This is a genomic window from Amycolatopsis bullii (assembly GCF_014654205.1).
Taxonomy (GTDB): Bacteria; Actinomycetota; Actinomycetes; order Mycobacteriales; family Pseudonocardiaceae; genus Amycolatopsis; species Amycolatopsis plumensis.
Genome location: NZ_BNAW01000026.1, coordinates 1 through 57,671, shown reverse-complemented (window position 1 = coordinate 57,671; position 57,671 = coordinate 1). Strand labels below are relative to the sequence as shown.

The window sequence follows — 57,671 nt, the reverse complement described above, 5'->3', positions numbered from 1 at the left end:
CGAGGTGAAGCAGCAGCAACAGCAGCACCAGGAACTGCGCCCGGCCATCGGCAACCCGACCGTCGTGTTCGACGGGACGCTGGCCTACAACGGCAGGACGATCGCGCAGATGGTCGACCAGATCGACGAGAACAAGGGCAAGCTGGAGTTCCTGTCGAGCACCGGCCCGCGCTGGCTCGGCATCGGCGGCGCGGTGCTGATCGTCGTGGCGATCGTCCTGCTGGTCCGGCGGCGACCGGCCGCCCCGCCGACCCCGCCGCAGCGGCGACGGGTCCCGGTCGGCGCCGGCCGTTAACGCTTCCGCAGGACGAGGACCAGATTCCAGGAGGCGATTTCCCGGAGGCCGGGAATCCGCACGATCCACATCGCCCAGCTCGGGTGGTAGCGCGGATACCCGGCCACCAGATCGGCGACCGGCGTCGTCTTCGCCCAGCGAAGCGCGGCGCCGACCGAAACCGGGAACAGGCTTTCCCCGAATTTGTTCTTCGGCTGCTTCCCGAGTTTCCTGGCATAACGCTGCCGGGCGTAGTAGCCGCCGAGGAAATGCCAGGGCGCGGTCTCGTGGCCACCCCACGGCGAATACCACGGCGTGAACGACGCGAAGACCGTGCCGCCGGGCTTGGTCACCCGGCACATCTCGTCGAGCATGACCCACGGCTCGGAGACGTGCTCCAGCACGTTCGACGAGTAGCAGATGTCCACGGAACCGCTGCGCACCGGCAGTTCCGTGCCGCTGGCGCGGATCATGTTCTCCCCCGGCTCGCCGCGGGCGGAGAGCTCGCCGACGTCCGGGTCGAGGCCGAGGTAGACCGCGCCGGCCGCGCGGAAGGCGTCGGAGAAATAGCCCGGGCCACCGCCGACGTCGAGCACCGTCCGCCCCGGCAGCGGAGCGTGCGACGCCAATTGCCGGACGGAGTCGGCGGCGAGCGCGGAATAGAAGCCGTCGGGGTCGGTCTGTTCGGTGAGGAATGTCCGGAACAGGGTCACCGACCGGCGGAGCGTGGCGCGATGCGGATGCGCCGTCGCAACAAGAACCGGATTACCCACCATTGAACCGTCGCTTTCCCGAATACGTTCATCTAAGGTGTACGCACCAGTAACCTAGCACCGTCGCTAAAGTTTGGAAAAACCCGATGCAACGTCCTCGTGTGCTCCTCCTCAACTGGCGCGACACCGGCCACCCCGAAGGCGGCGGCTCGGAGCGGTACGTCGAGCGGATGGCCGAAGGCCTGGCCAGAGCGGGGTACCGGGTCGAGATCCAGTGCGCCGCCTACCCGGGTGCGACGGCGGGCGAGTGGCGCGACGGCGTCCGCTACCGGCGGCGCGGCAACAAGTTCGGCGTCTACGCCCACGCCCTGCGGGCGATCCGCCGGGCCCGCGCCGATCTCGTGGTGGACGTGCAGAACGGCATGCCGTTCTTCGCCCGGCTGGTCGCCGGCTGCCCGGTGCTGGTGCTCGTGCACCACGTCCACAAGGAACAGTGGATCAGCGCGCTCGGCGAGACGCTGGGCCGGGTCGGCTGGTGGATCGAATCACGGCTGGCGCCGTGGCTGTTCCGCCGGTGCTCCTACGTCACGGTTTCCGAGGTCACCAAGGCGGAACTGGCGGAGCTGGGCATCGGGGGCGACCGGGTCACGGTGGTCCCGAACGGCCTCGACGCGCCCCCGCCGTGCACGTCGGAACGGGACCGCGAACCGACGCTGGTCGCGGTGAGCAGGCTGGTGCCGCACAAGCGGATCGAGCACGCGATCGACGTCGTCGCGCGGCTCGCACCGCGCTGGCCGTCGCTGCGGCTGGAGGTGGTCGGCCAGGGACCGTGGGACGAGGTGCTGCGCGCCCACGCCGCTTCCCGCGGGGTCGCCGACCGGGTCGTCCTGCACGGCTGGGTCGACGAGCAGGCCAAGCACGAGGTCCTCGCGCGGTCGTGGCTGCACCTGTGCCCGTCGGTCAAGGAGGGCTGGGGCATCGTCATCATGGAGGCCGCGGCACACGGCGTGCCCTCGGTCGCCTACCGCGCCGCCGGCGGCGTCACCGAGTCCATTGTGGAAGGCCGGACCGGCCTGCTGGCCGACGACTTCGACGATTTCACCGCGCAGGTCGACGGCCTGCTCGCCGACGGGCTGCGGCGCACGGAAATGGGCTTGGCGGGCGCCGAGCGGGCCGGGCGGTACAGCTGGGACGCGAGCATCGGCCGGTTCGAGTCACTGGTGCGGGACGTCTCCGGACAGCCGGTCCCCCCGCCCCGCACCCTGGCCCCGGCGCTCGCCCGGCAGCCGACCTGATGCAGTGAATGACTCACTGCGGTTGTCGCGCCGTCTGGTCCCGTACTGCGGCCCGGAACTCCTCCAGGAGCCGCCCGGCGGCCGCGGCATCGAAGTCCCGGCGGCGGGCCCGCACGGTGACCGTGGTGGTCCCGCCGGTCGTCGCCGCCCCGAACGCCACGCCCGAGCGGCCGCTCGCCGCCGGGTAGAACGCCAGTGACCGCACGGTGTCCCCGGTGGACACCACCCCGAGGTTCGAGACGAGGAACGTCGAGCCGAGCCTGCTCGCCAGCAGCCGGGTGCCCAGCCGGGCGACGCGGCTGCTGCGGGCCGGGAAGTCCGGCTCCGGCGGTTGCGCGGCGAGCACCGCGGCGACGTCCGCGCCACGCCCCAGCCGCAGCCGGAAGAACGCGCTGTCGTGCACCGGTTCCGGCGCCGCGCCGGGCCGGCGCGACGCGCCCAGCGCGGCCACGACGCGGGTGGTGCGGGCCCCGTGCGCGCGGTTCCAGCGTTCGGTGGCGTGAGCGGCGGCCGCGACGAACCCCACGGCCCCCAGCCGCAGCCGCGGCTCGTGAACGGCCACGAAGACGTCTCCCGCGGCCTCGCGCCCACGATCGGGGGTGATCCGGCCCGGTGGCGCGAAAAGCGCCTCAGCGAGCCGCTGGAGGGCGGAAATCGCAAAGGGTTTGCCGCCCGTACGCGCACCGATCCCCCGCGCCGCCGAGGAAACCGGGACGTCGAGGAGGATGCCGAGCAGCGAGAGCAGGCCGAGGCCGTCGAGGGCACCGTGGTGCGCGGCGACGAGCAGCACCCGTTCGCCGGCGGCGACGCGGACGAGCGGGGCACCGCGTTCGTAGGGCGCGGAAGCGAAGCGGTCCCGGACGGCGGTCAAGTCACCGCATCGCTCGACTTCCGGCAGCGAGCCGAGGTGCGGGTACTGCTGGATCGCGGCCGCCAGCCGGGCGCGGAGCTTCTCCGGTTCCGGCGCGGCCGCGCCGAGTTCCGCTTCGAGGAGGATGCTCCAGGAAACGGTGGGGTCGCCGTAGAGCCCGACGACGCGGTGGGCGTGGTCGGAGGCGAGCCGGGTCACGCGTCAGCGGTCCCCGTAGAGCTTGAGCGGGAAGTCGGCAGGGTTGTACTTCACCTGCGCGTTGAGCTTCTCCTGCACCGGCGCGGCGGTGTCCGGGTCGGCCGTCGTGATGAGGGCGAAACCGCCCGCTGTCGCCGCTCCGCCGCCGATGATGACGGCGACGACCGCGCCGATGACCGTGCCCACGTGTCACTCCTTCCGCGGCGGGAGAATCCTGCCGCGGCCCAATGTACGCATCGGTAACATGCGGCACAACACTGCGACGCACAGCAACGCCAGCGCTACTCCGTTCGCCAGCAACACCGGCGTCCACGAGACCGCTTTCACCGCCGGCTCACCCGGGGTCCGGTACAGCGTCAGCCAATCACCCGACCACACCGGTGTCGCGCCGGAAAGCAACTGCGGATCGACGTAACCCGGTGTCCCGTGTTCGACGAGGATCCAGCCGATGCCCGCGTCGGTGAGCTCCCGCGCGGAGGTCGCGGCGCGGACGTCGCCGATCCTCGGGTCCTCACCGGCGACGCGCTCGGCACCGACCTGCAGCGTGTCGTCCATCAGCACGGGCTTCGGCAGCGCACGCGGCGCCGGGTCGAGCTGGGTCCGGTCGTCGTTCCAGGCGAACCCGCGGAACGCCGAAAGCGGCAGCACGAGCACGTCTCCCGGCCGGTCACCGAGCTTTTCGGACACGGCCTGCCAGTCGGCCGGGTACTGCGCGGTGCCGAGCCGTCCCCAGCCGCCCCACGCGAGGTCCGGCATGGTCAGCAGCGGGAAAACGGCCGCCGCCACCACCAGGGCGACGCGGCCCCGCGCGGTTTTCAGCTTCGCCGCGGCGAATTCGACGGCCAGCGCGAAGCCCAGCGCGAGCGGCAACGCCCACCACGCCACCCACTTCTGCGCGTCACGCAGCAGCCCGGCACCGGGCAGGTACCGCGTCGCGGCGGTCAGCAGCGCGTTCCCGCCCGGCAAGGTCGCCAGCGAGGCCAGGAGAACACCCACGACGCCGAGTGCGGTCAGGGACCGGACCGGCGCCGTGCCCCAGCGTTGCGCCAGCGGCCGGAGCCCGGCGAGCGCGATGGCGACGACGACGAGCGTCAGCACCGGCACCAGTGGGACGCCCCGGCTGGCCGGCACGGTTTCGGCGTTCCAGATACCCCCGAGCCCGAGCACGCTCAGCAGCGCGGGACCCCAGCTTTCGGCGCGGGCGCTGAACGCCGTGACGCCGTCCGGGTCGGAGAACGTCCCGCCGGCGTTGCGGAACGCCGGGACCAGCCAGGGCAGGTTGAGCACGAGGGCGAGCGGAACCGTCTGCCAGAGCCGCCGCGAACCGGCGGCCACGACCATGACGGCGGCCGCGAGGACACCGCCCGGCGGGGTCAGCACGGCCGGGGCGCACGCGATCACCAGCCTCGGCAGGGCACGGGGTTCGTGGTGACGCGCGGCGAGTCCTGCGGCGGCGATCCACGGCAGGGCCGCGTACGTCAGCAGAAGCGGCCAGTGCCCGATGAACAGCCGTTCGGCGAGGTACGACGTCCAGGCGTAGGCCGTCGCCGCGACGAGCCGGGTGCCCAGGTGCTCGGTGGGGACGAGCCGTCCGGCGCCGAGTGCGGCGAAGAAGATCGCCAGGAGCAGGACGATCTTCTGGACGAGGTCGCCGGGCAGCACGGTGGTGGCGAGCGCGACGGCGGCGTCGGCGGGGACGGACCGCGGCAGCGTGCCGCCGACCCCGAAGGCGTCCGGCACGAAGTACTGCCGTGGCGCGAACACCATGTCGTAGCTCAGCACGAAGCCGCGGCCGAGCAGGGGCGCGCAGACGGCGAAGGCCAGCGCGGCGGCCAGCACGGGAAGGGCCGCTCGCCTGCTCGGTGCGTTCACGGGCCTTCCTTTCCGGTGCGCGCGCGGTTATCGTCCCTGGTCATTACCCGCCGGTAATGGGAGCCCGCCGTTGAGCGTAGACACCGAAGTCCCGGCCCGGACCGGCAACCGGGTCGCGGCGATCCTCGTCTCGCTCGCGCTCGCGGGCAACAACGCGGCCAGTTACGTGCTGAGCCTGGCGGCCGCGCGGATCCTCGCGCCCGGCGCGTTCGGGGAGCTGAGCTCGCTGCTGGCGGTGCTGGTGATCGGCGTCGTCCCGGCGATGGGCCTGCAGACGGTGGTGGCCCTGCGGGTGGCGCGCTCGCCGTCGCTTTCGCAGGGTTCGCTGTTCGCGCTCGGCCTGGTGACGAGCGCGATCGTCGCGACGACGGCGTTGACGCTGAGCCCGCTGCTGGTGCTCCTGCTGCACTTGGGCTCGCTGGCCCCGGCGCTGCTGGTGACGGCCGCGCTGGGGCCGTTGACGCTGCTGGGCGTGTTCCACGGTCTCCTGCAGGGCAGCCACCGGTTCGCGGTGCTCTCCGGCCTGATCGCGCTGGAGGGCGTGGGCAAGGTCGGCGGTTCGCTGGTGGGGCTGGTGGTCTCGGGGTCGCCGACCGGGGCGCTGGCCGGGGCGGCGATCGGTTCGCTGGCGGTGGTCGTGGCGGGCTGGCAGCTCTGCGGCCGCCCGCGGCCCCGCTGGGCCGACCGCCACGGCGGCGAGGTCTTCCACACGGCACAGGCGATGCTCGCGCTGGTGCTGCTGGTCAACCTGGACCTGGTCCTGGCCCGCCACACGCTTCCGGCGGGCGCGGCGGGCGAGTACGCGCTGGGAGCGATCGTCACGAAGATCGCGTACTGGCTGCCGCAGGCGGTGGGAGTGCTGGTGCTGCCGCGGTTCGCGGTGTCCGACCGCCGTCGCCGGGTCCTGCCGGTGGCCCTGCTGGTGTGCGGCGGCCTGGACGCGCTGGTGCTCCTGGTGTCGCTGGTGCTCGGACCGTCGCTGCTGGGCCTGATCGGCGGGGCGAAGTACGCGGGCAGCGCGATGCCGGTGTGGCCGTTCGCGCTGGCGGGTTCGATGCTGGCACTGGTTCAGATCCTGCTGTACGCCCGCCTGGCGGACGGCGACCGCCGGGTGACGCTGCTGATGTGGTCGGCGGTCGGTGCCGAGGCTCTGCTGATCACGACGTGGCTGCACGGGTCACCCGCCCAGGTGGTCACCGCGGCGGCCGGCACCGCGGGCGCGCTCGCCGCGGCCGGAGCGTTCCTCGAGTTCCGGCCCCGCCGCAGTGAATGACTCATTCCTGGCGTCGGACGCCAGGAATGAGTCATTCACTGCATCCGGGTCTGGCGGATCGCGGGGTCAGGCGGTCGGCTCGGTGGGGTTTTCCTTGCGGACGAACCAGTCCACGCACGTCGCCACCGTCGCGGCCGCGGCCAGCAGGAGCGCTGCCTGCGTGACCGGGCCGTACGCCCAGTCCTGGCCGTGGCCCAGGATCCGCCCCGTCACCGACACGGCCGCCGCCAGCGCCATGCCGCCGAACGCCAGGTACCTCGGGGCCCGCTCCGAGAACTGGCGGGCCAGCAGGCAGGCGATCAGCAGCACCACCGGCAGCATCCCGCCCAGCGCCACCAGCAACCCGATCAGCACGACCGGTGTCGCAGCACCGCCCGCCGAGATCGTGAACCGGCGCCGGCGCGCCGGCCACGCCACGCCCGCCAGCAACACCAGCACCGCCGCCGCGCCGATCAGCAGGCTCAGCCGGTAGTGCGCGTCCGGGGTGAACGACAGCGACACCACCCCGCCCGCGCCCGCCGGGACGATCCACGCCTGCTGCCAGCCGTCCACGCGGGTGCGGGTCAGCTGCTGACCGTCCAAAGTGGCCGTCCAGCCGGCGTTCGCGTTCTCCGGGACGGCCAGCACCGCCTCCGCACCCGGCCCCACCGTCACCGACCGCGACGCCGCGTCCCAGTCGCCCACCTGCACCGCGCGGTGGACCGGCGGCGCCGCGTCACCCGCCGGGCGCAGCCAGAGGTCCTGGACCACGAACGACTCCGACCGGTCCGTCCGCAGCTCGTGCCCGCCGGCCGGCAGCGCGATGCCGCCCTCGGAATCGCGGCACATCCCCAGGGACAGGGGCCGGTGCGCGGTGATGTCGGACAGCTTGCCCTGCACCGACGTCCGGTAGTCGAGCCCGTCCAGGTGGACGTTCGGCCCGGCGCCGCACGGCACCGTGAACGCCGGGTCCGGCGCGGGGAGCAGGCCGTCGCTGCCGGACAGCGTGAGGCTGCCGATGCCCACCACCGCGCGCGCCGCGGGATCGTCGTCGTCGCCCGGCAGCACGAGCTGCAGCTGGTCGGTGTCCAGTGGCTCGAAGGACGCGGACCCGCCCGCGTCGAGCTGCACGGTCCGCGTCGCCGACCGGCCCACCAGCTGCACCTGCCGCGGCGCCCGCGCCCCGCTCGACGGCGAAACCGCGATGTGCAGCCCCGAAATCCGCTTCGGTGCCGCCCACCCGAGCGTCAGCGCCGGCCGCAGGTCGGTGACGTCGGGCCGCCACGTCGTGCCGGGATCGCCGTCCACGGCCGCGAACCCCGCGGCCGCCGGGTCGCCGCCCAGCTGGGACGTCGACGCCACGGTGACCCCGGGCAGCGACACCGGGTTGCGGCCACCGCCCGCCGGCAGCACCGTGCCGCCGACCAGGTACGTCTGCTCGGCCGGGGTGCTGAACAGCCGCCGGATGCCGTCGGGTTCTTCGCCGTCGCGGGCCGCGGCGGCGTCGCACCGCACGGCCGCACCGAGGGGCAGGCAGGCGTACCGCGGCTGCGGGCCGCGCGTGAACGCGAACCCGGGCGCCGGCCCGGTCGGCAGGTCGGCGGGCACTTCCAGGGCTCGCTGCGGTTCGGTACCGGGGATCTGCAGCTCCGCGACGCCGACGTTGCCGTCCTGCCGCCCGACCACCAGCGACAGCAGCGTGATCCGCACCTTGCGGGTGACGCCGCCGGCGACGGAGTACTCGTGCGGCCCGGCGCCGCGGATCACCGGCTGGTCGACCGAGCCGTTGTCGGTGGTGATCCGGATCCTCGTGGCGGGCCAGCCCACCCGCAGGTCGTCCACCAGCTGCAGGTTCACCGAGGTCACCAGGCGCGGGGTGTCCAGTTCGACCTCGAGCCACTGGCCGATCGGCCCGGTGAACGACGACGAGTGCCACGCCGTGCGCGGGTCGCCGTCGATCGCCGCGAACGGCTGGTGCGAGGGATCGGACCCGCCGAAGGCGTCGGCGAACGACGCCGCGGTCGACGCGGTCACCGAGCGGATGCCCCGGTAGGCGGCCACGGTCTGGTGCTCCGGCCCGGGGAACGGCAGCAGGTCGCCCGCCGCGCGCTGCTGGCGGTAGGCCTCGCCCGCGGTCAGGGTCTGGCTGAGGTTGTCGCGGACGCCGCCGACGTTCCGCTCGGCCCGGCGCAGGCCGTCGGTCACCAGCCGCGGGCCGCCCGGCGACCCGCCGTCGCCGGTGAGCACCGTTGGCGTCGCCGGGTCGAGCTGGCCGGAGTCGATCAGCGGCAGCAAATTCTCCGGGCCGCCGCTGACCGTCGGGACGTCCGTTGTGGACGTCGCGGTGGCGAGCAGCACCGGCTTGCGCACCTCGTAGACCTCGAGGGGGCCGAACTCGGCCGCCTTCGCGATGCCCGGTGAGCCGGCCAGCCCGGCCCGCAGGGTCGCGACGGGCGGGGCGGCGGTCCGCTCGCGGTCGATGTCGTTGCGCAGCAGCAGGAACCGGTACCCGGAGCGCGCGAGCAGCGCGGCGAGCCCGGGGTCGCCGCGGCCGTCGGCGAGCGCCGCGTCCACGGAGTCCATCAGCCGCGTGTTCCCCTCGGAGCCCAGCGGCACCTGGTTGCGGACCGCCCACGGGCTCCGCGCGATCGCCTGCGCGGGCTCGTCGACCGTGCGGCCCCACTCGTACTCGCCGAACCCGGTGGCCGGCAGCAGCAGCGTCCGCGCGTTCGGATCCGCCTTGGCGACGTAACCCATCGCGTCGTACCAGTAGCCGGGCACCGCGTCCCAGCCCGGGCCGGAGCGCAGGTTCAGCAGCCACGCCGGCGCGGCCATCACCAGCACCAGCAGCAGGCCCAGCGCGGGCCGCAGGAACCGGCGCACGGACTTCACCGGAACCGGGCCGGCGATGCCGTGCACGAACGCCAGCATCAGCGGCAGCCGCAGCACCGGCTCGAACTTGTGCACGTTGCGCAGCGGGGCGAGCGGCCCGTCGAGCAGGTGCCGGACCTGCTCGGCGAGCGGGCTGTCGAGCGAGCCGACGTAGCCGATGGTCAGCAGGGTCAGCCCGGTGACGACGCCGAGCACGAGGAACCGCCGTTCGGGCAGGCCGCGCCGGGTCAGCCCGAACAGGCCGACGCCGGCGACGAGCCCGGTGGCGAGCATCAGGACCGGGTTGTCGATCAGCGACCAGCCGCCCGGCCACCACGGCGTGCCCTGCACGACGTAGGCGACCCACTGGTTGGTCCCGCGCAGCACCTCGAACAGCGACATCGGCGCGGTGGTGTTCGTCGCGGACTCGATGTAGTCCAGGAACGGCAGGCTGTACTCGCCGAGCAGCAGCAGCGGCAGGATCCACCACAGCGTCGCCCCGACGACGAAGACGAACCACCACAGCACCAGTTCGACGTGCGCCCGCGTCCACCGGCGGGTCAGCAGCCACAGTCCCGGCAGGACGAGCGCCATCACCACCATCGCGCCGTTGACGCCGCCCATGCCCAGCACGGCCAGCGCGGACAGCCCGGCGGCCCGCCGCGGCGAGCCGATCGCCCCGGCCCGCACGAGCGGCACCAGCACCCACGGCAGCAGCACCGCGGGCAGCATTTCCGCGGACAGGCCGCCGATTTCGGTCAGCATGCGCGGCGCGAGCGCGTAGCCGAGCGCGCCGATCAGCCGCGTGCGCTCGGTGCCGATCTTCATCGCCCGCGCCAGCAGCAGCGCGCCGCCGAACGCGGCCGAGAGCAGGACCGCGCCCCACAGCCGTTGCGCGATCCACGCCGGCATGCCGACGGCCTGGCACAGGGCGAAGAACGGCCCCATCGGGAACAGGTAGCCGTACGCCTGGTTCTGCAGTTCCCCCGCGGTGGCCTGGGGGTTCCACAGGTGCAGGGCGCGCCCGAGGAAGGCGAGCGGGTCGACGGCGAGGTCCAGTTTGGTGTCGAACGTCGTCTTCCCCGGCATCTGCAGGAACGACAACGTGGTCAACGCCAGCACGATCCACGTGCTGGGCCGGCGGAAGAACGCGCCCACCGAAAACTTCCGGGCGCCGCCGGAGGGCGGGGCGTCGTCCCGGGACCGTTCGCGGGTGGCGGTTACCATCCGGTAGATACTAGGCCGAAACCTGGCTACCATGTGCCGACAGTTTTGCTGGAGACACAGTTCCCGACCTCAGGCAGGTGCGCCATCTCCTTCGACGATGCCTGGGCTCTGGCCGAGCCGGTCAAGGGCTGGATGACGCGCGCCCAGGGCGAAGCGCTGTGGGACGCCGTGTGCCGCCTGGAGAAGGGCGATGTCGTCCTGGAAATCGGCAGCCACCAGGGCAGATCCACGATCGTCCTCGGCGCGGCGGCGCGCACGGCCGGCGCCACGGTGATCGCCGTCGACCCCTTCGTGGACGGCCGCCTGTTCGGCGGATCGCCGACGCGCCGGCTGTTCGAGCGCAACATCCGCCAAGCCGGGCTGGACGACGTCGTCGAACTCGTCGCCGGTTACAGCACGAAACTGCGCCCTGACTGGGATCGGCCCATACAGCTGCTTTACATCGACGGCAAGCACGACTACTGGACCTACACCGACGACCTGCGCTGGTCGGCACACCTGCCGCCGGGCGCGGAAATCCTGGTCCACGACTGCTTCTCCTCGATCGGCGTCACGCTGGGCACGATCGCGAAGGTCCTCTTCGGACGGCGGTACACCTATGTGGACCGGGCGTCGTCGCTGGCGCGGTTCCGGCTGGCGCCACCGTCGACGGCGGACCGCCTGCGCGTGCTGGCGCAGCTGCCGTGGTTCCTGCGCAACGTCGTGGTCAAGGTGCTGCTGCGCCTGCGGTTGCGGCCGCTCGCGCGGCTGCTCGGGCACGACAGCCCGTACGACCCCTACTGAGTCACCGGCTTCCCGACCTCGACCCGCGCGACGCACACCGGCGCGCCCGGGTTCGACAGCTGCACGCCGATGTGGTCGAAGAGGCCGTCCACCGGCAGGTACAGCGAGTGCAGCCCGGCCTGGAACCACACCGGCGTCCGGTCGACCAGCCCTTCCCCGCCGTCACGGGTGAAGTAGTCGATCTTCAGCAGGTGCCTGCCGAGCATCGGTTTGTCGAGCGGAACGCTCACCGGCGTTTCGCCGACCGTGTACCCGCAGTCCGGCACCGGTCCCGGCAGGCCGCGGGACTCCGCGGCCACACCGGTGATCAGGTGCGGGGTGCCGGTCGCGTCGAGCAGGTGCATCCGGTTCGTCGGCTGGTCGAAGTGCGTGCCGGGCACCAGGCCGGCGACCCGGGACGCCTGCGAGTCCGCGCCGAACCACTCGTGGACCACGTCGTTCGGCACGAAGTTGTCGTAGAAGACGAGATCGGGGTCCTCCGCCACGGCCGCGCGCACGTTCCCGAGGTACTGCCCGGAACGGTCGAACCGCATCGCCGGGGCGAGCCGGGAAAACCCGGCGACGGAACTGGCGAGCAGAAGCACACACACGACCAGCGCGATCGGCCGCTCCCGGGTGCGTCCGGACGGCGCAGTGCCGTTCGGCTGCAGGAAAGCGAAAGCGCCGCACAGGGCGGCCACGAACGCCAGTTCGGCGAGGTACCGCGGGTCGTCCCCGGCGGCCGGGCCGACTTCGCGCAGCCGCGTCGCCGCCAGCAGCCCGACGTCCACGGCGAACAGCAGCCCGAGCAGCGCCCACGCCCGCCAGGCCCGGCGGCCGCCCACGCGCACGCCGGTCACCAGCAGTGCCAGGGCCGCGGCGATCAGCAGGACCACCACCCCGAACGGCGAGGGCGCCCAGGTCGCGCCCGGACCGGGCCCCGACCACGGCCCGCCGGCCAGCCCGGGCAGGAAGGTGTCGCCGAGCATCCGGCCGGTCAGGTCGGCGACGGTCCCGGCGGTCATCGGCGGCCCGCCGGGTGTGACCTGGCTCGACGTCAGCGCGAGGTAACCGGCGACGAACGCGGCGAGCAGCACCGCGTGTCCCGCCCAGTAGCGCCATCGGTCCCGGAAGGACTGTCCGAGCAGGACGGTCACCCCGGCCAGCAGCACCGGAACTACCACAGCTTTTTCGTAGAACGCGAGCCCGAAGAGCGTCCACAGGAACGTGCCGATCCACCACCGGCCGCCGTCACGCAGGTAGCGGACGTGCCAGTACAGGGCACCGGCAGCCGCCAGGACCACCGGGACGACCTGGGAGCCGTACGCCCACCACAGCGTCGGGACCAGCAGCAATGTCGACGCCGTGAACACGGTGAACGGGACGAGGATCGCCCAGCGGCGGCCGAAGCAGCGCACCAGCAGGCACCAGAACAGCACGGTCGCCGCGGCCCGCATCAGCAGCACCGGCGCCATCATGAGCGGGAAGTTCAGCGGCGCCCACCACGTCATCACCGCCGCCAGGAAGAACCCGCCGGGCATCAGGTGCCCGTGGTAGTCCTGGAAGAGGTAGCCGAGGTCGAACGGCCCGGCGAAGGCCGCGCGGTAGGTCATGACGAAGTCGTCCTGCGCGAAGTTGCCGTGCAGCGCCGCCCAGGCGTGGAAGACGAACGGCACCACCCCGGCCACGAACGCGGCGAAGACCAGCGCGGACGGTCTTCGGGTCACCCGTGGCGCGGGCTTTTCGATCTCCACCAACACGGGGATCCCTCACTTCTTGCAGGCGGGCGGCTGGCACATGAGCTTGCTCAGTGCCTGGTAGAAGACGTCGGAGATCTTGCGCGGGTCCGGCGTGGTGAAAGAGTCGCCGCCGGTCGCGGCCGAGATCTGCTTCAGCTCGCTCGAATCGATGTCCGGGCCGATGCCGATGCCGATCACGGGCAGCGGTTTCCGCGGGTCCTGCAGCCGGCCGAGCTCGGCGAGCAGGCCGGGCAGCCCGATCGAGTCGTCGTCCTCGTTGCGGCCGTCGGTGAGCACGACGACGACGTTGATCCGGCCGAGCTGCCAGCTCTGCCGGGCGTTCTGGTACGCGGCGAGGATCGAGTCGTACAGCCCGGTCGCGCCGCCGGGCTTCGGCTTCACCGCCTGCAGCGTCGCCACCCCGCCCGCGGCGAGCTGCTGGGCGATCGAGCGCATCGGCAGCAGTTCCTTGTAGTCCTTGGTGCCGTCCAGCTTGGTCGAGAACAGCCAGAGGCCGATCTCGCTGGTCGGCTTGAACAGCCCGAGCCCCTGCGTCGCGGCTTCGAGCGTCAGCGCCATCCGGCTGCGGCCGGTGCCGGGCACCGTGGCGGCCATCGAGCCGGACACGTCGAGCAGCACCTGGACGCGGGCGCTCAGGTTCGCCCCGGCCCACGCCTGGAGCACGCCGTACATCGCTTCGGGCGCGGGCGGGCCGGCCGGGCGCGGCGCCGCGTCGGTGCGGGTGTTGCCGGACCCGAGCTCGCCGAGCAGCTGCCCGGACGGCGTGCGGAACCCGCCGTCCGCGAACGCCTTGGTGGCGGTCTGGTCGAGCAGCAGCCGCAGGAACCGCTCGGCCGCCGAGCGCGAGGCCTCCGAAGCCCGTGGCAGCACGACGTACGGGTAGTCGAAGCTCGGGACGCCGGCGGCGGGGTAGGCGGCGACGAGCTTGCGGGACAGCACCGACTGTTCCGACGCCGGCCAAGCGGGGTACGGCTCCTTCACCGCCGACAGCTTGCGGATCTCCTCGGTGAACGCCGCCGCCGGGTCGGGCGCGTCTTTGGTCAGCTGCTGCAGGCCGATCAGCGCGCCGATGGCGGCCGGGTCCCGGCCCGGATCGGGCAGCCCGACGGGACTCCGCGCGAGCACGTCCGCCCACGACGGCGACTTCGCCGGCCAGCCGGCTTTCTTCGCGACGTCTTCGGTCAGCGCCAGCACCACCGGCGAGCTCGCCACCGGCTGGCCGGACTCGGGGAGGTTCCACGCGCCGCCGTCGCGGGCCTGCAGCAGCCAGGTGCTCGACTCCGGCACCCAGACGTCGGGGCCGTTCGCGCCGTTCGCCTCGAGGGCGGTGGCGGTGGCCGTCGACGGGCCGGCGGTGACCTCCACGGCGTAGCAGTCCCGCTCCGGGACGGTCCGGGCGAGCTCGGTCAGCACCGGCGCGATGTCCGGCGCGGCCGTGAGGTGCACCTGAGTGGTCGTGTCGCAGCCGCTCCCGGCCAGCCGGTTCTTCAGGTAGTCGACCCCGGCCCACGCCAGCAGGGCGACCACCAGCAGCGCGCTCAGGACGACGACCCGTGCGTCGATCCGCCGGGCCCGCGCCGGGTGTGCCGCCAATGCACGTCCTTCCTCGTGAGGTGCTGGCAGCTTGCCAGCCGGGTGCGCGGGAAGCCAGTACCGGAAGCAGAACGTCACCGCCGGCACGTGAGCTGCCGGTGAGGAAATGGCGGGGTGCGGCCGGTTCGCGGTGCTCTCACGCGGGCGGCAGCGCGCGGCACAGCGCGTCGAGGGCCGCCGGGTAGGCGTGTTCGGGCGGGGCCGCGTAGCCGACGACCAAGCCGTCCATTGTGGACATAGTACTGTCCGGGTGCCGGAAGGCGGCCAGCCCGTCGAGCGCCAGTCCTTGCCAGGCCGCCGCCTTCAGCGCGGTGTTTTCGGTGCCCGGCGGGAGGCGGAGCACGGCGTGCAGCCCGGCGGCGATGCCGGTCGGCGTCACGTGCGGTGCCCGCTCGGCGAGCGCCGTGACGAGCCGGTCGCGCCGGCGGCGGTAGTGCTGGCGTATCCGGCGGATGTGCCGGTCGTACCCGCCCGAAGCCAGGAATTCGGCCAGGGTGAGCTGGCCGAGCACGCCCGCCCACGCCTCGCGCTCGCCCTTCACGGCGAGCACGGGGTCGACGAGGTGCCCGGGCAGCACCAGCCAGCCGAGGCGCACCGCGGGCGAGAGGCTCTTGCTCACCGAACCGGCGTAGACGACGTGCTCCGGGTCGAGGCCCTGGACCGCGCCGACGGGTTTGCGGTCGTAGCGGAACTCGCCGTCGTAGTCGTCCTCGACGAGCACCCCGCCGGTCGCGCGGACGTGGCCGGCGACCGCGGTGCGGCGGTCGTGGTGCAGCGGGCCGCCGGTCGGGAACTGGTGGGCGGGCGTCAGCAGCACCGCCGGGACGTCGAGGTCCTCGACGCGTGCGCCGTGTTCGTCCAGGGCCAGCGGAATGGTCCGCACGCCGGCGGCGGCGAAGATCGAGCGGTGGAACGCGAGGCCGTAGGACTCCACGGCGAGCGGTCCCGGCAGCACGGCCGGGAACAGCAGCCGCAGGGCGTGGGCGACCCCCGAGCACACGACGATCCGCTCCGGTGACGTCCGCACGCCCCGGGCCCGCGCGAGGTACTGGGCCAGTGCTTCCCGCAGTTCCGGGCGGCCGCGCGGATCGCCGGGACCGAAGGCGTCGTGCGGAGCCACGTTCAGCGCCCGTCGCGCGGCGGCGAGCCATTCGGTGCGCGGGAACGACGTCGCGTCCGGTTGTCCTTGCCGGAGGTTGTACGCCGGTTTCGGCGCTCCTGGCGCCTTTTTCGGGGTTCGGACCGGCTTCAGCGGCTCGGCGCGCTCGGCGACGCGGGTGCCGGAACCCTGGACGGCGGTGAGCCAGCCTTCGGCGACCAGCTCGGCGTAGGCGTCGGCGACGGTGTTGCGGGCCAGCCCGAGGTCCGCGGCCAGCGACCGGTACGGCGGCAGCCGGGTGCCCGGGGCGAGCCGGCCGGCCCGGACGGCGTCCCGCAGGGCGGCGATGAGCGCGGCCCGCTTGCCGCCGCTACCCGGCAGCTCCAGGTGCAGGTCGGCGCCGAGCCGTTCCCCCGAATTGACCCACGCTTTTGCCACGGAAATGCACCCTACACGTGGGTCAAACCGGCCCTAGATTTCTGGTCATGACGAACTCCCGCCTCAACTTCGCCAAGACCGCCCCGAAGGCCTTCAAGGCCCTGATCGGCTTCGACGCCGCCGCTCGCGCCGGGCTGGACCCCGCGCTGGTCGAGCTGGTCCAGATCCGCGCGTCGCAGCTCAACCGCTGCGCGTACTGCCTGCACATGCACACCTCGGACGCCCGCAAGGCGGGCGAAAGCGAGGAGCGGCTGCACATGGTCGCGGTGTGGCGCGAGGCCGGCCACTTCTTCAGCGAGAAGGAGCGGGCGGCGCTGGCGCTGACCGAAGCCGTCACACTCATCCACGACGGCGGCGTCCCCGACGACGTCTACGCCGCCGCGCTCGAGGAGTTCGGCGAAGAGGAATTGGCCCAGCTGCTCGCGCTGATCTTCACCATCAACACGTGGAACCGCATCGCCATCACGACGGCGAAGGTGCCGGGCACGGACGAGCGGGTGGCCCGGTGAAGCGCCTGGCGTTGCTGGCCTTCGCCCAGCTGATCATTTCCCTGGACTACAACATCGTGTACGTGGCGCTGCCGGACATCGGCCGCGAGCTCGGGTTCGGCGCCCAGAGCCTGCAGTGGGTGGTGAGTGCCTACGCCGTGGCGTTCGGCGGGGCGCTCCTGCTCGGCGGGCGGGCCTGCGACCTGTTCGGCCCGCGCCGGATGTTCGCGCTGGGCTGCGCGCTTTACGCGGTGTCGTCGCTGGCCGGCGGCCTGGCCGGGACCCCCGGCCTGCTCATCGCGGCCCGGGCCGGCCAGGGCCTGGGCGGGGCGCTGCTCTTCCCGGCGACGCTGACCCTGGTCAGCACGTCGTTCGCGGCCGGTCGCGAGCGCAACCGCGCGTTCGCGGTGTGGGGCACCGCGGGCGGCAGCGGGATGATCCTCGGCTCGCTGCTGGGCGGGGTGCTGACGCAGGCCTTCGGCTGGGCGGCGGTGTTCTTCGTGAACGTCCCGCTGGCCGCGGCCGCCGCTTTGCTCGCGTTTCCGGTGCTGGCGGCGGATCCCGCGCGGGAGCCGGGCCGCCGGTTCGACCTCACCGGCGCGCTGACCGCGACCCTCGGCACGACGCTGGCGGTGTTCGCGCTGGTCGAAGGCCCGGAGCTGGGCTGGACGCCGGTGCTGGTCCCGGCTTTGGCCGGTCTCGCTTCACTAGCCGCGTTCGCGGTGATCGAGCGCCGCAGCCGCGACCCGCTGTTGCCGGTGCGGCTGCTGAGGGAGCGCAACCTCGGGACGGGCGTGGTGGTGACGTTCCTCTACATGGGCACGTTCGGGACGCTGCTGTACTTCCTCACCGGGTACTTCCAGGGCGTGCACGGCTACGGCGCGCTGGCGACGGGGCTGGCGTTCGGGGTGCCGATGGTGGCGATCGCCGCGGGTTCGCAGGCCGCGGGCCGGCTGGCCACCCGCTGCGGGACCCGGCCGACGCTGGTGGTGTCCCTGGTCGTCGGCGGAGCCGGGGCGGTCATGCTGGGGTTGTCGATGACACTGGAGGCGTCCTACCTGGAGCTGGTGCCGGCGCTGGTCGTGCTGGGGCTGGGGCAGGGCGCGGGCTACACGCTGATGTTCGGCGCGGCGACGGCCGGGATCCCGGCGGCGGACCGGGGAGTGGCGTCCGGAGTGGCGTCGACGGCCCAGCAGGTCGGCGGCTCGGTGGGGCTGGCGGTGTTCGTGGCGGTGGCCAACGCGGGCACGCACGGGCTTTCGGGTGCGACACTGCGATCGGCCACAGTGGACGGTCTGCGGACGGCGGTGCTGCTGGCGGCGGCCGGGATCGTGGTGACGGCGGTGGCCGCGCTGCGATTCCGCGGCGCCGAGCGGGCGGCGGTGACTGTCTGAGCAGCCCCCGATTTCCACGCTACCCGGGGACACCGACAAGTTCCGGTGCCGGACCGCTCGCTCCGCCCGGTGTTCCCCAAGGCGGTCCGGCTGTGCGGAAGGGCCACCATCCCCCGCGATGGTGGCCCTTCCGCGTTCTCCCCCCTCGGCCGGCTCAGTCCGCGAGGGCCAGCAGGTCCTGCTCCACGACCGGCTCTTCGGCCGGCTGCTTGCGGGCCACCAGGCCGCTGATCGCGATCAGCAGGCCCAGCACCGCGATCCCGGTGACCACGCTCAAGGCCGGCGTCAGCCCGGTCAGCAGCGCGGCCGGCGAAGCTTCACGGCCGCCGTTGGCGGTCAGCACCGCCGTCACGACGGCGAGGCCGATCGCGCCGCCGACCTGCAGGGACGTGTTCAGCAGGCCGCCGGCCAGGCCCTGCTCGTCGTCCGCGATACCGGCCGTGGCCTGGATGTTCAGCGACGAGAACGCCAGCGTGAAGCCGATGCCGAGCAGGATCATGCTCGGCAGCACGCTGCCCGCGTAACCCGAGTGCTCGTCGATGCGCAGGAACAGCGCGTAGCCGATGACGTGCGCGACCACGCCCGCGAAGATCGTGCGGGGCGTGCCCACCCGGTCGATCAGCGGCTCGATGCGCGGGGACCCGAACGCCACGATCAGCGCCGCCGGCAGGAAACCCAGCGCCGTCTGCAGCGCCGACCAGCCGAGGACCCGCTGCAGGTACAGCATCACGACGAACTGGAAGCCGATGTACGCGCCGAAGAACAGCGCACCGCCGAGGTTGGCCCTGGCCAGCGGGCCCGAGCGCAGGATGCCCAGCCGCAGCAGCGGGTGGCGGCTGCGCTTTTCGATGACCACGAACGTCACCAGCAGCGCCAGCGCGACGGCGAACGTGATCAGCGTGCGCGGGGCCGCCCAGCCGATCTCCGGCGCCTCCACCACGCCGAACACCAGCAGCAGCGAACCGGCGGCGCCGGTGATGGCGCCCGGGAAGTCGTAGCCGCGGCCTTCTTCGGCGCGGTACGACGGGATCAGCTTCCACGCCGCCACCAGCGCGACCAGCGCGATCGGGGCGGGGAGCAGGAACGTCCAGCGCCAGCCGACCTCGGTCAGCAGGCCGGAGAACACCAGGCCCGCGGAGTAGCCGCTGGCGCCGAACACGGCGAAGATGCTGATCGCCTTGTTGCGGGCCGGGCCCTCCTGGAACGTCGTGGTGATGATGGACAGCGCGGCCGGCGCCGTGAACGCGGCGGCCAGGCCCTTGATGAAGCGGCTCGCGATGAGCAGCGCGCCGTCGTCGACGAGGCCGCCGAGCAGCGAGGCGAGCGCGAAGATCGCGACGGCGACGAGGAACACGCGGCGGCGGCCGAGCAGGTCGGCCGTGCGGCCGCCGAGCAGCAGCAGGCCGCCGTAACCGAGCACGTAGCCGCTGACGACCCATTGCAGCGCGTTGGTGGACAGGCCGAGGTCGGCCTGGATGGCCGGGAGCGCGACCCCGACCATCGACACGTCGAGCGCGTCGAGGCCGATGACGATCGAAACGGTGAGCAGGACACCCCAGAGACGTGCGTCCCACCGGGTCGAGGTGGTGGACAAGGACACGGAAGAGCTCATGGCGGCGACATTACATGCGCGCGCATCTAATGTCCAAGCATTAAATGTGTTTGCATCTGATGTCCGCGCATGCTAAGTTGGTCGCCGTGAGCGACGTCGCTGTGGAACAGGGCCTGGTCCGGGAGTGGCACGAGCTGCTGGGCCGCTACTCGGCCGTGTTCAGCACGCTCGAGTGCCGATTGCAGGAGCGCCACGGCATCGGCGCGAACGAGTTCGAGGCCCTGGAACGGCTCGCGACCTGCGACTTCAAGTGCCGCTCGGCCGACCTGACCGAGGCCATCCACCTCAGCCAGAGCGCCACCTCCCGGCTGGTCGCCCGCCTGGAGAAGGAGGGCCTGGTCGAGCGCGCGCTGTGCGAGGTGGACCGGCGCGGCATCTTCGTCACGCTCACCGACGCCGGCCGCGAGAAGTACGTCGCGGCGAAGCAGACGCACCGCGAGGTGCTTCAGGAAACCCTGCGCTAGTTCAGCCCACCGGCCCTTCGACGGCCTTGACCGAGAGCTGCCGCTGACCGCCGGCCGCGCCGGTCACCGTCACCGTGAGCTGGTCGCCGGGGTGGTGGGTGTCCATCACGTTCGTCAGCGTCGTCGCCGAGTCGACCGGTTTGCCGTCGATGGCCGTGATCACGTCGCCGGCCGCGAGGCCCGCCTTCTGCGCCGGCCCGCGCTGGACCACCTCGCGGACCTTGGCCCCGCCCTGGCCGTCCGTCACCGAAACCCCGATGAACGCCGTCTTGCCGATGTGGATCTTGTCGGACGCCTGCCCGCCGACGATCTTGTGGGCGATGTCGACGGCCTGGTTGATCGGGATGGCGAAGCCCTGCCCGGTGCCGCCGCTGCGCCGCCCGTTCAGCTGGTAGCCGGTGGACGCGGCGGTGTCGACGCCGATGACCTGGGCGTCCGCGTTGACCAGCGGGCCGCCGGAGTCACCCGACTCGATGTTCGCCCGGACCTGGATGAGCCCGGTGAGCTGCTCCGACGACCCGCTGGACTCGTCCGAGGCGGTGATCGACTGGCCCAGCGCCGTCACCGTGCCCGGCGCGGGCACCGGGTCGCCGCCGCGGCCGCCGGCGTTGCCGAGGCCGAGGATCTGGTCGCCGACCTGCACGGTCGACGAGTCGCCGAGGGACGCGGTGGGCAGCCCGGACGCGCCCCGCAGCTGCAGGACGGCGATGTCCTCGGTGCGGTCGTAGCCCACGACCTCCGCCTGGTAGGTGTCCCCGGTGCCGATGCTGGTGACCTTGATGCTGGTCGCGCCGGCGACCACGTGGTTGTTCGTCAGCACCTCGCCGTCCGCCGTGAGCACGATGCCCGTGCCCGCCGCGGCCGCGCCCTGCAGCCCGAGCTCGGTGTTGATGTTCACGATGGCCGGGTTGACCTTGGCCGACACGGCGTCGACGTCGAGCACCGTCTTGGCCGCCTGGGGCGGCCCGGAGAAGCCGAAGTTCTGGTTGCCGCCCGCGGTGGGCGCGTTCGGCCCGGAGATCAGGTGTCCGATCCCGAGCCCGGCGACCACGGCCAGCGCGATTGCGACGACCGCGACGGTCAGCGCACGCAGCGGGTGCCGCCGGCGCGGCGGTGGCTGGTAGGCGGGCTGCGGGTAGGCGTAGGTCGGTTGCGGGTACGGGCGTCCCCACTGGTCACGCGGCTGCTCGTACGGCTGCTGGGCGTAGTAGCCCTGGTCCTGCGGGTAGCCGTTCCGGCCGTAGTACTCGGACGAGTATCCGCCCTGGCCGTAGCCGTACGGGTACTCGCCGCCACCTTGCGGTCCTCGGTCGTACTCGCTCATGCACAGCTCCAGCTCTCGACAAGCCTCCGGCTCGTACCAGGAAACGCCCCCTTCCTGAGAATTTCCTGGTGCGTTTCCATGGACTTGCTGTGGATTACCGCCGGATCCGCTCCATGCCGGGGTCGACCAGTGGCTCGGCGGCCACGGTGGCCGCGACCCGGCGGCCGAAGTACTCGATCTCCACGCTGCTGCCGATGTCCGCCGACGCCGGGAGCCACGCGTAGGCGATCGGCCGCCCGACGGTGTACCCGTACGCGGCACTCGTGACGTACCCCGAGGCCACGCCGTCGACGAACACCGGTTCCTTGCCCAGCACGACCGTGCGGCCGTCGTCGATCGTCAGGCACCGCAGCCGCCGCGACGCCGTCTCCTCACTGCGGCCTTCGATGGCCGACCGGCCCAGGAACTCACCCTTCGCGGGACGGACCGCGAACGCCAGCCCGGCCTCGTACGGGTCGTGTTCGGTGGTCATGTCGGTGCCCCACAGCCGGTAGCCCTTCTCCAGCCGCAGGCTGTTGAACGCCGCCCGCCCGGCCGCGACGACGCCGAGGGGCTGCCCGGCCGCCCACAGCGCGTCCCACAGCCGCAGGCCGTTGTCCGCGCTCGTGTAGATCTCCCAGCCGAGCTCGCCCACATAGGACAGCCGCATCGCGACCACCGGCACCCCGGCGATCCGGGCCTTGCGCGCCCGGAAGTACTTCAGGCCCGTGTGCGAGAAGTCCTCGCGCGACAGCGGCTGCACGAGGTCCCGCGCCAGCGGTCCCCAGACACCGATGCAGCACGTCCCGCCGGTGATGTCCCGGACCCGCACCCCCGCGGGCGCGTGCTTGACGAAGTGGTCGACGTCGATGGTGCCGTTGATCCCGGCCTGGAACACCTCCGGCTCGAGCCGCGCGACCGTGACGTCACTCCGCACGCCGGCCGCGGAGTCGAGCATCAGCGTGTACGTCACCGAACCGACCGACTTGTCCAGCTGGTTGGTGGTCAGCGACTGCAGGAACTCCAGGGACCCCGCACCGCTGATCTCCACGCGCTTCAACGGCGTCATGTCGTACAGCGCGACACCGTTGCGCGTGTGCCACGCCTCGGCCGCCGCGATCGGCGAGTGGAACTGCGCCGACCACGCGTCCCGCGCGGGCGGGTGGGCGTCGTGCGGGAGCTTCTCGAGCAGTGGCGCGTTGGCCTCGAACCAGTGCGGCCGTTCCCAGCCGGCCGCCTCCAGGAACACCGCGCCCAGCTCACGCTGCCGCGCGTGGAACGGCGTCACCCGCAGGTCCCGCGGGGACAGCTTGGGCTGCAGCGGGTGCAGGATGTCGTAGACCTCGACGAAGTTCTGCTGCGCCGTCTCGCTCACGTACGACGGCGCCAGCTGGACCTCTTCGAAGCGGTGGACGTCGATGTCGTGGGTGTCCACTTCGGAATGTCCGTCGACCAGCAGCTGGGCGACCGCCTTCGCGATGCCCGCGGAGTGCGTCACCCAGATCGCCTCGGCCAGCCAGAACCCGCGGACGTCGGCCGACTCGCCGACCAGCGACTGGCCGTCCGGGGTGAAGGAGAAGATGCCGTTGAAGCCCTCCTCGACCTTCGTCCCGCCCAGCGCGGGCAGCAGGAGCTTGCTCTCCTCCCACGACGGCGCGAAGTCGTCTTCGGTGAAGGGCAGCATGGACGGCATGGCCGTCTCGGTCACCGTCGGGTCCAACGTGGACTCGTCGACCGGCATCGGCCGATGGGCGTAGGAGCCGATGCCGAGCCGGTCGACGTGCTCGCGGAAGTACAGGTCCTGGTCCTGGTGGCGCAGGATCGGCAGGCTCGCTTCGACCTCCTCGGTGTTGCGCCCGACGAGCTCCGCGACCTGCCCGGTTTTGACGTACTGGTGGGCCAGCGGCAGCAGCGGGACGTCCATGCCCGCCATCGCGCCGATCTCGCGGCCCCAGAACCCGGCGCACGACACCACGACGTCGGCCGGGAAGTCGCCCTGGCCGGTCCGGACGCCGGTGACGCGCCCCCCTTCCTGCAGCACGTCGGTCACGCGCGTGGAGCCGATGAACTTCGCGCCGCGCGCACCGGCCCGCGCGGCGAGCACTTCGACCGCCTTGGCGGCCCGCGCGAGCCCGTCGGTCGGGACGTGCAGCGCACCGAAGATCCGGGAACCGTCCAGCAGCGGCCAGCGGCGGACGCACTCCTCGGCGTCGATCAGCTCGCCGGGAACACCCCACGACGTCGCCCAGCCGTGCTTGCGCTTGAGGTCCTCCCAGCGGGCCGGGGTGGTGGCCACCTCCATGCCGCCGACCTGGAGGAAGCAGCCCAGCTCGAGGAACTTCGAAACGGTGTACTTCGCGAAGTCCGTCATCGCCTTGGACGCGTTGGTCTGGAAGACCAGGCCGGGCGCGTGGGACGTCGACCCGCCGGTGCGCGGCAGCGGGCCCCGGTCGAGCACGGTGACGTCGGTCCAGCCGCGGGCGGTCAGCTCGTCGGCCAGGTTCGCGCCGACGATGCCGGCGCCGATGATCACGACCTTCGGTGCGGTCATGGCGGATCTCCTCTACCGGAAGACGACGGTGCTGTTGCCGTTGAGCAGGACGCGGCGCTCGCAGTGCCAGCGCACCGCGCGGGACAGGGCCAGGGCTTCGGCGTCGCGGCCGACGGTCACGAGCTCGCGCGGCGAGTACGTGTGGTCGACGCGCTGGACCTCCTGCTCGATGATCGGGCCCTCGTCGAGGTCGGGGGTGACGTAGTGCGCGGTGGCGCCGACGTACTTGACGCCGCGGTCGTAGGCCTGGTGATAGGGCTTGGCGCCCTTGAAGCCGGGCAGGAACGAGTGGTGGATGTTGATCGCGCGGCCCTCGAGCTTCTGGCACAGCTCGTTCGACAGCACCTGCATGTACCGCGCGAGCACGACCAGATCGACCGAGTACTCCCCGACCAGGTCCAGGAGCCGCTGCTCGGCTTCCGGCTTCGTGCCGGGCGTGACCGGGACGTGCACGAACGGCACTCCGGCGGCTTCGGTCATCGGCCGCAGGTCTTCGTGGTTCGAGACGACGACGGCGATCTCCGCCCCGAGACCGCCCGCGCGCCAGCGGAACAGCAGGTCGTTGAGGCAGTGCCCGAACTTCGAAACCATGACCAGGATCCGCGGCGGGGTGCCGTCGGAGAACCCGAACTCCATGCCGAAGTCACCGGCCACCGGGGCGAACGCGCGGGTGAGGTCGTCTACTGTGGTCGGCTCGGTGCAGGTGAACGACGTGCGCAGGAACAGCGCACCGCGGAGGTCGTCGTCGAACTGCTGGTGCTCGACGATGTCGCAGCCCTGACCGACCAGGAAGGTCGTGACGGCGTGCACGATGCCCGCGCGTTCGGGGCACCTGAGGGTCAAGGTGAAAGTCACGAGACGTACTCCAGACTCGCGTCGGCCAGCCATGCTTTGAAGTAGTCCGAAAAGGACTGCCGCACGAGGATTGTGTAGCCGTCGTCCCGGACCATCAGCACGATTCCCGTCCGCGCGAGCAAGGTCTGCACACAGGTACCCGGCGGCGCCATCTCCAGGTCGAGGGAACACCCGTGCGCCAGCACGTCGGCCGCGTGCGACCCGGTCAGCCGCACGACGTTGCGCTGCGCCGACACGTCCACGACGGCGAGGGCACTTTCACGTGAAAGTGCCCTTTCCAGCTCCGGCCGGCGGCCGGGTGCGGCGAGGACGAGGTACTCGTCGGGGCCCATCCAGAGGAGGTCCACGCCGTTGCCGCTGGTGAAGGTGCACGGGCCGGGCAAGGGGACGCCGAGGAGTGTCTCGCCTTCCCGGAGGCGGACGGTGAGCTGGGTGCGGAACGGTTCGTCGACCGCGTCAACCGTCACGGCGGGCTCCTTCCTTGTCGAAGAGCACGGACTCGGTCACGGTCACCGGCACCACCTGGTCGCCGACCGGCACGTAGAGCGTTTCGCCGATGCGCTCGCGACCCGAACGCACCAGGGCGAGGGCGAAGGTCCGGCCGAGGGCGGCGCTGTCGTAGCTGGAGGTGACGTGGCCGAGCATCCGCACCGGCGGCTCGGGCACGGTCTCCGATTCGATGATCTGCGAGCCTTCCGGCAGCAGCACCGACGGATCGACCGGCAGCAGGCCGACGAATTGCTTGCGGTCGGGGCGGTTGTTCTCGGCGCGGGCGAAGGAGCGTTTGCCGATGAAGTCGGCCTTCTTCTTCGACACCGCCCAGGACAGGCCCAGGTCGTGCGGGGTGACCGTGCCGTCGGTGTCCTGGCCGATGATCGGGTAGCCCTTTTCGGCGCGCAGGACGTGCATGGTCTCGGTGCCGTACGGCGTCGCACCCTGGTCCACTATGGACTGCCAGAGCTCGAGCCCGTGCCAGGAGGGCACGTTGATTTCGTAGGCCAGCTCGCCGGAGAAGCTGATCCGGCAGACCCGCGCCGGCAGGCCCGCGACCTCGGCGTCCTGCCAGGTCATGAACCCGAAGGCCTCGTTGGAGACGTCGAGGCCCGGCGCCAGGCGGCCGAGGACCTCCCGCGAACGCGGGCCGACCAGCGGGATCGTGGCCCAGTGCTCGGTCACCGACGTCGCGTGAACCCGCAGGTGCGGCCACTCCGTCTGCAGCCACTCCTCCATCCACTCGAGGATCTTCGCCGCGTTGCCGGTCGTCGTGGTGACCAGGAACCGCTCCTCGCCGACGCGGATGACCGTACCGTCGTCGATGACCATGCCGTCGACCCCGCACATCACGCCGTAGCGAATGCGGCCGACGCGCAGGTTGCTCATCATGTTCGTGTAGAGCATGTCGAGGAACCAGCCGGCGTCCGGGCCCTGGACGTCGATCTTGCCCAACGTGGACCCGTCCATGACGGCGACGTCGGTGCGGGCCGCGCGGCATTCGCGCCGGACGGCGTCGGCCATCGACTCGCCGGGCCGCGGGTAGTACCACGGCCGCTTCCACTGGCCGACGTTCTCGAACTCGGCGTCGTGCTCGACGTGCCACGGGTGGATCGTCGTGACGCGCACGGGGTCGTGCAGTGCCCCGCGGTTCCGTCCGGCCAGCGCGGCGAACGAGACCGGCGTGTACGGCGGCCGGAACGTCGTCGGCCTGCGGTCGGCGAGGTCGACGCCGAGTGCCTCGGCGGTGATCCCGGCGGCGAGCATGCCGGACGTCTTCCCCTGGTCGTGCGCGGTGCCGATGGTCGTGTAGCGCTTGACGTGCTCCAGCGAGCGCAGCCCGGCACCGGTGGCGCGCAGAACGTCGGACACGGTCGCGTCCCGTTGCTGGTCCACGAACCGCGTGTCCACTTCGGACTCGGGCGCGGGCACCTGCCACAGCACCTTCGTCTCCGGCAGCCCTTCGCCCGCCGCCGCGCCCACGACGGTCACGTTCGGCAGGTCGCCGTCCGGGACGTAGGCGCCCAGTTCCGGGGCGTACCGCAGGGTGCCGCGGGCCTGGCTGTAGAGGTGCACGGCCGGGTTCCAGCCGCCGGACACGAGCAGCAGGTCGCACTCGACCCGCTCCCCCTGCAGCTCACCCAGTTTCGCCACGTGAGCGGCCGTGATGTGCCCGTCGGGGCCGCCGTCGGTGCCGATCACGCCGTAGCCTTCGCGGGCGTCGGCGATCCGCACGATCTCGGCCCCGGCGGCCGCCAGCTCGGAGGCGGCTTCACGAGCGGAGTCGTTGGTGGTGAACACGACCACCCGCTGCCCGGCGAGGACACCGTAGCGGTTCAGGTAAGTGCGGGCGGCCGAAGCGAGCATGATGCCGGGACGGTCGTTGTCCGGGAACACGATCGGCCGCTCGTGGGCGCCGGTGGCGATGACGATCCGCTTCGCCCGGATCCGCCAGACCCGCTGCCGCGAGATGCGTTCCGGGGCCGCGGGCTCGCCCCGGCGTTCCAGGGCCAGCACGAACCCGTCGTCGTAGACGCCAAACGCCGTTGTGCGCGAGAGGAATCGGACGCCCTCGAGGGCTTCGCCGCCGGGCTGGTCGTCCACGAGCAGGACCCGGCCGGAAGCAGCCGCCGCGGCCGCGCGGCCAGCGGGTCCGGCGCCGATGACCAGGACGTCGCAGTGGACGTGCTTGGTGTCGTAGCGTGCCGGGTCGGGTTCGGTGGCAAGGCGGCCCTGGCCGCGCAGGCCACGGGCCTCCAGGCCGTCGTACAGCTCGACGGTGGTCGCGGACAGCATCGGCTCCGGGAACGGCTTTTCGATCTGCACCAACGCATTGGGGTCCTCGACACCGGCGGCGACGATGCCGCGCGGCCGGCCGTACCTGATGCTGGTCGCGACGCGGTGGATGCCGTTGGCCAGCAACGCGGAAGCCAGGGTGTCGCCGAGGAACCCGGTCAGCTCGCGGCCGTCGAAGGTGAACTTGAGCGGGATGCCGGACAGCCGGGTCACGAGAGCACCGGCCCGGGCTCGTCGAGGCGGTAGACCGCCAGGAGGTCGTGGGTGCGCGTGTCGCGGACGGCGTTGAACCACCGGCGGCAGCCCGCGGAGTGGCTCCACCGCTCGGCGAACGGGCCGCTCGGGTTCTCACGGAAGAACACGAACTTCGCCCATTCCTCGTCGGACAGTGCCGACGGATCCGCCGGGTAGGCGACGTGCGCTTGGCCGCCGTAGTGGAACTCGGCTTCCTCGCGCGGCCCGCACCAGGGGCAGGGAATCAGTTGCATGGAGATCTCCTAGTGCGCAACGGCGGCGGCGCCGTGCTCGTCGACGAGGGCACCGGTCGTGAACCGGTCGAGGGAGAAGGGTTCGGCGTATTCGTGCGGCTTGCCGCGCGCGATGGTCGCCGCGAAGACGTCGCCGACCCCCGGCGTGGCCTTGAAGCCGCCGGTGCCCCAGCCGCAGTTGAGGAACAGGTTCTCCACCGGCGTCAGGCCGATGATCGGCGAGGCGTCCGGACTGGTGTCGACGATCCCGGCCCAGGTCCGCAGCAGGTGCGCCCGCGCGAACACCGGGAACAGCTCCAGCGCGGCGGCCATCTGCTGCTCGATGATGTGGAACGAGCCGCGCTGGCCGTAACCGTTGTAGGAGTCGATGCCGGCACCCATCACGAGCTCGCCCTTGTGGGCCTGGGAAACGTAGACGTGCACGGCGTTCGACATGACGACCGTCGGGTGGATCGGTTCCAGGAGCTCGGAGACCAGCGCCTGCAACGGGTGCGACGTCAGCGGCAGGTCCAGGCCGACCATTTTCGCGAGCACGGAGGTGTGCCCGGCCGCGCACAGCGCCACCTTGCCCGCCGCGATCCGGCCCCGGGGCGTCTCGACCCCGGTGACCCGTCCGTCCACTGTGGAGATGCCGGTGACCTCGCAGTTCTGGATGAGGTCGACCCCCATCTCGTGCGCGGCGCGGGCGAAGCCCCAGGCCACGTAGTCGTGCTTCGCGATGCCCGCGCGCGGCTGGAAGGTGGCGCCGAGCACGGGGTAGCGGACGTCCGGGGAGGTGTTGACGATCGGGCAGATCTCCTTGACGCCGTCGGCGTCCACCCACTCGGCGTCGATGCCGTTGAGCTTGTTCGCCTCGACGCGGCGGACGCTGTCGCGGACGTCCTGCAGGCTGTGCGCCAGGTTCAGCACCCCGCGCTGGCTGAACAGGATCGGGTAGCCGAGGTCCTCTTCGAGGCCTTCCCACAGCTTCAGGGAGTGCTCGTAGATGCCGGAGCTTTCGTCCCAGAGGTAGTTGGAGCGGATGATCGTGGTGTTGCGGGCCATGTTGCCGCCGGCGAGCCAGCCCTTTTCCAGCACGGCCACGTTCGTGATGCCCCGCTTGGCCAGGTAGTACGCGGTGGCGAGCCCGTGCCCGCCGCCGCCCACGACGACCACGTCGTAACTCCGGCGAGGCTCGGGGTTGTCCCAGAGGAAGTCCGGGTGTTCCGGCAGATCGGTCATCGAGCGTCCTCCGAGGACTGGTCGACTTCTGATATATCAATCGTCGATGTAGGCTAAGCGCCATGCACCCGCAGGTCAATCCCCCGTCGCTGGCCGAACAGGCGTACCTGTTCGTCCGTGATCGCCTGGTCATGCTGGACATCCCGCCGGGCTCCCCGATCAACGAAGAGGAGCTCGGCACCGCGCTCGGCATGGGCCGGACGCCGATCCGCGAGGCGCTGAAGCGGCTGGAGTCCGAACGCCTGGTCGTCGCCTACCCGCGGCGCGGGACGTTCGCCACCGACGTCAACATCTCCGACCTCGCGCACATCTCCGAGGTCCGGCGCACCCTCGAACCGATGGCCACGGCCGCCGCGGCCTCGCGCGCCACGGACGCCGACCGGGCCACGCTGGCCGAGCTGCGCGCGCAGCTCGACGCGGGCGTCCCGGGCGGGGACAACGCCGAGCTGCTGCGCACCGACCTCGCCCTGCACCGGGCGATCTACCGGTGCGTGCACAACCCGTTCCTCGAGGACACGCTGATCCGGTACGACAACCTCGCCACCCGGATCTGGTGCGTGTTCGTGCCCCGGCTGTCCGGGATGGCCGGCCACGTCGACGAGCACGTCCCGCTCCTCACCGCGATCATCGAGGGTGACGCCGAGAAGGCGGCCGCGCTGACGCTCGAGCACGTCACCGGGTTCGAGACCGCCATCCGGGCGTTGATCTAGGCCAGTCTCGCCCGGACCCAGTCGTGGAACGCGCCGATGTGGTGCTCACTGGGCACGAGCACCCCGCCGCGCGCGTACGAGCGCGAGTCCATCGCGAGCTGGCAGCGTTCGCACGCTTCGAAGTCCTGCAGGTTGACCCGGTGGAACAGCTCGACCGACCGGCTGAGGTCGCGGCCCGACTCGACCACCTCGGGCAGGTAGAGCCAGTCGCAGCGCACCAGCGTCCGGTCCGGAGCCAGGGGGAACATCCGGTGCAGGATCACGTGGTCGGGCACGAGGTTGACGAACACCCCCGGCTTGATGGTGATCGCGTAGTACTTGCGGTCCTGGGCTTCGGTGACCCCGGGCAGGCGGTCGACCCCCTCGGAACCGTCGACGGTGAAGCCCTTGATGTCGCCGCCGAACTCGGCGCCGTGGCCGACGTAGTACTGCGCGGCGTAACCGTCGGCGAACTCCGGGAGGACCTCGGTGAGCTCCGGGTGGATCGTCGCGCAGTGGTAGCACTCCATGAAGTTCTCGATGATCTGCTTCCAGTTCGCCTTCACGTCGTACTCGATGCGCTTGCCGAGCGCGAGACCGTCGATGCCGTAGGCGTCGATTTCGGCCGGGCCGCCGAGCCGTTCGGTGACGGCCCCGATCACCGTCTCCTCGAACGACGGCGGTTCGTCGGCCAGGCAGACCCAGGCGTAACCGAGCCATTCCCGCAGGTGGAGCCTGGTCAGGCCGAACTCGGTGCGGTCGACGTCCGGCATCCCGGTGAGGTTGGGCGCGGCGATCAGCTTGCCGTCGAGCCCGTACGTCCAGGCGTGGTACGGGCACTGGAAGGCGCGCTTCACGGTACCGGTTTCGGAGGTGCACAGCCGCGCACCGCGGTGACGGCAGACGTTGAGGAACGCGTTGAGCTTCCCGTCCCGGCCCCGCGAGACCAGCACGCTCTCCTTGCCGATCTGCACGGTCTCGAACGCCCCCGGCCCGGCGAGGTCGGCACTGCGCACGGCGCAGAACCAGTCCGCCTCGAAGATCTTCGCCTGCTCCCGCGCGAAGATCGCCGGATCGGTGTAGGAGCTGCCGGGCAACGTGGCGAGCAGGCTCGGCGGGAGATCGATAGCGGTCACCGGCGTGGTCCTCTCCGCGGATCAGTTCGGGAGTTGCGCAGAACGCGTCTTGTTGCTCACTCCGGAACAGACTGACTGCCGCCACGCGCGGCTGTCAATGGCTCAGACCGCCGGTCCCTCGATCGCCCGCCGGAACAGCGTTTCGATCTCCTCCCGCGTCGGCCGCGGGTCGGCCAGGGCCGCCTGCATCAGCAGGCCGCAGAACAAGCCGGCCAGGAGACGGCCGGTGAGTGGGTCGGTGCGGGAGCCGAAGAACGCGATCAGGGCGTCGTCCCAGGCCGCGCTGGCCTTGCGCAGGGCCGGCCGGTGCAGCGCCGCGACGTAGAGGTCGTATTCGACGACCGTGTCCCGATACTGCTCGTTGATGTAGCCCATCACCAGGTCGGCCAGCGCCGCGGCGAAGTCGGCGTCCGGGGCGAGCGCGGACTCCCACTCCTTCAGCGCGTGGACGTTCTTCTCGGCCGCCTCGTGCAGGGCGACTTCCAGCAGGTCGTCCAAGGTCGCGAAGTGGTAGGTCGTCGAGCCGAGCGGGACACCCGCCGCGGCCGCCACCGACCGGTGCGTGACGCCGTCGATCCCCCGCTGGGCGACCACCTCGATCGCCGCCTTGGCGATCCGCGCCCGCCGTTCGGGGTCGTTCGGACCACGGCGCCGCGTCGCGCCGGGTTCGCTGTTCGCCATCGAGCCCCCTTGTGGACATCTGTACACACTTCGCGTACAAAAGTACGCACTCTTGCCGCCGAGCAGCCACTACCGATCCGGGAAGGGCCGCATGTTCGATGTGCTGAACCCCGCGACCGGCGAGGTCATCGCGACCCTCGCCGAGGCGAGCCGCGCGGAGGTCGACGCCGCCGTCAGAGCGGCGAGGCGGGCCTTTGACGAGGGTCCGTGGCGCCGGACGACCGCCGCCGAGCGCGGCGCCCTGCTGCGCCGGACGGCCGACCTGCTGGTCCGCGACCGCGAGGAACTGGCCCGCACGGAGAGCCTCGACACGGGCAAGACGCTCGGCGAGGGCCGCATCGACATCGACGACGTGACGAACGTCTTCCGCTACTACGCCGACCTCGCCGACAAGGACGCCGGCCGCCTGGTCGACGCGGGCAGCGCGACCGTGGTCAGCCGGATCGTGCACGAACCGGTCGGCGTCTGCGCCCTGATCGCGCCGTGGAACTACCCCCTGCTCCAGATGTCCTGGAAGGTCGCGCCCGCGCTGGCCGCGGGCAACACCGTGGTGCTCAAGCCCAGCGAGGTCACCCCGCTCACCACGATCAAGCTCGTCGCCCTGCTCGAAGAGGCCGGGACACCGGACGGTGTCGTCAACCTGCTGCTCGGCGACGGCCAGGTCGGCGCGACGATGGTCGAGCACCCGGGCGTCGACCTGGTGTCCTTCACCGGCGGGTACGCGACCGGGGAGAAGATCATGGCCGCCGCCGCGAAGGGCGTCCGCCGGGTCGCCCTCGAACTCGGCGGCAAGAACCCGAACGTCGTCTTCGCCGACGCCGACTACGAAACCGCGCTCGACTACGCCCTGATGGCCGCGTTCGTCCATTCCGGACAGGTCTGCTCGGCGGGCGCCCGGCTGATCGTCCAAGAGGAAATCCACGACCGGTTCGTCGCGGACCTCGCCGCGCGCGCCGACCGGATCCGCGTCGGCGACCCGCTCGACCCCGCGACCGAAACGGGCGCGCTCGTCTCGGCGCAGCACCGCGCCAAGGTCGAGGGCTACATCGAAAGCGCTCTCAAGGACGGTGCGACGCTGCGAGCGGGTGGCAAGCGACCCGAAGGACCGGAGTACGACGGCGGTTTCTTCCTGCGCCCCACCGTGTTCTCCGACTGCACCCGGGACATGGCCATCGTCCGGGAAGAGGTCTTCGGCCCGGTCGTCACCGTGGAACGCTTCCGGGACGAGGCGGACGCGATCGCGCTGGCCAACGACACCGAGTACGGGCTCGCCGGAGCCGTGTGGACGTCGGACGCGTCCCGCGCCCAGCGCGTCGCCGGGGCCCTGCGCCACGGCACCGTGTGGATCAACGACTACCACCCCTACCTGCCCCAGGCGGAGTGGGGTGGTTTCGGCAAGTCGGGCGTCGGCCGCGAACTCGGGCCGTCCGGGCTGGCCGAGTACCAGGAGAGCAAGCACATCTACCAGAACATCGATCCCGTTCCGCAGCACTGGTTCAAAGGCTGATTTCCCCTCCCCCACCACGTGAGGACGCATGCCATGACCACTCAGGAAATACCGGCGGGCGGGGGGCCTGCTGCCGACGACAGCTCCGAACTCGAGAAGTTCGGCTACCGCCAGGAACTCGAGCGCTCGCTCGGGTCGTTCTCCAGCTTCGCCGCCGGGTTCAGCTACATCTCCATCCTCACCGGCGTGTTCCAGCTCTTCTTCTTCGGCTTCGGGTCGGGGGGCCCGGCGTTCATCTGGACGTGGCCGCTGGTCTTCCTCGGCCAGTTCGCCGTCGCGCTGTGCTTCGCCGAGCTCGCCGGGCAGTTCCCGCTCGCCGGCTCGGTGTACCAGTGGGCCAAGCAGATCGCGAAACCGGCGACGTCGTGGCTGGCCGGCTGGATCATGATCATCGGCGCGATCGTGACGGCGGCGGCGGTCGCGGTGGCCTACCAGATCATCCTGCCGCAGGTCTCGACCGCGTTCCAGATCGTCGGCAGCGACGCCGACGCCGGCCTGACGTCCACCCCCGGCGGCGCGCAGAACGCCATCATCCTGGCCCTGGTCCTGGTCGTGTTCGCCACGATCGTCAACATCATCGGCGTCAAGCTGATGGCGAAGATCAACAACTTCGGCGTCGCGGTGGAGCTGGGGGCGAGCATCCTGCTCGTGATCGCCTTGGCCATCCACATCCAACGCGGTCCCGGCCTGGTCTTCGACACCCACGGCACCGGTGAGGGTCACTCGTTCGGATACCTCGGTGCGTTCCTGGTGGCGTCTCTGATGAGCGCGTACGTCTTCTACGGCTTCGACACCGCGGGTTCGCTGGCCGAGGAGACGACCCAGCCGCGGCGGCACGCGCCCCGCGCCATCCTGCGCGCCATCACGGCCGCGTTCATCGTCGGCGGGCTGATCATGCTGTTCGGCATGATGGCGGTCGGGAACCTGAACGCCGACGAGCTGAGCACCTCCGGCATGCCCTACCTGCTGAAGAGCACCCTCGGCGAAGGCCTCGGTGACGCCTTCCTGATCTGCTCGGCGATCGCCATCACCGTGTGCTGCCTGGCCGTGCAGACCGCGGCGATCCGGATGACCTGGGCGATGGCCCGCGACGGCCGCCTGCCGTTCAGCCGCGCGATGGCGAAGGTGTCCCCGCGGTCCAAGACGCCGGTGCTCCCGGCGTTGCTCACCGGTGGCCTCACCGTCGTCGTGCTGCTGATCAACCTCGGCAACCAGCGGGCGTTCTTCATCCTCACGTCGACGGCGATCATCCTGTTCTACATCCCCTACCTGATGGTCACCGGCCCGATGCTGGTGCGCCGCCTGCGCGGGCACTGGCCGCGGCCGGAGCACGGGCCGTACTTCAAGCTGGGCCGCTGGGGCACGCTGGTGAACCTGGTCGCGGTGCTCTACGGCGGCGCCATGACGATCAACCTGATCTGGCCGCGGGCCGAGGTCTACGGCTCCGACCACTGGTACTTCCAGTGGGGCGCGGTGATCGTCACCGCGCTGATCGTGATCATCGGTGCGATCATGCTCTACGTCCGGCGGCGCACCTGGGGCTCGGCCCACACCAGCCCCGAGCACATGCCCGACCACACCCCGGACACCTTGCCCGGATAGGAGGCGCCATGAGTTCCGAAACCTACGACTTCGTCATCGTCGGCGGCGGCTCGGCGGGCTGCGCGCTGGCGAACCGGCTCTCGGCCGACCCGGCGAACAAGGTCCTCGTCCTGGAGGCGGGCCGGTCGGACTACAAGTGGGACGTCTTCATCCACATGCCGGCCGCGCTGACCTTCCCGATCGGGTCGAAGTTCTACGACTGGGGCTACCGCAGCGAACCCGAGCCGTTCATGAACCGGCGGCGCATCTACCACGCACGCGGCAAGGTGCTCGGCGGTTCCTCCAGCATCAACGGGATGATCTTCCAGCGCGGCAACCCGATGGACTACGAGCGCTGGGGCGCCGACCCCGGGATGTCCACTTGGGACTACGCGCACTGCCTGCCGTACTTCAACCGCATGGAGAACTGCCTTGCCGACGCGCCCGACGGGCAGTGGCGCGGCCATGACGGTCCCCTGGAGCTGGAGCGCGGCCCGGCGTCGAACCCGTTGTTCCAGGCGTTCTTCGACGCCGCCGAGCAGGCGGGTTACCCGCGCACCGACGACGTCAACGGCTACAAGCAGGAAGGGTTCGCGGCCTTCGACCGCAACGTCCGGAAAGGACGGCGGCTCTCCGCGGCGGGTGCGTACCTGCACCCGGTGATGAACCGGCCCAACCTCACGGTGAAGACGCACGCGTTCGTGTCGCAGATCCTCTTCGACGGCACGCGCGCGGTCGGCGTCGAGTACGCGCAGGGCCGCGGCGTGCCGGGTGAGGTGTACGGCAAGGAGATCATCCTCTGCGGCGGCGCGATCAACACCCCGCAGCTGCTGCAGCTCTCCGGCGTCGGGAACGCCGCGGAACTGGAGAAGCTCGGCATCGACGTCGTGAAGGACCTGCCGGGCGTCGGCGAGAACCTGCAGGACCATCTGGAGGTGTACATCCAGTACGCCTGCAAGCAGCCGGTGTCGATGCAGCCGTCGCTGGCCAAGTGGAAGCGGCCCTACATCGGTGCGCAGTGGCTGTTCCTGCGCTCCGGGCCGGCCGCCACGAACCACTTCGAGGGCGGCGGGTTCGTCCGGTCGAACGACGAGGTCAAGTACCCGAACCTGATGTTCCACTTCCTGCCGGTCGCCATCCGCTACGACGGTTCGGCCCCCACGGAAGGGCACGGCTACCAGGTGCACGTCGGCCCGATGTACGCCGACACCCGTGGCTCGGTGAAGATCAGGTCCACCGACCCGCGGGAACACCCGGCGATCCGGTTCAACTACCTGTCGACGGAGACCGACCGGAAGGAATGGGTCGAAGCGGTGCGGGTGGCGCGGAAGATCCTCAACCAGAGCGCTTTGGACCCGTACAACGGCGGGGAGATCTCGCCGGGGCCGTCGGTGGAGACGGACGAGGAAATCCTCGACTGGGTGGCCAAGGACGCCGAGACCGCGCTGCACCCGTCCTGCACGGCCAAGATGGGCGTGGACGAGAAGTCCGTCGTCGACCCGCAGAGCATGCGGGTGCACGGCACCGAGGGCCTGCGCGTGGTCGACGCGTCGGTGATGCCCTATATCACCAACGGCAACATCTACGCGCCGGTGATGATGACCGCCGAGAAGGCGGCCGACCTGATCCTCGGCAACACCCCGCTGGCCCCGCTCAAGCTGCCGTTCTACCGGCACGGGGAGACCGCCGCCAAGTAGCCGAGCGGGCACTTTCCCGTGAAAGTGCCTTCCCCGGTGAGGGCACTTTCACGTGAAAGTGCCCTCACCGGGGTTTCGGCGTGCGTGGAAACACCGTTATGGGGCAAGGGAAACTACCGGGGCGTACCCCCTTGACGGCGTCCGGCGCCGGACTCAGACTTGTTGCGTATCACAGTCGATGTTCCCCCATGCGCAACATTCGGAGGCGTCATGATTCGCGCGTGCACGGTGGACGAGCTGCCCCCCGGCGAGTCCGTCCGGATCCCCGGACCGCCCGCCATCGCGGTGTTCCGCACCGAGGACGGCGAGCTGTACGCGATCGGCGACACGTGCACCCACCAGGACGCCTCCCTGGCCGACGGCTGGCTGGAGGGCTGCTTCGTCGAGTGCCCGCTGCACGCGGCCATGTTCGACCTGCGCACGGGCGCGCCGACCTGCCTGCCGGCGAAGGACCCGGTGCGCACGTACCCCGTGGTCGTCGAGGAAGGTGTGGTGTACGTCGAGGGCGTGGCCGACGAGGACGCCGCGTGAAGCGCGTCGCGGTCGTCGGCGCTTCGCTCGCCGGGGTCCGCGCGGCGCAGGAGCTGCGCGCGCAGGGGTACGACGGCGGGATCGTGCTGATCGGCGACGAGCCGCACCTGCCCTACGACCGGCCGCCGCTGTCCAAGGGCTTCCTGGCCGGGACGGCGTCGCGGGAGTCCCTCGACCTGCTCGACACCGGTGACCTGGCGTCGCTGGCCCTGGACTTCCGGCTCGGCGTCCGGGCGACGGCGCTGGAGCCGGCCGACCGGCGCGTGCGGCTGTCGGACGGGACTTCGGTGCACGCGGACGGCGTCGTGATCGCCACCGGCGGCCGCGCGCGCACGCTGCCGGGCTTCGAGGGCGCTTTCGTGCTGCGGACCCTCGACGACGCTCTCGCGTTGCGCGCCGCCTTGGTCCCGGGAGTTCGCGTCGCGATCGTCGGGGCCGGGTTCATCGGGGCGGAGGTGGCGTCGACCTGCCGTTCGCTGGGCCTCGACGTCGTCGTCCTGGAAGCGCTGACCGCGCCACTGGCCCCGGTGCTGGGGCCTTCGCTGGCCGCGGTGTGCGCCCGGCTGCACCTCGACCACGGCACGGACCTGCGGTGCGGCGTCCAGGTCGTGGGCTGTTCCCCGGCCGGCGTCTCGCTGGCGTCCGGCGCGGTCGTTTCGGCCGATGTGGTGGTGACGGGCGTCGGGATGACGCCGTCGACCGAGTGGCTCGCGGGCTCGGGTTTGAAGGTCGGCAACGGCGTCCACACCGATGACGGGCTGGTTACTTCGCTTCCTCAGGTGGTCGCCGTGGGCGATGTGGCCCGGTACGGCGGACGGCGGCACGAGCACTGGACGAACGCGTCCGAGCAAGCGCCGGTCGCGGTGGCCAACCTGCTGGCCGGCCACACCGCGCAGACCTACACGCCGAGCGGATACGTGTGGTCGGACCAGTATTCGGGGACGCTGCAGCTGGCCGGCCACCCCCGCCCGGACGACACGCTTTCGTTCGTCGACGGCGACCCTTCGTCGTCCTCGTTCGTGGCGACCTTCTCGCGCGACGGCGTGACGACCGGGGTGTTCGCGCTGAACAACGCCAAGCTGTTCACCCGCCTCCGCCGGCAGGCCCTGCGCCGCCCGGAGTTTCAACCGGCGGTTCAAGGATAAGCTTCAGGAGCATGGAGCTGGATCTTGACGAGCTGCGGGCACTGGCGGGCTGGACCGCCGACTGCGCCGCCCGGGTGTTACCGCTGATCCCGGACGACCCCCGCCCGGCGGCGGCCATCGCGGCCGCCCGCGAGTTCGCCGCAGGCGCACCCCGCACGAAAGCACTGCGCACGGCGGCCTGGGGCGCCCAGGCCGCGGCAACCGCGGCGCCGAACCCGGCCGCTGCGGCGGCCGCCCGGGCAGCGGTGGGCGCGGCGGGTGCCGCTTACCTCCACCCGCTGGAGTCGCCGCACCAGGTGAAGCACATAGTCGGCCCGGCCCAGCAGGCCGCGTTGGCCCGCGAGCTGGCGGGCGATTCGGCAGCGGCCGAGATCGAGTGGGCCCTCACCCACGCCCCGCCCGAAGTCCGCACCCTCCTGAACCGCTTCCCACCAGGCAAACCGGGCAAAACCCGCCTCGGCGCCCTCCACCGCCACCTCGAGTCCGCCCTCCGGCAGGGACATCTCGCGTGATCGAGCAGGCATCTCGCGTGACTGGGCAGGCATCTCGCGTGACTGGGCAGGCATCTCACGTGATTGAGCAGGCATCAGCGTGATGCCCCTCCAATCACGCATGATGCCCCGCTGATCACACGTGATGCCCCGCTGATCACGTGAGATGCCCGGCCGATCACATCGCGGCTAGAGGGAGAGGTCGTCGAGGTCGGACTCGAGCCGGGCTCGCCAGGTCCAGCGGCGTTCCGTCGTGTCCGCGGCCTCGCCGGGCGGCGGGCCCAGCGGCAGGGCGGGGTCGGTCACCCCGAACGTCACCCGGTACGCCAGGACCGACGCCGCCGTGCGGATCCAGGCGTCGCCCGAGGTGCCGGGCGGTGGGGCCACCCCGAGTGCGTGGCTGAACCAGGCCGGCAGCAGGGCGTTCGAGCCCAGGGCGTCCGTGATCCGGGTCCGCAGCCGGACCTGCAGGTCGTGCCACGCGCGCTCGGCCCGCTCCAGCTGCGGGACCACCCGCGCCTCGACCGCGTCCGCCTCGCGCAGGGCCAGCCGGGCCTGGTCCGCCGTCGAGACGGCCGCCGGGATCTCCTCGTCCAGCAACGTCCGGCGCCGGGTCGACAACGCCCGCAACGACGACTCCGCGTCCCCGCGGGCGCGGGCGCCTCGGTCCGTCGACGCCAGCACGCGCACCACCTCGAGCAGGTCGGCGTCGCACCGGGAAAGCGCGGAACGCACCGAATCCAGGTGCGCGATCTCGTCGGCGTACCGCGCGCGCTGCTCCTTCGTGACCAGCTCCTTGTGCAGGTCGTCCCAGCGCGCCGCCTCCGCCGCGAGCGCCCGCGTCTCCGCGCCGACGTCGTCGAGGTTCACCTGCGGGACGCCGTCGGACACGCGGACCGCGCGCTCCAGGGCCTGGACCTGCTGCTGCAGCCGGTCCAGCCGCCTGCCGAGCAGCTCGAGCCGGTCGTCCTGGCCCGGGCCGCTTTCGAGCCGCTCGGTCAGGTCGGCGACCTCCTGCCCCAGGCGATCTTCGGCCTCGCGCAGCCCGTCGACCGCCGCGAAGAGCTCGTCGAGGTCGCGGCGGGTCGGGTCGGCGGGGTCGAAATACTCCTGGGTGAACTCCGGGTCGTCGCCGTAGGTCGCGTAGCCGTGGCTCATGGGATCCGGCTTTCCCGCCACAGCAGCGCGATCGTGCCCGCGACACCCAGCACCGTCAGGACCGTGCAGACCACCGCCCCCGGCCACGGGATCAGCGCGAGAACCAGCACCGACGCCGTGACACTGCCGGCCCACGCCGCCCGCCTCCGCTCGCGGATCACCGCGCCGGCCCGGCGGACGGGCGCGAAGCCGATCCACAGCCCCGCGCCGAACAGCGGGACCAGGGCCGGCAGCCAGACCGGCGAAAGCACCTCGAACAGCACCAGCGCCGCGGCGACCAGCGGCACGAGCACGGGCGCGGCCGCGAACCAGACGACCGCGCGCTGCGTCGCCGCGTGCCGGGATTCGAGCTCGGCGTCGGCGAGCCGCCGCCGGGCCTCGTCGAACGCCACCTCCGCGTCGAGCAGCCGGTGGGCCGTCGCGACGAGCTCGTCCATCGCCTCGACGTCCCCGGGCGGCGCCGCGAGCCCGTCTCGCAGGTCCTGCTTGAGCCGGGCGACGCGCCCCTCCGCGAGGTCGCGGTCGTGCTGGGCCGGTGTCGTCACGCGACCACTTTAAGTGCCACCACCGTCACCACCCGGCCAACGCGGCCGGTGAGTCGTGAGTCGTCAGAGGTCCCCGAGGGCGGTGACCGGCGACTCCACGCAGTCGGCGACGAACCGCAGGAACCCGCCCGCCGTGCCGCCGTCGCAGACGCGGTGGTCGAAGGCCAGCGTCAGCTCGCAGATCTTCCGGGCCACCAGCGCGCCGTCGACCACCCACGGCCGGTCGATGATCCGGCCGATGCCGAGGATGGCCGCCTCGGGGTGGTTGATGATCGCGGCCGAGCCGTCGACGCCGAAGACGCCGTAGTTGTTCACCGTGAAGGTGCCGCCGGTGAGGTCCGCGGGCGCGAGCTTGCCTTCCCGCGCGGTGCGGGCGCGATCGCCGATCGCCGCCGACAGCTCGCGCGTGGACAGCGCTCCCGCGTCCCGCACGACCGGCACCACCAGCCCGCGGTCGGTCTGCGCGGCGAACCCGAGGTGGATTTCGTCGAGCAGCACGATCTCGTCGCCTTCGACGCGCGAGTTCAGCTCGGGGAACTTGCGCAGTCCCGCGACGGCGAACCGCGCGATCAGGCCGAGCAGGCTCACCGGCTGGTCCGTCTTCGCGTTCAGCGCGGCCCGCGCGGCGACCAGCCCGGTCGCGTCGACGTCCACCCAGACCGTGGCCTCGGGGATCTCCCGCCGGGACGTCGAAAGCTTGTCGGCGACGGCCTTGCGCACGCCGGTCAGCGGGATGCGCTTGCCCTTCGCGGCGGGCTTCTTCAGCGCCGCTTCGACGTCGGCGCGGCGGATGATGCCGTCCGGCCCGCTCGGGGTCAGCTTCGCGAGGTCGATCCCGTTGTCCGCCGCCAGTTTCCGGACGAACGGCGAGATCACGCCGGGCTGCTGCGGCCGGGCCGGCGGGGTGACGCTCACCGGGCGCCGGGCGCGCTTGCGCCGGGTGGCCGGCGCGGTGCCGTACCCGATCAGGACGTTGCCGCTGCCGGACGACGTCGTGACGCCCGGCTCGGAAAACCCGCCGACGCTCAGCAGCGGCGCCCCGACCGGCAGCAGCTGCCCGGGCTCGCCGTGCAGCGCGGACACCACGCCGGCGAACGGCACCGGCACCTCGACCGCGGCCTTCGCCGTCTCGACCTCGACGACGACCTGGTCGACGTCGACGGTGTCGCCGACCTTGACCCGCCAGTCCACGATCGCCGCCTCGGTGAGGCCTTCGCCGAGGTCCGGCAGCAGGAAGTCAGGCACCGGCCACCACCGGCGTGTCGTCCCACTGCAGGCGCGCGATCGTGTCGAGGATCCGGTCGACGTCCGGCAGCATGTGCCGCTCGAGCTTCGGCGCCGGGTACGGGATGTCGAGCCCGGTGACCCGCAGGACGGGCGCGTGAAGCTGGTGGAAGCACTGCTCGGTGACGCGCGCGACGACCTCCGCGCCGTACCCGCCGAACCCGGCGGCCTCGTGCACGACGACGGCCCGCCCGGTGCGGCGGACCGAAGCCGTGACGGTCTCGTCGTCGAACGGCGACAGCGAGCGCAGGTCGACGACCTCGACGTCCCAGCCCTCGGCCTTCGCGGCTTCGGCGGTTTCCAGTGCGGTGGCGACCATCGGGCCGTACGCGATGAGCGTGACGTCCTTGCCGTGCCGGCGGACCAAGGCCTGGTCCATGCGGGGCCCGCTGCGGGTGAAGGTGACCTCTTCACTCGACCAGTAGCGGCACTTCGGCTCGAGGAAGACCACCGGGTCCGGCGACTCGATGGCGTCGCGAAGGAGGTCGTAGGCGTCCTGCGCGGTGCCCGGCGTGACGACGCGCAGGCCCGGCGTGTGCGTGTAGTACGCCTCGCTGGAGTCGCAGTGGTGCTCGACGCCGCCGATGCCGCCGGCGTAGGGCACGCGGATGACCATCGGCATTTCCAGCGCGCCCCGGGTGCGGTTGCGCAGCTTCGCCACGTGGGAGGTGATCTGCTCGAACGCCGGGTAGGCGAAGGCGTCGAACTGCATCTCGACCACCGGCCGGAACCCGCCCATGGCCATCCCGACGGCGAACCCGACGATGCCGGATTCGGCGAGCGGCGTGTCGAAGCAGCGGTCCTCGCCGAAGTCGGCGGTGATGCCGTCGGTGACGCGGAAGACACCGCCGAGCGTGCCGACGTCCTCGCCGAAGACGAGGACGCGGTCGTCGTCCTTGAGGGCGTCCCGCAGGGCCGCGTTGAGGGCCTGCGCCATCGTGGTCGTCATCAGGCCTCCAGTTCGGCTTCGAGGGTGGCGCGCTGGGCTTCGAGCTGGCGGGTCGGTGCCGCGTAGACGTGGTCGAACAGCGACAGCGGGTCGAGTTCGGGCTCGGCGTTCAGCGTGTCGCGGACGGACCGGGCGAACACCTCGGCGTCGGCCGCGAACCGCTCGATTTCTTCCGTGGTCAGGCTTTCGCGGCTCTCGAGGTAAGTCTCGAGGCGCTTGAGCGGGTCCGCTTCGCGCCACTTCGCGACTTCTTCGGCGTCGCGGTAGCGGGTGGCGTCGTCGGCGTTGGTGTGGGCGTCGATGCGGTAGGTGTGGGCCTCGACGAGCACCGGGCCCCGGCCTTCGCGTGCGTGCTTCACCGCGTCGTCGAGGACGGCCAGGACGGCGACGGCGTCGTTGCCGTCGACCTGCTCCGAGCGCATGCCGTAGCCGACGCCCTTGTACGCCAGCGCCTCGGCGGCGCTTTGCTTCTCGAAGGGCACCGAGATGGCGAAGCGGTTGTTCTGCACGAAGAACACGACGGGCGCTTTGAAGACGGCGGCGAAGTTGAGGGCTTCGTGGAAGTCGCCTTCGCTGGTGGCGCCGTCGCCGATGAGCGCGAGCGCGACGGCGTCTTCGCCGCGACGCTGCATCGCGTGCGCCAGCCCGGCGGCGTGCAGAGTCTGCGTCGCGAGCGGAGTGCACTGAGGCGCGACGCGCGTCTCGACGGGGTTGTAGCCGCAGTGCGCGTCGCCGCGAAGGAGCGTCAGGACTTCGCCGGGCTTCAGGCCGCGGGCGACGAGGGCGACGGAGTCGCGGTAGGTCGGGAAGAGCCAGTCGTGCTCTTCGAGCGCCAGCGCGGCGGCGACCTGACAGGCCTCCTGACCGGCGCTGGAGGGGTAGACGGCGAGGCGGCCCTGCTTGGTGAGCGCGGTCGCCTGGACGTCGAACCGGCGGCCCAGGACCATCAGCCGGTAGGCCTCCTTGAGCCGGTCCCCGGCGGGTTCGCCGTACCCGCCGTTTTGGTCGGCACGGCGCCCGTCCTCGGCGACGAACCGCACCGGGGCAGCGGACGGCAGCAGGGTTTCCGCAGCCATGACGCACACCACCTCTCCCAGACATATGATGCTGAAATGGTGGTTCTCGGCGGTGTTGTGTTCAAGGGTTGGCGGAAATGAGCGACAAACGGCCTTCTGCGGCGGTCGTTGCTGACCAAACGTCCACAGGTGTCCTGGCTCACGGCGGTCTGGCGGGACGAACGGTCCCGGCCCTGGACGACGTCGACCGGGCGATGCTGGCGGAGCTGTCCGCGGACGGCCGCCTGGCGGTGCGCGCGTTGGCGGAGCGCCTGCACATCTCGCGGACGAACGCGTACGCGCGGCTGGAGCGCCTGATGGCGGAGGGGGTGATCACGGGCTTCGGCGCGCGGATCGACCCGCGCCGGGCGGGCCTCGGGACGTCGGCGTACATCATGGTGACGGTGGAGCAGACGTCCTGGCGCACGATGGCGACGGACCTGCACGAGATCCCGTACGTCGACCACGTGGCCCTCGTCGGCGGCGACTTCGACATCCTGCTGCTGGTCCGGACCCCGGACAACTCGACGTTGCGGGACGTGGTCCTGGAGCGGCTGCAGGCGCTGGAGGGGGTGCGGTCGACGCGGACGTGGCTGATCTTCGAGGAGCTGCCGGGCTCGGTGCTGAGCTGACCCGGCCGGGCCGGACGTCCGCGGCGAATCACCCGCATGGACGCATCCGGCGACCGACGGGCAACACCCTTGCCCCGCAGTGCTCTTGACCTTCGGCGCCCAGCCGGTTAAGGGTGGCTCCGCCACCGAGCGACTCTTAGTTTATGTCGAGAATTAACAGGCCCTCCAAACAATCGAAACCCTTGACTGCCTCCCCGTCGCCCGGTGAGGATCGGCCGGTCCGCCGTTCATCGCAGAATGGACCAGACCCATGGCCAGTAGATCCCGCGCGTGGTCCCGTGCGCGCCGAAGTTCGCTCGTCACGCTGATGAGCCTGAGCCTGCTGGGCGCCGCAGCACAGGCCCTCCCCGCGCAAGCCGACGCACCCGCGCAGCCCGTCATCGGCCAGCCCGCCAAGGACAAGGACGGCTGCGCCAAGATCGAGAAGAGCCTGCCGACCCTGGCGGACTGGCCGAAGGTCGACAGCCGGCTGAAGGGCAAGGCCGGCGACGAGCAGCGGATCGCCGAAATCCTCAAGGGCATGACCCTGGAGGAAAAGGTCGGGCAGATGACGCAGCCCGAGATCGCCGCCATCACCCCCGACGAGGTCCGCCAGTACGCCATCGGCTCGGTCCTCAACGGCGGCGGCTCGTGGCCGGGCGGGAAGAAGTACGCCACCCAGCAGGACTGGCTGAACCTCGCCGACGCCTTCTGGAACGCCTCCAAGACCAGCCGCACGAAGATCCCCGTCATCTGGGGCATCGACGCCGTGCACGGCAACAACAACGTCTACGGCGCCACCGTCTTCCCGCACAACATCGGCCTCGGCGCCGCGCACGACCCGTGCCTGGTCCGCGACGTCGCCGGCGCCACCGCCCGGCAGATCCGCGCCACCGGCCAGGACTGGGCCTTCTCGCCCACCCTCGCCGTCGTCCAGGACGACCGCTGGGGCCGCACCTACGAAGGCTTCTCCGAAGACCCGCGCATCACGCGCTCCTACGGCTTCGAGGCCATCAACGGCCTCCAGGACGGCGCGACCAAGCGCATCGGCTACAACGGCGTGATCGCCACCGCCAAGCACTTCATCGGCGACGGCGGCACGATCAACGGCCAGGACCAGGGCGTCAACCCCTCGTCCGAGGCCGACATGATCAACATCCACGGCCAGGGCTACTACGGCGCGCTCGCCGCCGGCTCGCAGACCGTGATGGTGTCCTTCAACAGCTGGACCAACGCCGACCTCGGCATCAACGAGGGCAAGCTGCACGGCAGCGACAAGGCGCTGAACCAGATCCTCAAGGGCAAGATCGGCTTCGACGGCCTGGTCGTGTCCGACTGGAACGGCATCGGCCAGGTCACCGGCTGCACGAACTCCTCGTGCCCGCAGGCGATCAACGCCGGCATCGACATCGTGATGGTGCCGAACGACTGGAAGGCGTTCATCACCAACACCGTCGCGCAGGTTCAGAGCGGCCAGATCCCGATGTCCCGCATCGACGACGCCGTCACCCGCATCCTGCGCGTGAAGCTGCGCGACGGCCTGTTCGAGTCGCAGAAGCCGTCCGACCGCTCCTACGCCAACTCCGACGAGGCGCTCAAGGACAACTGGCTGGCCCGCGACGCCGTCCGCGAGTCGCAGACGCTGCTGAAGAACAACGGCAACGTGCTGCCGCTCAAGCCGTCCTCGAAGGTCCTGGTCGTCGGCAAGAGCGCCGACAACATCGCGAACCAGACCGGCGGCTGGACGCTCAGCTGGCAGGGCACCGGCAACACGAACGCCGACTTCCCGAACGCCACGTCGATCCTGACCGGCATCAAGCAGAACCTGGGCGACGCCAACGTCACCTTCGACGCCACCGGCACCGTCGACCCGAAGGGCTTCGACGCGGTCATCGCGGTCATCGGCGAGACCCCGTACGCCGAGGGCGTCGGCGACCTGACCCGCAAGAGCCTCGAAGCGGCGCGGCTCTACCCCGAAGACCTGGCCGTGCTGGACAAGGTCAGCGGCAAGGGCACCCCCGTCGTCACCGTGTACGTCGGCGGCCGCCCGCTGTACATGAACAAGGAGATCAACCGCTCCGACGCGTTCGTGGCGGCCTGGCTGCCCGGCACCGAGGGCGGCGGCGTCGCGGACATGCTGGTCAAGGGCAAGGACGGCACGGGCTACCAGGGCACGCTGAGCTACTCGTGGCCGAAGAGCGCGTGCCAGTCGCCGCTCAACCCGTGGTCACCGGGCTACGACCCGCTGTTCAAGCTCGGTTACGGCCTCAAGACCGGGCAGCGCGTGACGATCGGGCAGCTGGACGAGACCTCCGGGCCGGCGTCCTGCACCTCGACCGGCGGCGGCGGGACCGCGACCGAGGACCTGTCGATCTTCGACCGCACCGACGTCCCGCCGTACACGAGCCAGATCGGCTCGGCGGAGAACTGGGGCGGCACGGTGATCGGCCCGGACGGCACGGCGGCGCACACCGAGATCAACGTCGTCCCGACGGACGTCAACGTGCAGGGCGACGGCCTGAAGGCGACCTGGACGGGCGCCGGAGCGGCCCAGCTCTACATGCAGAACACGGCGGGCACCAACGATCTGCGCGGCTACCTCAACGCCGACGCGGCCCTGGAGTTCGACACGACCGTGCAGCAGGCACCGGCCAACCGGACGGTGATCAGCATGCACTGCGTCTACCCGTGCTTCTCCGAGGTGAACGCGACCAAGCTGTTCACGGACCTGGCGGGCGGCCCGAAGACGACGGTGAAGATCCCGGTGTCCTGCTTCGACAACGGGCTGGACTTCGAGCACATCAACACCCCGTTCCTGGTCTACACCGACGGCACGTTCCAGGCTTCGTTCGCGAACGTGCGGTGGGTGCCGAAGGGGGCGAAGGATCCTGATGCGAGAACCTGTTCGAGCTTGACCTGACGGCGACCGGGCCGGGAGCGAATCCGCTCCCGGCCCGGTTCGTCATCCACCGTGCATTGCCTGCGCAGCGACATGCGCAACAGATTTCTCGGCCAGTAGCGCCGAGGTCAGTCTCCGTGCCCATGTGACTGCCTTGTCGAGGTCACCGGCCGCCCGGACGAGCCGCAGCTGTTCGAGACACCGGTCGACGCCCACCTCCGCGCCCCGGCGGGACACGGCCGGCTCCGGCCTGACCTCGACGGCAGCTCGGCGTCTGCGACGTTCGAGAGCGATCCTCCCCCAGGCACGCATCACCTCGTCGACCTGGTCCATCCGCAATCCGCAGCCGGTCAGGAAGAGCAGGACCTGGTCGGGGTCGACCGGCAGTCCCTTCTGGACACCGAAACCAGGTTGTAGGCGGAACTCCGGGCAATCGACGTCTTCGCTGCCACCTGACCGGCTGTCAGACCAGACCGCTCGAGCACGAGGCGCAGCACGGCCAGGAACCCGTCGAGGGTGGTGAGCGTCAATTCCTCCGGAGCCAGCGTCACCCTGCCCGAGATGCGAAAGGTATCCGGGCCACGTTCGCCGGGGAGCGGAGCACCACGCGGACCAGCGAGCTTCGCTCGCACCGGAGGCCGGCTCCACCAGCCTCGATGAGCCACCCGGATGCTCATCAGCGGCGTCCGGTGGCTTCGCCGACTGCCACCGAAAGGCGGAGATCCAGCCGGAACACCCGTGCCCCACCCACAACGGAGTCGAGTGAGAGACCCGTTCCCGCAAGAATCGCGAGCAAGCCCGGCAACTGGGCCCCTTCGAACAGGAAGATCCCCAGCCAGAGCAGAATCGTGACCACGATGGCACCGGTACCCGGCACCGGAAACGGCTCGTCGCCCGCGACGAGCGCACACGGCCCGCGCTCCCTCGTACGCATGATCGGCCTCCCGGAGCTGCCCTCAGGTGCCCGGGGCAACGATGGATTCGGTGAAGTCGGAGACGTCGAAATCCCACGCCCGGCGTGAGGTGGCACTCGACGCCGGACGTTCCCCACCGGTACGGCACCGCACTGACGGGAACGCCTCGATATTCGCACTCCGGTCCGCGCGGACGCACGTATCGGCGGAAGATGGCGTCCAAAAGGGCGCGAAGTGTCCAAAGAGCCGTCCATGGAAATTCCGGTCATACCCTTGCTTTCGCAGCTCAGCACCCTGCGACGGCTGAATCGACGCCAATACTGGTATATACCGGAATTGCTCTCCATGGAGATCCTCGAATACCTTTCGAATCGCGCGGACAGCTTCGCGCACGGTTCCCGATGTCGAGACGGTGAAGTCGGAGCACGGAACCCCGGACGAGCCGCCGGTGGCACGGCGCTCGTCGCCAAGGTCTTGGCGGCCCTTCAAGATCAGCCGGCCCCACGTGTCGTCGAGCCCGTCGGTCATCGCCGCTCCCGGCCAGGCATGGTCGCCGAGGACTCGGTCCGCGCGGCCCGGCTGGTGGCCGACACCGGCCTGAACGCGCTGCGCTGGATACGGCGGCAGTGCGCCGGATTCCTGCGCGCGCACACCGTCCTCAGCGAAGTCGAGGTGCAGTCCGAGACGGACCGGTACATCGAAGAGCCCGGTCAGGCCGTGGCCTACCTGACCGGGCGGCGGGAAATGCAGCGCCTGCGCCGGTTCGCCGAGGAAGCCCTCGGCGACGCCTTCGACCTCAAAGAGTTCCACGGCGTCGTGCTGAGCAGCGGAAAACTGCCGCTCGACGTGCTGGACGGCGTCGTGCGGACCTGGGCCGGCGCCAAGGTGTGAAGATCCGGTCAGGATGCGGTGGGAACGGTGTCAGGAGGCCTACCCTCGACGCCGTGTGCGCACGTGTACTGGTCGCCGAGGACGACGAGAAGCAGGCTGAGGTTCTCCGGCTCTACCTCGAGAGCGAAGGCCACGCCGTGGTGCTGGTCCCGGACGGCCGGGCCGCTCTCGACGAAGCCCGGCGCGACCGGCCCGACCTGCTGGTCCTGGACGTGATGATGCCGAAGGTCGACGGTCTCGACGTCTGCCGGATCCTGCGCGGGGAATCCGACGTCGCGGTGCTCATGCTGACCGCCCGCGCCACCGAGGACGACCTCCTGCTCGGCCTCGACCTCGGCGCCGACGACTACCTGACCAAGCCGTACAGCCCGCGCGAGCTGATGGCCCGGGTGCGGACGCTGCTGCGGCGGACCGCCGGGCGCCGCGAGCCGCCCGACACCGCCTTGCGGGCCGGTGGGCTGCGGCTCGACCCGGTGCGGCACGAGGTGTCGGTCGGCGGGCGCCCGGTGGAGACGACCCCGGGCGAGTTCCAGCTGCTCGAGACGCTGATCCGGCAGCCGGGCCGGGTGTTCACCCGCCGTCAGCTGCTCGAACTGACCCGGGGCGACGACCGGTTCGTCAGCACCCGGATCATCGACGTCCACGTGCTCAACCTGCGGAAGAAGCTCGAACCGGACCCGCAGAAGCCCGTCTACCTGCGGACCGTCTTCGGCGTCGGGTACAAGCTGACGGCGGAAAATGAGCCCGGGTAGCTTTCCGCGGCGGCGCAGTCTCGTCGTCCGGCTCACCGCCGTCTCCCTGCTCATCGCGCTCGCCTCCATCACCGCGACCGCGTGGCTCGCCGTGCAGACCACCACCCGCGCGATCCAGCAGGAGCAGGGGCAGGCCCTCTCCGGCGACGCGACGATCTACACCGAGCTGCTCGGCTTCGCCGCGGTGAACCACACGTGGGACCAGGTCGGCCCCCGGCTGCGGGCGCTGTCGGAACAGACCGGCCGCCGGGTCGTGCTGACCACCCTCGACCGGCGCGTCCTCGGCGACTCCGGGGGCGCGCCGGTCACCCTGCCGGTCAAGGCGACCGCGTCGGTCGACCCGCTGCACGTCGACCCGGTGCTGCTGCCCGAGGCCGGCACGAGCGGCATCGACCCGCGCGCGGCCGGCCCGTTCAAGCTGCCGAAGTCCGAACGCGAGGAACTCGCCACCCTGGCCAGGAAGGCCACCGCCTGCCTCGGCGCGATCGGCCTGCCCAGCCAGGTGCGCGAATCGCCGACCGGGCGGCCGCTGCTCACCGGGCTCGACCAGCTGTCCGCCCGCTACTACGCCGGCAAGTGCGGGCTGTTCGAACTGGCCGAACCGACGCCGACCGAGCAGGCCGCGCTCACCGGCCTGAACGACGTCGTCAACCGCTGCCTGCAGAGCCAGGGCGCCGAGCCGGTGAAACTGGGGCTCGACCTGGAAGCCCTCGACATCCCGACCCCGCGGCCGATCCAGGGCTGCCTCGACGCGGGCCGCCGCGAGCAGCTCACGCCGTACGTCGCGCCACCCGCGTTGCTGTTCACGCTCGGCCCGGGCGGCTCGCCGCTGCCGACGTTCACGCTCTCCCGGGAGAACCTGACCCGGATCTTCGCGGTGACCGGCGGCGTGCTGGTGCTGGCCGTCGCCCTCACCGCCCTCGTCGCGCGGCGGCTGTCCCGCCCGCTGCGGGCCTTGACCGAGGCCGCGCAGCAGGACCGGCCGGCGCCGGTGAAGTCCCGCGACGAGGTCGGCTACCTCGCCGCCGCGTTCAACGACCTCACCGCGCGGCGCGAACGCATCGAGGAGCAGCGGAAGGCGATGGTCAGCGACATCGCCCACGAGCTGCGCAACCCGCTCAACGTCATCCGCGGCCGGCTCGAAGCCGCCGAAGACGGGCACCTGCCGTTCGACCGGGCCCTGAGCGCGTCACTGCTCGAGGAGACCGTGCTGCTGCAGCACATCGTCGACGACCTGCAGGACCTCGCCGCGGCCGACGCCGGGCAGCTGCGCCTGCACCCCGAGCCCGTCGACGCCGCGGAGCTGGCCGGCCACGTCGCCGCCGCGCACGCCGACCGGGCCGCCACCGGTGGTGTCACGCTCACCGTCGAAGCGCTCGGCGAAGCCGCGTTGACCGCCGACCCGGTCCGGCTCCGGCAGATCGTCGGCAACCTGGTGACGAACGCGATCCGGCACACCCCGGCCGGCGGCCGGGTGACGATCCGCGTCTCGGCCACCGCGGACGAAGTGACGCTCGCCGTGGCCGACACCGGCACCGGCATCGCCGCCGAGGACCTGCCGCACGTGTTCGACCGGTTCTGGCGGGCCGAGAAGTCCCGCAGCCGCCAGACCGGCGGCAGCGGGCTCGGGCTCGCCATCGTGCGGCACCTCGTGCAGGCCCACGGCGGGACGGTGACGGTGGAGTCCGAAGTGGACGCCGGATCGACGTTCACCGTCCGGCTGCCGCGGTCGCGGTAGAGCTACAGGGGCAGGCCGGCGTAGTTCTCGGCCAGTTCGGTCTTCGCGGGGAGGGAACTCACCGTGCGATGCAGCTGGGAGAGCTGGAGCTGGGCGTCGAAGTCGTCGCCGTGGCGGTGCAGCATCGACGTCATCCACCACGAGAAGTGGGTGCAGCGCCAGACCCGCCGCAACGCCGTCTCCGAGTACGCGTCGACGAGCCGGTCGTCGCCGCGGAAGGACGCCGTCAGCGCCCGCGCCAGCAGGGCGACGTCCGCCACCGCCAGGTTGAGCCCCTTCGCCCCGGTCGGCGGCACGATGTGCGCGGCATCCCCGGCCAGGTAGAGGTTTCCGTGCCGCATCGGGGTCGTCACGAAGCTCCGCATCGGGAGCACGCTCTTCTCGGTGATCGTCCCGGTTTCCAGCGTCCACCCCGGAACGCCCAGCCGCTGCGACAGCGCCGTCCAGATCCGGTCGTCGCTCCACCGCGCGATGTCCTCGTCCGGAGCCACCTGCAGGTAGAACCGGCTGACCCGCGGGGAGCGCATGCTGTGCATGGCGAACCCGTCCGGGTGCCAGGCGTAGATCAGCTCGTCCGTCGAGGGGGCGACGTCGGCCAGCACACCCAGCCAAGCGAAGGGATAGGCCCGCTCCCAGACGTGCGGCCGGGGAACCGACGCGCGGCTCGGCCCGTGGAAGCCGTCGCAGCCGACGACGACGTCCGCGTCGATCCGCCGCGCCGTGCCGTCACCGTCCACAAAGGTCACGTGCGGCCTGCCGGTGACGTCGTGCAGCGTGACGTCGGCGGCCGAGTAGTACGCCGGGCGGCCGGCCTTCTCCCGCGCCGCCATCAGGTCCTTGGTCACCTCGGTCTGGCCGTAGACGGTCACCGACCGTCCGATGAGGTCGGTGAAGTCGACGTGGTGCCGGTTTTCCGGCCACTGCAGGTAGATCCCGCGGTGCTCCATGCCCTCGACGTCGAGGCGGGCGCCGAGGCCGACGTCCCGCAGGAGTTCCACCGTGCCCGCCTCGAGGATCCCGGCGCGGATGCGCGCCTGGACGTACTCCGCGGTCTGCCGCTCGACCAGCACCGAGTCGATGCCTTCGAGCCCGAGCAGGTGGGACAGCAGCAGCCCGGCCGGGCCGGCGCCGACGATGACGACCTGGGTGCGCACGGCGAACGTCCTTTCACGCGAGGAGAGCCCGAGCATGGATCGGCGGCCGCGCCCGCCACTACGGCATTCTCATTCAGTGAGAGAAATTCCCCATTGCCCGCGAGATGCCGCGCGCCGCGGCCTGCAGGGCGGGGATCTGGGTCCGCGCGTTCCGGTCGTTGGGCACGATCACCGACAGCGCCGCGACGACGTCGCCGCCCGGGCCCCGCAGCGGGACGGCGATGCCCGTGGTCTCTTCGTCGATGAACCCCGCGCAGAACGCGTACCCGGTGCGCCGGACGTCGGCGAGGAACCGGCGCAGCCGCGCCGGATCGGTCAGCGTCGTGCGGCGGAAGGCGTCGAGCGGGCCGGTCAGCACGTGTTCCTGCAGGTCGGCGGGCGCGTGGGCGAGCAGCACCAGCCCGGACGACGACGCGTGCAGCGGCAGCCGCCCGGCCACCCGCGTCACGTTGACGACCGCGCCGGGCGCCGAGAGCCGCTCGACGAACAGCACCTCGCGGTCCTCCAGCACCGCGAGCTGGGTGTGGTGCCCGACGACGGCGTGCAGGTCCTCCATGAACGGCATCGCCGCCTCGCGCAGCCCGAGCGTCGGCGAAGCGCGGGACGCCAGCTCCCACAGCCGGACGCCGACGCGGACCCGCCGGTCCGGATCGCGCCGCAGCCAGCCGTGCCCGACCAGCTCTTCGACCAGCCTCGACGCCGTCGCGACGGGGAGATCCGCCCGCCGCGCGATGTCGGTGACGCGCAACGCCGGCGTGTCCGGGCCGAAGGTCTCGAAGATCCGGACGACACGGCTCAGCACGGATTCGCCCTGCGCCGGCTTGACCACGTCGGACAGTGTGCCCCACCGCGGCGGCGGGGCACACCGCCCGGCGTCACGGCAGGGCGTTCAGGAACGGTTCGTGGCTGTTCTGGAACTCCCAGCCGTAGTACTTGTCCCAGTTGATCGACCACGTCATCAGCCCGCGGAAGTTCGGCGAGGTACCGCCGCGCAGCGTGTACGAGCCGCAGCCACTGCCCTTGACCAGGCAGTTCACCGCGGTCTGGACGTCGGCGGGTGAGGTGTAGCCGTTGCCCGCGCTGACCGCGGCGGGCAGCCCGATCGCGATCTGGTCCGGCCGCAGGCCGGGGAAGAACTGGCCGGTGTTCGCGACGCTGAAGCCGGCTTTGAGCATGTCGGTCATGGCGATGTGGAACTCGGCGCCGCCCATGTTGTGGTACTGGTTGTCGAGGCCCATCACCGGGCCGGAGTTGTAGTCCTGGACGTGCAGCACGGTGAGCGAGTCGCGCAGCGCGTGGATGACGGGCAGGTAGGCGCCGGTCCGCGCGTCCCCGGCGCCCGAGCCGCCGTAGAACTGGTAGCCGACCTGCACGAAGAACGTCTCCGGCGCCATCGTGAGCACGAATGCTGAGCCGTACTTGGCCTTGAGCGTCTTCAGCGCGGAGATCAGGTTGACGATGACGGGCGTGGTCGGGTTGCGGAAGTCGGTGTCCCCGGCGTTGAGCGACAGCGAGTGTCCCTCGAAGTCGACGTCGAGGCCGTTGAGGCCGTACTTGTCGATGATCGCAGAGACGGAGCTGACGAACTTGTCCCGCGCGGCGGTGGTCGTCAGCTGGACCTGGCCGTTCTGCCCGCCGATGGAGATGAGGACCTTCTTGCCCTGCGCTTGCTTGGCCTTGATCGCGGCGACGAAGTCGGCGTCACTTTCGACGTTCGGGCATTCGGTGGCGGGGCACCGGGTGAACCGGATGTCCCCGGAGGTGACGGAGGTCGGCTCGCCGAAGGCCAGATCGATGATGTCCCAGGCGGCGGGCACGTCGGCCATCCGGACGTAGCCGGAGCCGTTCGCGAAGCTGGCGTGCAGGTAGCCGACGAGGGCGTGCTTGGGCAGGCCGGTGTCAACGCACCCGGAGGTGCTCCCGCTGACGGCGGCGCTCTTCGGCGACTCCCCGGCGCCGTTGTAGGCGGCGACCGTGTAGCTGTGGGTGGTGCAGGCGGTGAGGCCGCCGATGGTGGCACTGGTCCCGCTGCTCGTGGCGACGACGGTGCTGCCTTCGTAGACGCGGTACCCGGTGAGGGTCCCGGCGCTGGCACCCCAGCTCAGGGCCACGGAGTTGGCCGTGACGGCGGTGATCTGCGGGGTGCCGGGAGAGCTGGGAGTGCCGGGGGTATTGCCACCGGGGCCATCGAGGACGACGTCGTCGGCGTAGTAGGTGCCGGCGCCGTACCAGCCGTGGAGGTAGAGCTGGGCGGAGGTCTGGTTGCCGGTGGTGAAGGTGAGCGACAGCTGGTTGTAGGCGCTCGAGTTGCCGGACCAGGTCGAGGGGCCCCCGGTGACCCCGAGGTAGACGGGGTTCCCCCGCACCCAGGCGGAGACGGAGTAGGTGGTGTTGGGCTGAACGGCGACGGTCTGGGAGCACTGGGCATAGTCGGCGCCGGCGGGAGTGCCGGCGAGGGCATGACTGCCGGAGTGCACGGGGCTGGTCACGGTGGTGGCATTGGCACAGGTCCAGCCGGCCAGCGACCCGGCCTCGAACCCGGGATTGGTGAGAAGGTTGGCGGCCGCGGCGGGGACGGCGAGCAGCCCCGAGAGCGCGAGCAGGAAAGCGGCGAGGGTTGCGGAGAGTCGGGAACGCCTCATCGGGTCCTCCAGTCAGGGAGAGACCTTATTGTCTGGACCAATGTGTGAGTTGTCCAGACCAAAAGGAGGGTTGACGGACTCGGGCGGGCAGCCGCACCGGAGGGCGCAACACGAGCCGCCACCCGACGGCCGAACCGGGCACCGCCCAGCGCAAGGCCCGCGGAGCGGGCGAGCCGGGCCCACCCACAGGAGCCCTCACCCGGCTACCCCACCAACCCACGGCAGGGGCTCACCCCATCACCGACCAACCTCAAACACCCACCACCACCTTCGCCACCAACCGCATCCGCCCCGCCCCCACCCGATCGATCACCCGAACACTCCGCCACCCCACCGGCACCTTCCCCGCCAGCAGCTCCTCCCGCCACTTCCCCACCCGCCGCACGTGCCGCGCAAACGACCGCGCCCGCACCACCCGCCCCCGGCTGCGCTGCCCCGCCAGCGCGACCTCCGCCGGCACGTCGAGGAACAGCAACCGCACCGATCGCCCGCTGACCACCCCGACCAGCGCCAGCAGCGCCCGGGTCGAGGCGCGCGTCGACGGCTCGTGGACCACGATCGGGCCGTCCTCACCCAGCGCGCGCCCGACGATCCGCAGCCGGTGCCACGCGTGCACCAGCGGCCGGTACCAGCGGTACGGCACCGCCGCCGGGAGCACCGCCCCGAGCCGCTCCCGGACCTGGTCGGAGTCCAGCACCGGCAGGCCCGCCGCGGCGTGGCGGAGCATGGTCGTCTTGCCCGCTCCGGGCAGCCCCGCCACGACGAGCAGGTCGCGCGGGCCGAGCTCGAGGACAGAGGGCTCGCTCATGCCCCGCCAACGTCCCAGCGAAGGTAATGGTTCCTTTACCTAGCGCTCACCCTCAGTGACGGACAACCATCCGTGCAGCGAAGACCACCCAGCCGGACAGCCGGTTGTCACCCGCCGTGCCCACATCACTCCATTGCCTGAAAACCCATGTGCGGCAAGGCATCCGATACCGGATCCCTTCGGGTGAAGATCGCCCCGGCCCCTTCCCGGCGTCCGGAAAATCCCTATCTTCTGAAAGGGACGCTCAGTGAGAACAGGGGAAACTCGTCATGACCCAGTCGCTGGAACTCCCGGTCCAGGAATTCTGTCTCGATTGGACGCTCACGGGCGGCGATGGCGCCCGGGTCGGGATCACCCTCTCCGGTCAGGTGTCCCTCTTGGACAACAACCGGTTCTACAAGATCGACGGCGTCGTCTACGTCACCGAGGGCGACGCCGACATCCGCGCGGTCGGCAACCCGCGGATCTCCGTGCGCCGCAACGGCGTCGAGAAGACCGGGCGCCAGTGGGGCTGGGAAATGTGCTCGGCGCGCAAGAGCCTCGGCGCGCTGAACACGATGGAGGGCTACTTCGTCCGCACCGGCTACTGGGCGCCCGCCGACCGCGCCATCCAGCTGAGCCTCTGCGCCGAGCAGGGGTGGAACCGGCGCAAGAGCTACAGCCCGAACGTCACCGTCCGGATGGTCGACTGACCACTGTGGACGCCCGGCGCCGCGCCGCCGCGACGACCAGCCCGGCCGCGACCGCGCCGGCCACCGCGCACCCGGCCCCGAACCCCGGCGACGGCTCGTGCACGCGCAACACCGACACGCACAGCCACACCGCGGCGCCGAACAGCAGGCCCAGCACCGGCCCGCCGACCGCCGCGCCCCGCCAGCGGTGGCCGTTGCGGATCGTGCGCAGCCCCGACTCGAGGTAGGCGAGGGCGAACAACGCCAGGATGAGGCTGCCCGCCCCCATCGCGCTGGCCAGCGGGTGCTGACTGGTGAGCAGGGTGAAGGTCCCGGTGGCCGAACCGGTTCGCACCTCGGCGGTGACGGCGCCACCGACGATCCACCGGGCGATCCCCGGCAGGGTGAGTTCCGCGGTGAAGCCGTTGCCGTCGGGCTTGGCCTCGCCGGACGCGGACCCGAGCGGAATCCCGGCGGCGGACAGGTCGAGCGCAACGCGGCCGGGGTTCCCGGGCCCGGTGAAGACCAGCGGCTTGCTGAGGTCGGCTTCGACGGGCGCCGAGACGGAAGCACCCCCGAGCTGCAGCCCACCCGGCACCTCATGCGCCAGCCGGGCTGGGTTGAGCAGCGCGAGCACGACGAGCACGATCGCGGCCGCCGCCGCGGCCAGCCGCAGCCACACCACGGCGGCCTGGGAAGCGCCGGAACCACCGCCCGCGCCGCCGGAGCCCTCGGCGCCCGGCGCGGCGCCAGT

49 protein-coding genes and 1 pseudogene (1 of these 50 running past the window's edge) are annotated in these 57,671 nt (G+C 71.4%); 20 read left to right on the top strand and 30 right to left on the bottom strand.

What is annotated here, in order from left to right; genetic code table 11:
* A protein-coding gene (locus IE317_RS26165) for a DUF3068 domain-containing protein (protein WP_191313994.1) crosses the window boundary here: on the top strand, nucleotides 1-295 show its 3' end. Its footprint begins 773 nt before the window's first position; only the last 295 of its 1,068 coding nucleotides appear in the window; its start codon lies beyond the left edge, outside the window; it ends in the stop codon at nucleotides 293-295.
* Here the strand turns inward: IE317_RS26165 and IE317_RS26160 are convergent.
* Nucleotides 292-987 carry a class I SAM-dependent methyltransferase gene (locus IE317_RS26160; RefSeq protein ID WP_191313993.1) on the bottom strand — a complete coding sequence of 232 codons (696 nt, stop codon included), beginning with the start codon at nucleotides 985-987 and terminating at the stop codon, nucleotides 292-294. The genes IE317_RS26165 and IE317_RS26160 overlap by 4 nt on opposite strands.
* 161 nt (nucleotides 988-1,148) lie before the next feature.
* Here IE317_RS26160 and IE317_RS26155 point away from each other — a divergent pair, with 161 nt between their 5' ends.
* Nucleotides 1,149-2,282, top strand: coding sequence for a glycosyltransferase family 4 protein (locus IE317_RS26155; protein ID WP_191314053.1), 1,134 nt, complete (start codon nucleotides 1,149-1,151; stop codon nucleotides 2,280-2,282).
* Between the two features lie 13 nt (nucleotides 2,283-2,295).
* Here the strand turns inward: IE317_RS26155 and IE317_RS26150 are convergent, their stop codons facing one another.
* From IE317_RS26150 to IE317_RS26140, 3 genes are read right to left on the bottom strand one after another with little or no spacing between them, the layout of a single operon-like run.
* Entirely contained in the window at nucleotides 2,296-3,351 is a 1,056-nt protein-coding gene (locus tag IE317_RS26150) for a hypothetical protein (protein WP_191313992.1), read from the bottom strand.
* A 3-nt stretch (nucleotides 3,352-3,354) separates the two neighbouring features.
* On the bottom strand, nucleotides 3,355-3,537 hold the full coding sequence (locus IE317_RS26145; protein ID WP_191313991.1) for a hypothetical protein: 183 nt from the start codon (nucleotides 3,535-3,537) through the stop codon (nucleotides 3,355-3,357).
* A 3-nt stretch (nucleotides 3,538-3,540) separates the two neighbouring features.
* Nucleotides 3,541-5,223: a hypothetical protein gene (locus tag IE317_RS26140; protein ID WP_191313990.1), complete on the bottom strand. Its 1,683-nt coding sequence runs from the start codon at nucleotides 5,221-5,223 to the stop codon at nucleotides 3,541-3,543.
* Nucleotides 5,224-5,293: 70 nt separating this feature from the next.
* Between IE317_RS26140 and IE317_RS26135 the strand changes: the two genes are divergently transcribed.
* Nucleotides 5,294-6,496, top strand: coding sequence for a lipopolysaccharide biosynthesis protein (locus tag IE317_RS26135; protein WP_191313989.1), 1,203 nt, complete (start codon nucleotides 5,294-5,296; stop codon nucleotides 6,494-6,496).
* Nucleotides 6,497-6,562: 66 nt separating this feature from the next.
* Here the strand turns inward: IE317_RS26135 and IE317_RS26130 are convergent, their stop codons facing one another.
* Nucleotides 6,563-10,573 (bottom strand): alpha-(1->3)-arabinofuranosyltransferase, encoded by a 4,011-nt coding sequence (locus IE317_RS26130; protein ID WP_191313988.1) that lies wholly within the window; start codon nucleotides 10,571-10,573, stop codon nucleotides 6,563-6,565.
* 45 nt (nucleotides 10,574-10,618) lie between these two features.
* Between IE317_RS26130 and IE317_RS26125 the strand changes: the two genes are divergently transcribed.
* Entirely contained in the window at nucleotides 10,619-11,356 is a 738-nt protein-coding gene (locus IE317_RS26125) for a class I SAM-dependent methyltransferase (protein ID WP_229902920.1), read from the top strand.
* On the opposite strand, the gene IE317_RS26120 is transcribed toward IE317_RS26125, so the two are convergent.
* The 3 genes from IE317_RS26120 to pdxR form a co-directional block, all read right to left on the bottom strand.
* Complete coding sequence (locus tag IE317_RS26120; RefSeq protein WP_191313987.1) at nucleotides 11,350-13,092, bottom strand: hypothetical protein; 1,743 nt, start codon at nucleotides 13,090-13,092, stop codon at nucleotides 11,350-11,352. The genes IE317_RS26125 and IE317_RS26120 overlap by 7 nt on opposite strands.
* 12 nt (nucleotides 13,093-13,104) lie before the next feature.
* On the bottom strand, nucleotides 13,105-14,688 hold the full coding sequence (locus tag IE317_RS26115) for a substrate-binding and VWA domain-containing protein (protein ID WP_191313986.1): 1,584 nt from the start codon (nucleotides 14,686-14,688) through the stop codon (nucleotides 13,105-13,107).
* A 136-nt stretch (nucleotides 14,689-14,824) separates the two neighbouring features.
* Nucleotides 14,825-16,225, bottom strand: a complete 1,401-nt coding sequence (gene pdxR, locus IE317_RS26110) for a MocR-like pyridoxine biosynthesis transcription factor PdxR (RefSeq protein WP_191313985.1) — start codon at nucleotides 16,223-16,225, stop codon at nucleotides 14,825-14,827.
* A 47-nt stretch (nucleotides 16,226-16,272) separates the two neighbouring features.
* Here pdxR and IE317_RS26105 point away from each other — a divergent pair, with 47 nt between their 5' ends.
* Together IE317_RS26105 and IE317_RS26100 are read left to right on the top strand one after the other, a co-directional pair.
* Entirely contained in the window at nucleotides 16,273-16,734 is a 462-nt protein-coding gene (locus tag IE317_RS26105; RefSeq protein ID WP_191313984.1) for a carboxymuconolactone decarboxylase family protein, read from the top strand.
* The gene (locus IE317_RS26100; RefSeq protein WP_191313983.1) at nucleotides 16,731-18,107 is read left to right on the top strand and encodes an MFS transporter; all 1,377 of its coding nucleotides are present in this window, start codon (nucleotides 16,731-16,733) and stop codon (nucleotides 18,105-18,107) included. The genes IE317_RS26105 and IE317_RS26100 overlap by 4 nt, the downstream gene beginning before the upstream one ends.
* Nucleotides 18,108-18,261: 154 nt before the next feature.
* Here the strand turns inward: IE317_RS26100 and IE317_RS26095 are convergent, their stop codons facing one another.
* Nucleotides 18,262-19,719: an MFS transporter gene (locus tag IE317_RS26095; protein WP_191313982.1), complete on the bottom strand. Its 1,458-nt coding sequence runs from the start codon at nucleotides 19,717-19,719 to the stop codon at nucleotides 18,262-18,264.
* An 86-nt stretch (nucleotides 19,720-19,805) separates the two neighbouring features.
* On the opposite strand from IE317_RS26095, the gene IE317_RS26090 reads away from it, so the two are divergent.
* Nucleotides 19,806-20,183: a MarR family winged helix-turn-helix transcriptional regulator gene (locus IE317_RS26090; protein WP_191313981.1), complete on the top strand. Its 378-nt coding sequence runs from the start codon at nucleotides 19,806-19,808 to the stop codon at nucleotides 20,181-20,183.
* Nucleotide 20,184: 1 nt separating this feature from the next.
* Here the strand turns inward: IE317_RS26090 and IE317_RS26085 are convergent, their stop codons facing one another.
* From IE317_RS26085 to IE317_RS26055, 7 genes are all read right to left on the bottom strand, one after another.
* Nucleotides 20,185-21,507, bottom strand: a complete 1,323-nt coding sequence (locus tag IE317_RS26085; protein ID WP_191313980.1) for a S1C family serine protease — start codon at nucleotides 21,505-21,507, stop codon at nucleotides 20,185-20,187.
* A gap of 94 nt (nucleotides 21,508-21,601) precedes the next feature.
* Complete coding sequence (locus IE317_RS26080; protein ID WP_191313979.1) at nucleotides 21,602-24,037, bottom strand: GcvT family protein; 2,436 nt, start codon at nucleotides 24,035-24,037, stop codon at nucleotides 21,602-21,604.
* 12 nt (nucleotides 24,038-24,049) lie between these two features.
* Nucleotides 24,050-24,892 (bottom strand): formyltetrahydrofolate deformylase, encoded by an 843-nt coding sequence (purU, locus tag IE317_RS26075; RefSeq protein ID WP_229902919.1) that lies wholly within the window; start codon nucleotides 24,890-24,892, stop codon nucleotides 24,050-24,052.
* Complete coding sequence (locus IE317_RS26070; RefSeq protein WP_191313977.1) at nucleotides 24,889-25,359, bottom strand: sarcosine oxidase subunit gamma; 471 nt, start codon at nucleotides 25,357-25,359, stop codon at nucleotides 24,889-24,891. The genes purU and IE317_RS26070 overlap by 4 nt, the downstream gene beginning before the upstream one ends.
* The gene (locus IE317_RS26065; RefSeq protein WP_191313976.1) at nucleotides 25,349-27,892 is read right to left on the bottom strand and encodes a 2Fe-2S iron-sulfur cluster-binding protein; all 2,544 of its coding nucleotides are present in this window, start codon (nucleotides 27,890-27,892) and stop codon (nucleotides 25,349-25,351) included. Before IE317_RS26065 ends, IE317_RS26070 begins: the two co-directional genes overlap by 11 nt.
* A complete protein-coding gene (locus tag IE317_RS26060) occupies nucleotides 27,889-28,167 on the bottom strand; it encodes a sarcosine oxidase subunit delta (RefSeq protein ID WP_191313975.1) in 279 nt (92 codons plus the stop codon). Before IE317_RS26060 ends, IE317_RS26065 begins: the two co-directional genes overlap by 4 nt.
* Before the next feature lie 9 nt (nucleotides 28,168-28,176).
* Nucleotides 28,177-29,388 (bottom strand): sarcosine oxidase subunit beta family protein, encoded by a 1,212-nt coding sequence (locus IE317_RS26055; protein ID WP_191313974.1) that lies wholly within the window; start codon nucleotides 29,386-29,388, stop codon nucleotides 28,177-28,179.
* Nucleotides 29,389-29,450: 62 nt separating this feature from the next.
* Here IE317_RS26055 and IE317_RS26050 point away from each other — a divergent pair, with 62 nt between their 5' ends.
* Nucleotides 29,451-30,098 carry a GntR family transcriptional regulator gene (locus tag IE317_RS26050; RefSeq protein WP_191313973.1) on the top strand — a complete coding sequence of 216 codons (648 nt, stop codon included), beginning with the start codon at nucleotides 29,451-29,453 and terminating at the stop codon, nucleotides 30,096-30,098.
* Here the strand turns inward: IE317_RS26050 and IE317_RS26045 are convergent.
* A complete protein-coding gene (locus tag IE317_RS26045) occupies nucleotides 30,095-31,213 on the bottom strand; it encodes an aromatic ring-hydroxylating oxygenase subunit alpha (protein ID WP_191313972.1) in 1,119 nt (372 codons plus the stop codon). The two genes, IE317_RS26050 and IE317_RS26045, sit on opposite strands and share 4 nt — an antisense overlap.
* A 102-nt stretch (nucleotides 31,214-31,315) precedes the next feature.
* Nucleotides 31,316-31,894, bottom strand: coding sequence for a TetR/AcrR family transcriptional regulator (locus IE317_RS26040; RefSeq protein WP_191313971.1), 579 nt, complete (start codon nucleotides 31,892-31,894; stop codon nucleotides 31,316-31,318).
* 52 nt (nucleotides 31,895-31,946) lie between these two features.
* Between IE317_RS26040 and IE317_RS26035 the strand changes: the two genes are divergently transcribed.
* From IE317_RS26035 to IE317_RS26010, 6 genes are all read left to right on the top strand, one after another.
* Entirely contained in the window at nucleotides 31,947-33,401 is a 1,455-nt protein-coding gene (locus IE317_RS26035; RefSeq protein WP_268246905.1) for an aldehyde dehydrogenase family protein, read from the top strand.
* Nucleotides 33,402-33,434: 33 nt separating this feature from the next.
* Nucleotides 33,435-35,003 (top strand): amino acid permease, encoded by a 1,569-nt coding sequence (locus IE317_RS26030; RefSeq protein ID WP_191313969.1) that lies wholly within the window; start codon nucleotides 33,435-33,437, stop codon nucleotides 35,001-35,003.
* Between the two features lie 8 nt (nucleotides 35,004-35,011).
* Nucleotides 35,012-36,679 (top strand): choline dehydrogenase, encoded by a 1,668-nt coding sequence (gene betA, locus IE317_RS26025; RefSeq protein WP_191313968.1) that lies wholly within the window; start codon nucleotides 35,012-35,014, stop codon nucleotides 36,677-36,679.
* A 210-nt stretch (nucleotides 36,680-36,889) separates the two neighbouring features.
* Complete coding sequence (locus IE317_RS26020; RefSeq protein WP_191313967.1) at nucleotides 36,890-37,210, top strand: bifunctional 3-phenylpropionate/cinnamic acid dioxygenase ferredoxin subunit; 321 nt, start codon at nucleotides 36,890-36,892, stop codon at nucleotides 37,208-37,210.
* Nucleotides 37,207-38,355 carry an NAD(P)/FAD-dependent oxidoreductase gene (locus tag IE317_RS26015; RefSeq protein ID WP_191313966.1) on the top strand — a complete coding sequence of 383 codons (1,149 nt, stop codon included), beginning with the start codon at nucleotides 37,207-37,209 and terminating at the stop codon, nucleotides 38,353-38,355. The genes IE317_RS26020 and IE317_RS26015 overlap by 4 nt, the downstream gene beginning before the upstream one ends.
* A gap of 11 nt (nucleotides 38,356-38,366) precedes the next feature.
* Nucleotides 38,367-38,867 carry a putative immunity protein gene (locus IE317_RS26010; protein ID WP_191313965.1) on the top strand — a complete coding sequence of 167 codons (501 nt, stop codon included), beginning with the start codon at nucleotides 38,367-38,369 and terminating at the stop codon, nucleotides 38,865-38,867.
* A gap of 168 nt (nucleotides 38,868-39,035) precedes the next feature.
* Here the strand turns inward: IE317_RS26010 and IE317_RS26005 are convergent, their stop codons facing one another.
* The 5 genes from IE317_RS26005 to pdhA all read right to left on the bottom strand — a co-directional run bounded on the left by IE317_RS26005 (nucleotide 39,036) and on the right by pdhA (nucleotide 43,858).
* Nucleotides 39,036-40,004 (bottom strand): hypothetical protein, encoded by a 969-nt coding sequence (locus IE317_RS26005; RefSeq protein ID WP_191313964.1) that lies wholly within the window; start codon nucleotides 40,002-40,004, stop codon nucleotides 39,036-39,038.
* On the bottom strand, nucleotides 40,001-40,549 hold the full coding sequence (locus IE317_RS26000; protein WP_191313963.1) for a hypothetical protein: 549 nt from the start codon (nucleotides 40,547-40,549) through the stop codon (nucleotides 40,001-40,003). The genes IE317_RS26005 and IE317_RS26000 overlap by 4 nt, the downstream gene beginning before the upstream one ends.
* A gap of 63 nt (nucleotides 40,550-40,612) precedes the next feature.
* Complete coding sequence (locus IE317_RS25995) at nucleotides 40,613-41,794, bottom strand: dihydrolipoamide acetyltransferase family protein (RefSeq protein WP_191313962.1); 1,182 nt, start codon at nucleotides 41,792-41,794, stop codon at nucleotides 40,613-40,615.
* A complete protein-coding gene (locus tag IE317_RS25990) occupies nucleotides 41,787-42,782 on the bottom strand; it encodes an alpha-ketoacid dehydrogenase subunit beta (protein WP_191313961.1) in 996 nt (331 codons plus the stop codon). The genes IE317_RS25995 and IE317_RS25990 overlap by 8 nt, the downstream gene beginning before the upstream one ends.
* Nucleotides 42,782-43,858 carry a pyruvate dehydrogenase (acetyl-transferring) E1 component subunit alpha gene (gene pdhA, locus IE317_RS25985; protein ID WP_191313960.1) on the bottom strand — a complete coding sequence of 359 codons (1,077 nt, stop codon included), beginning with the start codon at nucleotides 43,856-43,858 and terminating at the stop codon, nucleotides 42,782-42,784. Before pdhA ends, IE317_RS25990 begins: the two co-directional genes overlap by 1 nt.
* Before the next feature lie 194 nt (nucleotides 43,859-44,052).
* Here pdhA and IE317_RS25980 point away from each other — a divergent pair, with 194 nt between their 5' ends.
* Nucleotides 44,053-44,469, top strand: a complete 417-nt coding sequence (locus tag IE317_RS25980; protein ID WP_020640811.1) for an Lrp/AsnC family transcriptional regulator — start codon at nucleotides 44,053-44,055, stop codon at nucleotides 44,467-44,469.
* Between the two features lie 307 nt (nucleotides 44,470-44,776).
* Nucleotides 44,777-47,368 carry a glycoside hydrolase family 3 protein gene (locus IE317_RS25975; RefSeq protein WP_191314050.1) on the top strand — a complete coding sequence of 864 codons (2,592 nt, stop codon included), beginning with the start codon at nucleotides 44,777-44,779 and terminating at the stop codon, nucleotides 47,366-47,368.
* Nucleotides 47,369-48,023: 655 nt separating this feature from the next.
* Here the strand turns inward: IE317_RS25975 and IE317_RS25970 are convergent.
* Both IE317_RS25970 and IE317_RS44680 read right to left on the bottom strand, forming a co-directional pair.
* Nucleotides 48,024-48,281, bottom strand: a complete 258-nt coding sequence (locus IE317_RS25970) for a hypothetical protein (RefSeq protein ID WP_191313959.1) — start codon at nucleotides 48,279-48,281, stop codon at nucleotides 48,024-48,026.
* Nucleotides 48,282-48,303: 22 nt separating this feature from the next.
* A complete protein-coding gene (locus tag IE317_RS44680) occupies nucleotides 48,304-48,789 on the bottom strand; it encodes a hypothetical protein (protein ID WP_229902917.1) in 486 nt (161 codons plus the stop codon).
* A gap of 18 nt (nucleotides 48,790-48,807) precedes the next feature.
* Here IE317_RS44680 and IE317_RS44675 point away from each other — a divergent pair, with 18 nt between their 5' ends.
* Genes IE317_RS44675 through IE317_RS25955 form a run of 3 tightly spaced genes read left to right on the top strand, consistent with a single transcriptional unit; the run spans nucleotide 48,808 to nucleotide 51,642 of the window.
* On the top strand, nucleotides 48,808-49,152 hold the full coding sequence (locus tag IE317_RS44675) for a DUF885 family protein (protein ID WP_229902916.1): 345 nt from the start codon (nucleotides 48,808-48,810) through the stop codon (nucleotides 49,150-49,152).
* 53 nt (nucleotides 49,153-49,205) lie between these two features.
* Entirely contained in the window at nucleotides 49,206-49,904 is a 699-nt protein-coding gene (locus IE317_RS25960; protein ID WP_191313957.1) for a response regulator transcription factor, read from the top strand.
* Nucleotides 49,891-51,642 carry a sensor histidine kinase gene (locus IE317_RS25955; protein WP_191313956.1) on the top strand — a complete coding sequence of 584 codons (1,752 nt, stop codon included), beginning with the start codon at nucleotides 49,891-49,893 and terminating at the stop codon, nucleotides 51,640-51,642. Before IE317_RS25960 ends, IE317_RS25955 begins: the two co-directional genes overlap by 14 nt.
* Before the next feature lie 2 nt (nucleotides 51,643-51,644).
* On the opposite strand, the gene IE317_RS25950 is transcribed toward IE317_RS25955, so the two are convergent.
* From IE317_RS25950 to IE317_RS25935, 4 genes are all read right to left on the bottom strand, one after another.
* Nucleotides 51,645-52,796 (bottom strand): 4-hydroxybenzoate 3-monooxygenase, encoded by a 1,152-nt coding sequence (locus IE317_RS25950; protein ID WP_191313955.1) that lies wholly within the window; start codon nucleotides 52,794-52,796, stop codon nucleotides 51,645-51,647.
* A 73-nt stretch (nucleotides 52,797-52,869) separates the two neighbouring features.
* On the bottom strand, nucleotides 52,870-53,625 hold the full coding sequence (locus IE317_RS25945; RefSeq protein WP_191313954.1) for an IclR family transcriptional regulator: 756 nt from the start codon (nucleotides 53,623-53,625) through the stop codon (nucleotides 52,870-52,872).
* 46 nt (nucleotides 53,626-53,671) lie between these two features.
* Entirely contained in the window at nucleotides 53,672-55,438 is a 1,767-nt protein-coding gene (locus IE317_RS25940; RefSeq protein ID WP_191313953.1) for a chitinase, read from the bottom strand.
* 250 nt (nucleotides 55,439-55,688) lie between these two features.
* Complete coding sequence (locus IE317_RS25935) at nucleotides 55,689-56,246, bottom strand: AAA family ATPase (RefSeq protein WP_191313952.1); 558 nt, start codon at nucleotides 56,244-56,246, stop codon at nucleotides 55,689-55,691.
* A 269-nt stretch (nucleotides 56,247-56,515) separates the two neighbouring features.
* Here IE317_RS25935 and IE317_RS25930 point away from each other — a divergent pair, with 269 nt between their 5' ends.
* Complete coding sequence (locus IE317_RS25930; RefSeq protein WP_191313951.1) at nucleotides 56,516-56,938, top strand: hypothetical protein; 423 nt, start codon at nucleotides 56,516-56,518, stop codon at nucleotides 56,936-56,938.
* On the opposite strand, the pseudogene IE317_RS25925 reads toward IE317_RS25930, so the two are convergent.
* Nucleotides 56,916-57,671, bottom strand: a pseudogene (locus IE317_RS25925) (serine/threonine-protein kinase); the annotation flags it as partial. The gene IE317_RS25930 and the pseudogene IE317_RS25925 sit on opposite strands and share 23 nt — an antisense overlap.

Bases quoted from the DNA above. Each gene is read 5' to 3' on its own strand.
- IE317_RS25975 (WP_191314050.1), top strand. From the start codon at position 44,777: ATGAGCCTGAGCCTGCTGGGCGCCGCAGCACAGGCCCTCCCCGCGCAA.
- IE317_RS26050 (WP_191313973.1), top strand. From the start codon at position 29,451: ATGCACCCGCAGGTCAATCCCCCGTCGCTGGCCGAACAGGCGTACCTG.
- pdhA (WP_191313960.1), bottom strand. From the start codon at position 43,858: ATGGCTGCGGAAACCCTGCTGCCGTCCGCTGCCCCGGTGCGGTTCGTC.
- IE317_RS25940 (WP_191313953.1), bottom strand. From the start codon at position 55,438: ATGAGGCGTTCCCGACTCTCCGCAACCCTCGCCGCTTTCCTGCTCGCG.
- IE317_RS25980 (WP_020640811.1), top strand. From the start codon at position 44,053: ATGCTGGCGGAGCTGTCCGCGGACGGCCGCCTGGCGGTGCGCGCGTTG.
- IE317_RS26095 (WP_191313982.1), bottom strand. From the start codon at position 19,719: ATGAGCTCTTCCGTGTCCTTGTCCACCACCTCGACCCGGTGGGACGCA.
- IE317_RS26020 (WP_191313967.1), top strand. From the start codon at position 36,890: ATGATTCGCGCGTGCACGGTGGACGAGCTGCCCCCCGGCGAGTCCGTC.
- IE317_RS44675 (WP_229902916.1), top strand. From the start codon at position 48,808: ATGGTCGCCGAGGACTCGGTCCGCGCGGCCCGGCTGGTGGCCGACACC.
- IE317_RS26080 (WP_191313979.1), bottom strand. From the start codon at position 24,037: ATGACCGCACCGAAGGTCGTGATCATCGGCGCCGGCATCGTCGGCGCG.
- IE317_RS26040 (WP_191313971.1), bottom strand. From the start codon at position 31,894: ATGGCGAACAGCGAACCCGGCGCGACGCGGCGCCGTGGTCCGAACGAC.
- IE317_RS26130 (WP_191313988.1), bottom strand. From the start codon at position 10,573: ATGGTAACCGCCACCCGCGAACGGTCCCGGGACGACGCCCCGCCCTCC.
- IE317_RS25930 (WP_191313951.1), top strand. From the start codon at position 56,516: ATGACCCAGTCGCTGGAACTCCCGGTCCAGGAATTCTGTCTCGATTGG.
- IE317_RS44680 (WP_229902917.1), bottom strand. From the start codon at position 48,789: ATGACCGACGGGCTCGACGACACGTGGGGCCGGCTGATCTTGAAGGGC.
- betA (WP_191313968.1), top strand. From the start codon at position 35,012: ATGAGTTCCGAAACCTACGACTTCGTCATCGTCGGCGGCGGCTCGGCG.
- IE317_RS25935 (WP_191313952.1), bottom strand. From the start codon at position 56,246: ATGAGCGAGCCCTCTGTCCTCGAGCTCGGCCCGCGCGACCTGCTCGTC.
- IE317_RS25990 (WP_191313961.1), bottom strand. From the start codon at position 42,782: ATGACGACCACGATGGCGCAGGCCCTCAACGCGGCCCTGCGGGACGCC.
- IE317_RS26010 (WP_191313965.1), top strand. From the start codon at position 38,367: ATGGAGCTGGATCTTGACGAGCTGCGGGCACTGGCGGGCTGGACCGCC.
- IE317_RS26055 (WP_191313974.1), bottom strand. From the start codon at position 29,388: ATGACCGATCTGCCGGAACACCCGGACTTCCTCTGGGACAACCCCGAG.
- IE317_RS26085 (WP_191313980.1), bottom strand. From the start codon at position 21,507: ATGAGCGAGTACGACCGAGGACCGCAAGGTGGCGGCGAGTACCCGTAC.
- IE317_RS26030 (WP_191313969.1), top strand. From the start codon at position 33,435: ATGACCACTCAGGAAATACCGGCGGGCGGGGGGCCTGCTGCCGACGAC.
- IE317_RS25970 (WP_191313959.1), bottom strand. From the start codon at position 48,281: ATGCGTACGAGGGAGCGCGGGCCGTGTGCGCTCGTCGCGGGCGACGAG.
- IE317_RS26060 (WP_191313975.1), bottom strand. From the start codon at position 28,167: ATGCAACTGATTCCCTGCCCCTGGTGCGGGCCGCGCGAGGAAGCCGAG.
- IE317_RS26105 (WP_191313984.1), top strand. From the start codon at position 16,273: ATGACGAACTCCCGCCTCAACTTCGCCAAGACCGCCCCGAAGGCCTTC.
- IE317_RS26005 (WP_191313964.1), bottom strand. From the start codon at position 40,004: ATGAGCCACGGCTACGCGACCTACGGCGACGACCCGGAGTTCACCCAG.
- IE317_RS25955 (WP_191313956.1), top strand. From the start codon at position 49,891: ATGAGCCCGGGTAGCTTTCCGCGGCGGCGCAGTCTCGTCGTCCGGCTC.